The organism is uncultured Maricaulis sp., assembly GCF_947259345.1.
GTDB lineage: Bacteria > Pseudomonadota > Alphaproteobacteria > Caulobacterales > Maricaulaceae > Maricaulis.
Genome location: NZ_CAMYLS010000001.1, coordinates 57,672 through 115,342 on the forward strand (window position 1 = coordinate 57,672; position 57,671 = coordinate 115,342).

At 62.8% G+C, this 57,671-nt stretch carries 36 protein-coding genes (2 of these 36 cut by a window edge); 21 read left to right on the forward strand and 15 right to left on the reverse strand.

The genetic code is table 11. The features are described from left to right. Positions 1-697 carry the 3' portion of a molybdenum ABC transporter ATP-binding protein gene (modC, locus tag Q0X62_RS00255; RefSeq protein ID WP_297730363.1) on the forward strand. It extends 431 nt beyond the left edge of the window, so 697 of the gene's 1,128 nt are visible here — the last part of the coding sequence; the start codon falls outside the window, past its left edge; the stop codon is at positions 695-697. Positions 698-706: 9 nt separating this feature from the next. Next, on the forward strand, positions 707-1,843 hold the full coding sequence (locus tag Q0X62_RS00260) for a class I SAM-dependent RNA methyltransferase (protein WP_297730365.1): 1,137 nt from the start codon (positions 707-709) through the stop codon (positions 1,841-1,843). On the opposite strand, the gene Q0X62_RS00265 is transcribed toward Q0X62_RS00260, so the two are convergent. The 3 genes from Q0X62_RS00265 to manD are packed head-to-tail and all read right to left on the reverse strand — an operon-like array spanning position 1,840 to position 6,043. Beyond that, a complete protein-coding gene (locus Q0X62_RS00265) occupies positions 1,840-3,873 on the reverse strand; it encodes a sialate O-acetylesterase (protein ID WP_297730367.1) in 2,034 nt (677 codons plus the stop codon). The genes Q0X62_RS00260 and Q0X62_RS00265 overlap by 4 nt on opposite strands. A 14-nt stretch (positions 3,874-3,887) precedes the next feature. After that, entirely contained in the window at positions 3,888-4,832 is a 945-nt protein-coding gene (locus tag Q0X62_RS00270; protein ID WP_297730369.1) for a sugar kinase, read from the reverse strand. A gap of 2 nt (positions 4,833-4,834) precedes the next feature. Next, a complete protein-coding gene (gene manD, locus Q0X62_RS00275) occupies positions 4,835-6,043 on the reverse strand; it encodes a D-mannonate dehydratase ManD (protein WP_297730371.1) in 1,209 nt (402 codons plus the stop codon). A gap of 146 nt (positions 6,044-6,189) precedes the next feature. Between manD and Q0X62_RS00280 the strand changes: the two genes are divergently transcribed. The 7 genes from Q0X62_RS00280 to Q0X62_RS00310 all read left to right on the forward strand — a co-directional run bounded on the left by Q0X62_RS00280 (position 6,190) and on the right by Q0X62_RS00310 (position 14,089). Beyond that, on the forward strand, positions 6,190-7,680 hold the full coding sequence (locus tag Q0X62_RS00280; RefSeq protein WP_297730372.1) for a mannitol dehydrogenase family protein: 1,491 nt from the start codon (positions 6,190-6,192) through the stop codon (positions 7,678-7,680). A gap of 42 nt (positions 7,681-7,722) precedes the next feature. After that, positions 7,723-8,772 (forward strand): LacI family DNA-binding transcriptional regulator, encoded by a 1,050-nt coding sequence (locus tag Q0X62_RS00285; RefSeq protein ID WP_297730374.1) that lies wholly within the window; start codon positions 7,723-7,725, stop codon positions 8,770-8,772. Between the two features lie 116 nt (positions 8,773-8,888). Then, the gene (locus Q0X62_RS00290; RefSeq protein WP_366946081.1) at positions 8,889-10,049 is read left to right on the forward strand and encodes a fumarylacetoacetate hydrolase family protein; all 1,161 of its coding nucleotides are present in this window, start codon (positions 8,889-8,891) and stop codon (positions 10,047-10,049) included. Continuing rightward, entirely contained in the window at positions 10,046-10,804 is a 759-nt protein-coding gene (locus Q0X62_RS00295) for an SDR family oxidoreductase (RefSeq protein ID WP_297730378.1), read from the forward strand. The genes Q0X62_RS00290 and Q0X62_RS00295 overlap by 4 nt, the downstream gene beginning before the upstream one ends. A 105-nt stretch (positions 10,805-10,909) precedes the next feature. Further along, positions 10,910-12,286, forward strand: a complete 1,377-nt coding sequence (locus Q0X62_RS00300; protein WP_366946082.1) for a sugar porter family MFS transporter — start codon at positions 10,910-10,912, stop codon at positions 12,284-12,286. 82 nt (positions 12,287-12,368) lie between these two features. Next, positions 12,369-13,229 carry an SMP-30/gluconolactonase/LRE family protein gene (locus Q0X62_RS00305; protein ID WP_297730382.1) on the forward strand — a complete coding sequence of 287 codons (861 nt, stop codon included), beginning with the start codon at positions 12,369-12,371 and terminating at the stop codon, positions 13,227-13,229. Beyond that, a complete protein-coding gene (locus Q0X62_RS00310; RefSeq protein WP_297730384.1) occupies positions 13,226-14,089 on the forward strand; it encodes an aldose 1-epimerase in 864 nt (287 codons plus the stop codon). The genes Q0X62_RS00305 and Q0X62_RS00310 overlap by 4 nt, the downstream gene beginning before the upstream one ends. Before the next feature lie 9 nt (positions 14,090-14,098). On the opposite strand, the gene Q0X62_RS00315 is transcribed toward Q0X62_RS00310, so the two are convergent. Beyond that, on the reverse strand, positions 14,099-15,883 hold the full coding sequence (locus Q0X62_RS00315) for an IlvD/Edd family dehydratase (protein WP_297730386.1): 1,785 nt from the start codon (positions 15,881-15,883) through the stop codon (positions 14,099-14,101). A gap of 131 nt (positions 15,884-16,014) precedes the next feature. After that, entirely contained in the window at positions 16,015-16,788 is a 774-nt protein-coding gene (locus tag Q0X62_RS00320) for a FadR/GntR family transcriptional regulator (RefSeq protein WP_297730388.1), read from the reverse strand. Between the two features lie 308 nt (positions 16,789-17,096). Between Q0X62_RS00320 and Q0X62_RS00325 the strand changes: the two genes are divergently transcribed. Next, entirely contained in the window at positions 17,097-19,448 is a 2,352-nt protein-coding gene (locus Q0X62_RS00325; protein ID WP_366946083.1) for a glycoside hydrolase family 3 N-terminal domain-containing protein, read from the forward strand. Positions 19,449-19,483: 35 nt separating this feature from the next. Next, on the forward strand, positions 19,484-22,345 hold the full coding sequence (locus tag Q0X62_RS00330) for a glycosyl hydrolase 115 family protein (protein ID WP_297730392.1): 2,862 nt from the start codon (positions 19,484-19,486) through the stop codon (positions 22,343-22,345). Positions 22,346-23,042: 697 nt separating this feature from the next. Here the strand turns inward: Q0X62_RS00330 and Q0X62_RS00335 are convergent. Genes Q0X62_RS00335 through Q0X62_RS00355 form a run of 5 tightly spaced genes read right to left on the reverse strand, consistent with a single transcriptional unit; the run spans position 23,043 to position 30,765 of the window. Next, positions 23,043-24,758, reverse strand: coding sequence for a glycoside hydrolase family 43 protein (locus Q0X62_RS00335; RefSeq protein ID WP_297730394.1), 1,716 nt, complete (start codon positions 24,756-24,758; stop codon positions 23,043-23,045). Next, a complete protein-coding gene (locus Q0X62_RS00340) occupies positions 24,758-26,278 on the reverse strand; it encodes a tryptophan halogenase family protein (protein ID WP_297730396.1) in 1,521 nt (506 codons plus the stop codon). Before Q0X62_RS00340 ends, Q0X62_RS00335 begins: the two co-directional genes overlap by 1 nt. Before the next feature lie 8 nt (positions 26,279-26,286). Beyond that, positions 26,287-27,813, reverse strand: a complete 1,527-nt coding sequence (locus Q0X62_RS00345) for a tryptophan halogenase family protein (RefSeq protein WP_297730398.1) — start codon at positions 27,811-27,813, stop codon at positions 26,287-26,289. After that, positions 27,810-29,261, reverse strand: coding sequence for an FAD-dependent oxidoreductase (locus Q0X62_RS00350; RefSeq protein WP_297730400.1), 1,452 nt, complete (start codon positions 29,259-29,261; stop codon positions 27,810-27,812). Before Q0X62_RS00350 ends, Q0X62_RS00345 begins: the two co-directional genes overlap by 4 nt. 7 nt (positions 29,262-29,268) lie before the next feature. Beyond that, a complete protein-coding gene (locus tag Q0X62_RS00355; RefSeq protein ID WP_297730402.1) occupies positions 29,269-30,765 on the reverse strand; it encodes a tryptophan halogenase family protein in 1,497 nt (498 codons plus the stop codon). A gap of 294 nt (positions 30,766-31,059) precedes the next feature. On the opposite strand from Q0X62_RS00355, the gene Q0X62_RS00360 reads away from it, so the two are divergent. The 4 genes from Q0X62_RS00360 to Q0X62_RS00375 all read left to right on the forward strand — a co-directional run bounded on the left by Q0X62_RS00360 (position 31,060) and on the right by Q0X62_RS00375 (position 39,882). Next, positions 31,060-34,266: a TonB-dependent receptor gene (locus tag Q0X62_RS00360; RefSeq protein WP_297730404.1), complete on the forward strand. Its 3,207-nt coding sequence runs from the start codon at positions 31,060-31,062 to the stop codon at positions 34,264-34,266. A gap of 87 nt (positions 34,267-34,353) precedes the next feature. Continuing rightward, positions 34,354-35,499 (forward strand): endo-1,4-beta-xylanase, encoded by a 1,146-nt coding sequence (locus tag Q0X62_RS00365; RefSeq protein ID WP_297730406.1) that lies wholly within the window; start codon positions 34,354-34,356, stop codon positions 35,497-35,499. Positions 35,500-35,635: 136 nt separating this feature from the next. Beyond that, positions 35,636-36,763, forward strand: a complete 1,128-nt coding sequence (locus Q0X62_RS00370) for an efflux RND transporter periplasmic adaptor subunit (protein ID WP_297730408.1) — start codon at positions 35,636-35,638, stop codon at positions 36,761-36,763. Next, positions 36,760-39,882: an efflux RND transporter permease subunit gene (locus tag Q0X62_RS00375; protein WP_297730410.1), complete on the forward strand. Its 3,123-nt coding sequence runs from the start codon at positions 36,760-36,762 to the stop codon at positions 39,880-39,882. The genes Q0X62_RS00370 and Q0X62_RS00375 overlap by 4 nt, the downstream gene beginning before the upstream one ends. A gap of 9 nt (positions 39,883-39,891) precedes the next feature. Here the strand turns inward: Q0X62_RS00375 and Q0X62_RS00380 are convergent, their stop codons facing one another. The 3 genes from Q0X62_RS00380 to Q0X62_RS00390 all read right to left on the reverse strand — a co-directional run bounded on the left by Q0X62_RS00380 (position 39,892) and on the right by Q0X62_RS00390 (position 45,278). Continuing rightward, positions 39,892-40,677 carry an enoyl-CoA hydratase-related protein gene (locus Q0X62_RS00380; RefSeq protein WP_297730412.1) on the reverse strand — a complete coding sequence of 262 codons (786 nt, stop codon included), beginning with the start codon at positions 40,675-40,677 and terminating at the stop codon, positions 39,892-39,894. 81 nt (positions 40,678-40,758) lie between these two features. Further along, on the reverse strand, positions 40,759-43,332 hold the full coding sequence (locus tag Q0X62_RS00385; protein ID WP_297730414.1) for a glycoside hydrolase family 3 protein: 2,574 nt from the start codon (positions 43,330-43,332) through the stop codon (positions 40,759-40,761). Between the two features lie 56 nt (positions 43,333-43,388). Further along, positions 43,389-45,278: a glycoside hydrolase family 9 protein gene (locus tag Q0X62_RS00390; protein WP_297730416.1), complete on the reverse strand. Its 1,890-nt coding sequence runs from the start codon at positions 45,276-45,278 to the stop codon at positions 43,389-43,391. Positions 45,279-45,636: 358 nt separating this feature from the next. Here Q0X62_RS00390 and Q0X62_RS00395 point away from each other — a divergent pair, with 358 nt between their 5' ends. The 6 genes from Q0X62_RS00395 (at position 45,637) to Q0X62_RS00420 (ending at position 54,433) form a co-directional block, all read left to right on the forward strand. Further along, positions 45,637-47,961, forward strand: coding sequence for a glycoside hydrolase family 3 N-terminal domain-containing protein (locus Q0X62_RS00395; RefSeq protein ID WP_297730418.1), 2,325 nt, complete (start codon positions 45,637-45,639; stop codon positions 47,959-47,961). Continuing rightward, positions 47,961-48,983: an SMP-30/gluconolactonase/LRE family protein gene (locus Q0X62_RS00400; protein WP_297730420.1), complete on the forward strand. Its 1,023-nt coding sequence runs from the start codon at positions 47,961-47,963 to the stop codon at positions 48,981-48,983. Before Q0X62_RS00395 ends, Q0X62_RS00400 begins: the two co-directional genes overlap by 1 nt. Beyond that, entirely contained in the window at positions 48,974-50,326 is a 1,353-nt protein-coding gene (locus Q0X62_RS00405) for a gluconate:H+ symporter (protein ID WP_297730422.1), read from the forward strand. The genes Q0X62_RS00400 and Q0X62_RS00405 overlap by 10 nt, the downstream gene beginning before the upstream one ends. A gap of 23 nt (positions 50,327-50,349) precedes the next feature. Then, positions 50,350-51,699: an MFS transporter gene (locus Q0X62_RS00410; protein ID WP_297730424.1), complete on the forward strand. Its 1,350-nt coding sequence runs from the start codon at positions 50,350-50,352 to the stop codon at positions 51,697-51,699. Positions 51,700-51,748: 49 nt separating this feature from the next. After that, positions 51,749-52,783, forward strand: coding sequence for a LacI family DNA-binding transcriptional regulator (locus Q0X62_RS00415; protein ID WP_297730426.1), 1,035 nt, complete (start codon positions 51,749-51,751; stop codon positions 52,781-52,783). 126 nt (positions 52,784-52,909) lie between these two features. Then, positions 52,910-54,433 carry an MFS transporter gene (locus tag Q0X62_RS00420; RefSeq protein ID WP_297730428.1) on the forward strand — a complete coding sequence of 508 codons (1,524 nt, stop codon included), beginning with the start codon at positions 52,910-52,912 and terminating at the stop codon, positions 54,431-54,433. A 21-nt stretch (positions 54,434-54,454) separates the two neighbouring features. On the opposite strand, the gene Q0X62_RS00425 is transcribed toward Q0X62_RS00420, so the two are convergent. Next, a complete protein-coding gene (locus Q0X62_RS00425; protein ID WP_297730430.1) occupies positions 54,455-56,599 on the reverse strand; it encodes an EAL domain-containing protein in 2,145 nt (714 codons plus the stop codon). Positions 56,600-56,753: 154 nt separating this feature from the next. Continuing rightward, positions 56,754-57,671, reverse strand: partial view of a cyclopropane-fatty-acyl-phospholipid synthase family protein gene (locus Q0X62_RS00430; RefSeq protein WP_297730432.1) — the 3' portion only. Its footprint extends 324 nt past the window's final position; 918 of the gene's 1,242 nt are visible here — the last part of the coding sequence; the start codon falls outside the window, past its right edge — the gene reads right to left on this strand; its stop codon occupies positions 56,754-56,756.

Below are 57,671 nucleotides of genomic sequence, written 5' to 3' on the forward strand. Positions count from 1 at the left end.
GGGGCGGGCGCTCTTGTCCAAGCCGCGTCTTCTGATTGCCGATGAACCCCTGGCTGCCCTGGATGAGGGGCGCAAGGCCGATATCCTTCCCTATTTCGAGCGCTTGCGGGACGAGCTTGGGATCCCGGTTCTCTATGTCAGTCATTCCGCCTCGGAAGTGGCTCGTCTGGCCAGCCGGGTCATTGTCCTGGAGGCTGGGCGTGTCATCGGCGAGGGGCGGGCGGAAGATGTGCTGGCCGCGCCGGGCCTCTTGCCAGGCGGGGATTCTGGTGTTGCGAGCATTCTCGGCGGCCGCGTTCGGACTCGTCATGCCGATGGTGTGACGGAAGTCGAAGTCGGTGGCCTGCCTCTCTTCCTCTCCGGCATCGGCTTGCCTGCCGGCACCACGGTCCGGCTTCGGGTTCGGGCGTCTGATGTGATGATTTCGCTCACAAGGCCTGAGGGTTTGTCGGCTCTCAATATAATCCCGGGAATCGTCGAGCGTGTGATGCCGGGCGATGGCTCTGGCGCGATCGTGCGCCTCCGGGCGGCTGCCGGCACCATCCTTGCCCGCCTGACCCGGCGGTCAATCCGCGCGCTGAACCTGTCGGAAGGCACGGCCTGCCACGCCGTTATCAAGTCGCTCGCAATTGCCGAGGCTGATATCGCCCGATCCGGGCCGCAGGTGAATGTCGCTCCGGAGCAGGAAGTCGGCTAGATCACCCGCATGACTGAAGCCGCAAAATTCGAGATTTTCCTGGCTGTTGCGCCCGGGCTGGAAGCCGTTCTCCGCGAGGAGCTGGTCGAGAAGGGCTTTCGCAAGCCCAAATGCGTGCCAGGCGGCGTTACAATTGTTGGCGGCTGGCGTGAGGTGTGGCGCGCCAACCTCGAAATCCGTGGCGCCAGTCGTGTTCTGGCGCGCATTGCGAGCTTTCGGGTCGTGCATCTGGCACAACTCGACAAGCTGGCCCGGGAGGTCGACTGGGCGCATGTGCTGCGCGCGGATCGGCCGGTGCGGGTCGAGGCCAGCTGCAAGGGCTCGAAAATCTATCATGCCGGCGCCGTCAGCGAGCGGGTCGGCAAGGCCATCGCCGGTGCCCTCGATGTGCCGATTGAAGAGGACGCGCGGGTCTGTGTTCGGGCGCGGATCGAGGACAATGTCTGCACCCTGAGTGTCGATACGTCCGGCGAGCTCCTGCATCGCCGCGGATTCAAGGCCGAGGTCAACAAGGCGCCGATGCGCGAGACGCTGGCGGCATTATTTCTGCGAGCCGCAGGCTTTGACGGCAAACAGGCGCTGGTCGATCCAATGTGTGGTTCCGGGACTTTCGTGATCGAGGCGGCCGAGATGGCTGCCGCCCTTGTGCCCGGGCGGGGGCGATCCTTTGCCTTCGAGGACCTTGTGAGTTTCGACGCTGCCGCATGGCAATCCGTGCGGCAAGCCAGCATGCGGCGGGCCGGGGAGTTGCCAGCCCTGCGGATGGCATTCGGGTCGGACCGGGATCCCGGCGCGGTCCGGATGAGCGGGGCCAATGCTGAACGCGCCGGTGTTGCAGGCCATACCCGTTTCCTGCAAACCGATATCCGCGAGATCGAACCGCCGGACACCGATCCCGGCCTGGTCATCGTCAATCCGCCGTATGGAACGCGGATCAGCAACAAGAAAGCGCTCTACGACCTCTATGGTGCCTTCGGCGATCGCATGCGGTCGCATTTCGGCGCTTGGCGCATCGCGCTGATCACCACGGATACCGCTCTGGCCCGGGCGACGCGATTACCCTTCGAGGCGCCGGTCGGCCCGGTCGATCATGGCGGGCTGAAAGTCCGTCTTTACGTCACGCCGCCGCTGCCGATGGCGGGCTAGTCAGAACTGACGGCAATCTCGAAGGGGCCAACCGGCAGGCCGGCCTGGTCGTAGAGCGGGCAGAGCGGTGCATCGGCCCAGCAATAGCGAACATGGCTCACCGCTTCTCCGTCTTCGGCGAGATCGAGGATGATGCGGTTCTCGACAAGGCGTGCTGTCGCGAAGCGACATCCGGAGACGGTGCAGGTTTCGAAGCCGCCCGGCTGATCCGTGCTCATGGCGCGCAGGCTGCCCTCGACATCGGCAAAGCGCAGCATAATCCGCTCGTCTTCGATCCTGGCCGAGCGCGGACGGGCGCCCCAGGCGGTGCCGGGAGCGTCGTGCAGGACGTGCAGGGCGGCGCGGGCGGCCCGGCGTCCAACCTCTTGTTTGTTGGGCGGATGAATGTCGAGCCGGTCACCGATATCGATCGTGACCACAAGACCGGCAAGTGGATCGGCTTCGGCGACCCGGCGCTGGGCATCGCGAACCCGGGCCCAGCCGGACGCCACCGGCTGGTCCGCGAGGCTGCCGAAATTTGCCAGCTGGACGATCAGGGCTGGCATTTCGGCGCCAAATTGACCGCGCCAGTCTGCCAGCAAGGTAGTGAGCAGATCCTCATAGGCGTCCGCGCGACCGGTATTGGACTCGCCTTGATACCAGATCATCCCGGCCAGGCGGGTCTGCTCCAAGGGCGCAATCATGCCGTTATACATGCCGGTCAGACCGCCGACCGATTCCCAGGGCGCGCGGGGCGGTGAGCCGATCGAGGCGGGAACCCGCGCATAACGCCAACCACCTGAGAGCGGGACTTCGCTGCCATCCGAGAAGCGCAGCTTGACCGCCTCGTCCGGTCCGACCATTCCGCCCGCGCCCCAGCCGTTGAGCACATTGATCGCAATGGTATTGGTGCCGGCGCGCAAGCCACCCTCCGGCAGCTCATAGGAGCGCCGGGACCCCCAGCCGAAGGTCGCGCCCACGAAAGTGCCATTGACCCAGCTGGCATCGACTTCGTCGATCCCGCCAAGATCGATCCAGGCATGCTGTGCCGCCTGGTCGGCAGTCAGCTCCACCTGCCGCGTGAACCAGACCATGCCAAGATAGTCCGCCATTTCCGGTACATCCCAGCTGCGCCAGTCGCCCATTTGCTCGGGGGCAGGCTGGCCCGGGTCCGCCAGAACGGCTTCGTCGGACCAGGGTGTCGTTCCGGCCGTGGACTGCCACCAGGCTTCCCATTGCGCTCCGAAGTCCGCGCTCGCGGCAGCGTGGTCGATGCCATAAAGCGCCAGGGCGTTCAGCGGGGCGTCGAAGCTGCCAAGTGTGGCCAGCCCTTCGGCGCTGATCCAGGCTTCGATTTGAGACCCGCCCCAGGACGCATCGATCAGGCCCATCGGGACGTTGACCCGGCTTTGAAGCTCGCGGGCGAAGAAGTAGCAGACCGCTGAAAAATCGCCCACGCTTTGGGGTGAGGCGACCTGCCAGCCATTCGCGTTGGCGTGGTCTGGTTGTGGGGTGACCCGGCTTTCATGCTCGATCGTGAGCAACCGGATCGCCGGATTGTGCGGCCCGGAAATTTCTCGCCCCGGATTGAGCGCCCGGGCGACTTCGAACTCCATGTTGGACTGACCTGAGCACAGCCAGACATCACCGACCAGTACATCGTCGACCCGCTGGCCGAGGCCGGCGGAGGTCATGGCTTCCAGGGTCAGGCGCTCTCCGGCGGCGTGCGGTGCGAACTCCGCTTGCCAGCGACCGTCATTGCCGGCTGTCGCGTCCTGGACATCCTCACCCAGCGTGACTCTCACCGTGCTACCTGGCTCGGCCTCGCCCCAGACCGCGACCGGCTGGTCGCGCTGAATGACCATGTGATCGGTAAAGAGGGGATCGAGCAGGCCCGTATGGGTCTGGACTGCCTGGCGTTCAGTGTCCCCGTCCGAGGCCCCCGTATCGCTGGATGAGCAGCCCGCCAGAGCGACGGCGAAAGCGAGAGCGAGGGCGGGCAGACGGGCGGAAGGCAGTCGGGCAGAGCACAGTGGGGTGTGGGCAATCATGGGACGTGTCCGGTTCAGCGGCTGACGGGAGAGGGCTCAGTCCTGGGTGGAATGGCGCCATGATGGGCAATGGCATGACTGGCCCGGCGGCAGGCGGCACCAAGCGCCGTCTCAAGCGGTGTGCCGGAGGCCAGCGCGCCAAGCAGGCCGGCATTGAAAGCATCGCCGGCACCGGTGGTGTCGACGACGCGCTGTGGTGGGAAGGCGGGAATATGGGTGGGTGACGCGCCTCCGGATACCGCGTGGCAACCCTCGGGGCCATCCTTGAGGATGACGGTTTCAACCCCCAATGCTTGCCAGCGCGCCAGATGGCCGGTGGTCTCCAGGCCGGGATGGAGCAAGTCTTCGTCCGAGCGGGTGGGCAGGGCGACATCGGTCACCGCGGCAAAGGCGTCAAAGGCGGCTTGTGCCGCGTCCGGGCCGGGCCAGCCGGCGGGTCTGTAATTGGGGTCAAAGGCGACTTTCCCACCGCCGGCCCTCACATCTTTTGCCAGCGCAATCAGGCGCTGACGGGCATCGCTCGGCAAAATGGAGAGTGTAATGCCGGACAAGTAGAGCCAATCGGCTTGTCCGGCCGCCGCAAGCGCGGTGGCGATGCCGGGCAGGCTGAACAGGTCGCGTGCCGCCGACTGGTCACGCCAGTAGTCGAAGCTGCGCTCGCCCGCTGTATCTGTGCGGATGGCATACAGGCCCGGCCGTCGATCGGGATGACGCAGCACATGCTCTGTCCCCAGGCCTTCATCGCGCCAGGCGGCGACCATCGCATCGGACCAGGCATCGGTGCCAAGCGCAGTGATATAGTCGACGCGGCAGCTCTGGCGGGCCAGGCCGATTGCCGTGTTCAGTGTATCGCCGCCCTGGCCCAGCCGCACGGTTTCGCCAAGCACGACCGTTTCACCGGCGCCGGAGAGCTCAAGCATCGCTTCGCCGATGACGGCAATATGCGGGCGCCGGGTCATGTCTACCAATTCCACATCGATCCGTCGGTCAGGCGGGCGACGGGGAGTTGTTTGGGGTCATAGGGGTATTTGGCCGCCAGGGTCTCGTCGATGTCGACGCCATGTCCGGCTGTTTCGCCAGGGTGGAGATAGCCATCCGCGAAGCTGTAGGCGTGCGGGAAGACGGCATCAGTCTCCTCGGAGTGACGCATATATTCCTGAATCCCGAAATTCGGTACCCACAGGTCGAAATGCAGCGCCGCACCCATGCAGGCGGGCGACAGATCGGTGGCGCCATGGGCGCCGGTGCGCACCTGATACAGAGCGGCCAGTCCGGCGATCTGTCGCAAATGGGTGATGCCGCCCGCATGGACCACAGTCGTCCGGATAAAGTCGATCAGCTGTTCCTCGATCAGGGTGCGGCAGTCATGTATGGAGTTGAAAATTTCGCCGACGGCCAGCGGTGTGGTGGTGTGCTGGCGGACAATCCGGAAGGCTTCCTGGTTTTCTGCTGGTGTGCAGTCTTCCATCCAAAACAGGCGATAGGGTTCGAGCGATTTTCCCAGGCGCGCAGCCTCGATCGGGGTCAGCCGGTGATGCACATCGTGCAGGAGCTCGATTTCGGGTCCGTAATTGGCCCGCAGGCGTTCGAAGAGCCTGGGCGCATGATCAAGATAGGCCGGCGTTGACCAGACGGTTTCCATGGGCAGTGCGCTGTCGGCGGGTTCGTAATAAAGCCCGCCCATGCCGACGCCATAAGCGCCCTTCACGCCGGGCACACCGGACTGGGCCCGGACCGCCTTGTAGCCCATCTCCTGATAGCGCCCGACCGCATCAACCGTTTCTTCAATGTCAGCGCCATTGGCATGACCGTAGACCAGCACGCCATCACGCGAGGCGCCGCCGAGCAATTGGTAGAGAGGCAGGCCGGCGGCCTTGGCCTTGATGTCCCAGAGCGCCGTGTCGACCGCAGCAATGGCCGACATGGTCACCGGTCCGCGACGCCAATAGGCTCCGCGATAGAGGAATTGCCAGATGTCCTCGACCCGGTGCGCATCACGGCCGATCAGGAGCGGGATGACGTGATCTTCCAGATAGGCGACGACCGCTTTCTCGCGGCCGTTGAGCGTGGCATCGCCTATGCCGTGAAGCCCTTGATCAGTCAGTATTTTCAGGGTCACAAAGTTTCGGCCGGGACAGGTTACGATGACCTTGGCATCCGTGATCTTCATCGTGAGCTCCGACCTGTTTACTTGTCGGACAATTGATTGACGTGCCACTGCAGCTCTGTCAACTTCGTAGCCGATCCGAACATGAAGAGGGTGGTCGAAGAGGGGCGCGGGCGTGTGGTCGCATCATCTTTTCTGCCGGGGAGTGGATGAGACTTACCAGGAAACAGCTTGACCATCTCCCGTCCGGCCTGGCGCGTCCGTCTTATGATCGTAGCCAGCCTGTCGGCGTGGTCCATCTCGGCCTGGGCGCGTTCCACCGCGCTCATCAGGCGGTCTATTTCGATGCCCTGATGCAAGCCGGCGAGCGCGGCTGGATGATCCGGGGCGCGTCACTGCGATCCGGACGGGTAGCGGCTCAGCTCAATCCCCAGGACGGACTCTATACCTGTCATGTCCGCGACGCTGAAGGCGAGGCCCGTCAGCTGGTCGGCTCGATCCATGATGTGCTGGTCGCGCCGGATGATCCTGCCGCTCTGATTTCTGCCATGAGTGCCGCCGAAACGGCGCTGGTGACGCTCACGGTCACCGAGAAGGGGTATCGTCTCGACCCGCAAAGCGGGGCGCTTCTGTTGGGCGCGGCTGACATCCAGTCCGACCTTGCCAATCCGGACAGGCCGACGACCGTGCCCGGCTTGTTGACAGCGGCGCTGGCCGCTCGCCGGGCCGCAGGCCTGGCCGCTTTCACCACACTGTCCTGCGACAATATTCCCGACAATGGGCGGCGCACCCGAGCGGCCGTTCTGGCCTTTGCCAAAGCGCGGGACCCGGATCTCGAGCGCTGGATTGCCGATACGGCCGCCTTCCCATCTTCCATGGTGGATCGGATTGTTCCGGCGACAACGTTGGCCGATATCGATGCGCTGGAAAATGTGGCCGGTTATCGCGACGAGGCGATGGTGAAGACGGAGGGCTTCACGCAGTGGGTGGTCGAGGACTGGTTTTCAGATCGGCGCCCGCCGCTGGAATTGGTCGGAGTGGAGATGACCGATGATGTTGCCGCCTGGGAACGGATCAAATTGCGTCTGCTCAACGGGTCTCACTCGACGCTAGCCTATCTAGGCGCCCTGGCCGGGCATGATTTCGTCCATCAGGCCATGGCGGCTCCGGGATTTGCCGATCTGGTCGAGGCGATCTGGGACGAGGCCGAGCCGACCCTGGACGCGCCAGCCGGCTTTGATGCGGCGACCTATCGAAATGCCCTCACGCGCCGCTTTGCCAATCCGGCGCTTGAACATTCGCTCGTCCAGATTGCCATGGATGGGTCGCAGAAACTGCCGCAGCGATTGCTGGCGACCTTGCGCGAGCGGCATGCGCGTGGCGACGCCTCCCCCGCCCTGTGTTTGGCCATTGCTGCGTGGATGCGCTGGCAAATGGGGCAAGACGAGCAGGGGCGCGCTTTCGAGGTCGATGATCCGCTCGCCTCGCAAACACGCGCGGCCCTCGCGGCGGCCGGACCGGAACCGGCAGACCAAGTCGCTGCCTTGCTCGCAATCGAGGCGATTTTTGGCAATGACCTGGTCGGGCGCGCCGGGATCGTCGATACGCTGGTCGCGGCACTGACCGAATTGCGAAGCCGAGGCGCGGCAGCCTGTGTGGCGAGCGGCCTTGCCCGCGCAATGAACCCGGCGGATGCTTGAATGGTGAGTCTGAGCAAAAAGACCACGAGGCGGGGAGGCCGCGTGAGCAGAAGCAAGAAGCGCACTGGGGGCGTGACCATGGATCACGTCGCGCGGGAGGCGGGTGTCTCCCTGATGACGGTTTCGCGTGTCATGAACAATGTGCCCGGCGTCAAGGCATCGACGCGCGACAGCGTCATGCGGGCCGTCAAGGCGTTGGGCTATTCGCCCAATGCAGCCGCGCGCAGCCTGGCGCGCAACGGCGCTGGCCGGATCGGCCTGCTCTATTCCAACCCGTCTGCCGGTTATCTGTCGCAATTCCTGGTCGGCGCACTGGATGGTGCTCAGACAAGTGGCGCGCTCCTCGTCATCGAAAAGTGTGACGCGTCTCTGGAGAGTGAGGCCGCCGCGATCGGGCGACTGATTGCCGGCGGCATGGCGGGCGTCATTCTGCCGGCTCCCCATGCGGAGTCTGACAGTGCAATTGCCGCACTGCGAGAGGCGGGTGTTGTGGCGATTGCAGTGGGGACAGGGCACGCACGGCCTGATGCCCATGGCGTTCGCATGGATGATTTCGCAGCCGCGGCGGAGATGACGCGACACCTGATCGAGCTCGGGCATCGCCGGATCGGCTTTATCAAGGGAGCCGTCAATCAGACCGCCAGTGTCGAGCGTCTGTTGGGTTTCGAGACAGAAATCCGGCGTGCCGATCCCCCTGCCGACTGTCTGGTGGAGCCCGGAGACTTTACCTATCGATCGGGATTCGAGGCAGCCGAACGCCTGTTATCGTCGGATCATCCACCGACCGCTATCTTTGCTTCCAATGATGACATGGCCGCCGGTGCTCTGGCTGCCGCGCACCGGCGCGGTCTGGATGTGCCGGGGGATTTGTCTGTTGCCGGTTTCGATGACACGCCCCTCGCGACGGCCGTCTGGCCGGAGCTGACCACAATCCGACAACCCGTGGCCCGCATGGCGGAGGCTGCCCTGCGGCTGGTCCTGCAGGAATCCCGCGATCAGTCAAGGCGCGACAGCCGGGCGCCAATCGATCAGCTTCTCCCGCACCAGCTCATCGTGCGCGCCTCGACCGGCCAGGTCCCGGACAAATCCTGATTCTTTGATTCACACCCACCAGAAGGCTTGACTTCATTGTCCGACAAATTGATGTTAGCGCTATTAAAAAGTCCGAAATGGACCTGTTGCCGCAGACAATCCTCGGGGGAGGAATGATCAAGCTAGCTGACTGCCTGCCGGCGGACCGGGACGCTGCTGTCCTGATCGGCCGTCTTGCCTTGCCGGACGGACCGACACCGGTTCTCGTCCGCCACGGGCGCGTTCTTGATATCTCGCGATTTGCCGCCACGGTCTCGGAGGCCCTTGCCGATATCGACGCGCTTGATGCCGCCGATGGGCAGGATCTCGGATCAATCGAGGATCTTGGTCTGGCGGCTGATTTCGCCGAAGCCTCATCCGGGGTGCCCCGGCTTCTGGCCCCGGTCGATCTGCAATGCGTGAAGGCGTCCGGCGTCACATTTGCCATCTCCGCGATCGAGCGTGTGATCGAGGAACGGGCCCAGGGTCACGCCGACCGGGCGCGCGACATCCGCGAGGCGTTGCAGGCCCGGATCGGGGCCGATATTGCCTCGGTCAAGCCGGGATCCAAGTCCGCAGCCGAGCTGAAGGCGGCGCTGATCTCGGACGGTTTGTGGTCACAATATCTGGAAGTGGCGATTGGTCCGGACGCCGAGATTTTCACCAAATCCCCGGCTCTGTCAGCTGTTGGCTGGGGCGACAAGGTCGGGGTCCGGTCCGACTCGGACTGGAATAATCCGGAGCCCGAGATTGCCCTCGTCTGCGATGGTCGCGGGCGGCCGGTTGGTGCCACCTTGGGCAATGATGTCAATCTGCGCGATTTCGAGGGCCGTTCAGCCCTCTTGCTCGGCAAGGCCAAGGACAATAACGCGTCCTGTGCGCTGGGGCCTTTTATTCGATTGTTCGACGACGCGTTCGGTCTGGATGATGTGCGTCAGGCCGAGATCTCGCTCGAGATCGAGGGGCGGGACGGTTTCACGCTGAGCGGCCAGAGCTCGATGTCGCAGATCAGCCGTGATCCGCTCGAACTGGTTGGACAGGCCATTGGCAAGCATCACCAGTATCCCGATGGTTTCGCGCTCATGCTCGGCACCATGTTCGCGCCTGTCGCGGATCGAGATGCGCCGGGACAGGGCTTCACCCACAAGATCGGGGATCGCGTGACGGTCTCCACGCCGCGCCTAGGCGCGCTCGTCAATGAGGTCACGACCTGCGACCAGGCACCGGCCTGGACCCTCGGCATTGCCGGATTGATGCATAACCTGGCGGAGCGCGGCCTCTTGCGAGGTGCCCGATGAGCGCTGCAATCTATCCCTCGCTCAAGGGACGGCTTGTTGTCCTCACCGGCGGCGGGTCCGGCATTGGTGCTGCGCTGACCGAAGGTTTTTGCCGTCAGGGCGCGCAAGTCGTGTTTCTGGACATTTGTGATGATGCAGGCGAGGCATTGGCTGAGCGGCTTTCAAGCCTCGATCCGGCACCGGTCTATCGACATTGCGATCTGACCGATCTCGATGCGCTTCATGCGTGTTTCGACGAAATCGGTACGCGCTTTGGCGCGGTGGATGTGCTTATCAACAATGCCGCCAATGACGATCGTCACGTGATCGCCGATGTCACACCGGAATACTGGGATGACCGGATGGCGGTGAATCTGCGGCACAAGTATTTCGCCACGCGCGCCGTCGCGGCGGGTATGAAAGAAAAGGGGGCTGGGGTTGTCATCAATCTCGGCTCGATCTCCTGGCATCTCGCCCTGCCGGACTTGTCCGTCTACCAGACGGCCAAGGCGGCAATCGAGGGCATGACACGCGCCCTGGCGCGCGAGCTGGGACCGGATGGCATCCGCGTCGCCTGTATTGTGCCGGGCAATGTCAAAACGCCGCGCCAGGAAAAATGGTACACGCCGGAAGGCGAAGCCGAGATTGTCGCCGCCCAGTGCCTGAAACTGCGAGTGGAGCCCAAGGACATTCTGGCCATGGCCCTGTTCCTGGCGTCCGATGACGCCCGGGCCTGTACCGGACACGCGTATTTCGTCGATGCGGGCTGGAGATAAGACGCATCATCAAGAAGGGCCAAAGGCCCATATGGGGAGAGTTGGACAATGACAGAAACGGCAGATAGCGCCGGAAGCGCTTCGGTACCCGCCGAAGCGCCGAATATGGGCTATATCCTCGCCATCGCGATCGTTGCGACGATCGGGGGCTTCCTCTTTGGTTATGACAGTGGCGTGATCAACGGCACTGTTGATGGTCTCCAGACGGCTTTCAACTCGGAAGAGATCGGGACGGGCTGGAATGTCGCGTCGATGCTTCTGGGCTGTGCGGTCGGCGCGCTGATCGCCGGTCGGGCGGCTGACATTTTCGGGCGCCGTACCCTGCTTGTTGTCGCCGCTGTGTTCTTCATTGTTTCCGCCTTCGGCTCGGGGATTGCGGGTGGCTCGACAGAGTTCGTGATCTATCGCCTTCTGGGCGGTCTGGCCGTGGGTGCTGCCAGCGTCATGGCGCCGGCCTACATCTCCGAGATCGCGCCAGCGAGCATTCGCGGACGTCTCGCCACCATCCAGCAGATCGCCATCATTGCCGGTCTGTTCTTTTCCTTCCTGTCCAACTATCTGCTGGCCCAGACCGCGGGCGGTTCGACCGTGGAATTCTGGCTCGGTTTCGAGACATGGCGCTGGATGTTCTGGATGGAACTCCTGCCGGCCGTGATCTTCCTGATCGCGCTATTCTCCATCCCGGAGAGCCCCCGCTTCCTGGTTTTCAAGAAGAAAACCGAGCAAGCGACCGGTGTGTTGTCCAAATTGTTCGGGCCGGTATCGGCGAAGCGCAAGGTCGGGGAAATCGAGGCCTCGCTGGCTGATGACCACCAGCCCAGCTTGCGCGATCTGATCAGCCCGATCACCAAGAAGATCCGCCCGATCGTCTGGGTCGGCATAGGTCTGGCCAGCTTCCAGCAGCTGGTCGGCATTAACATCATTTTCTATTATGGCGCTGTGCTCTGGCAGGCGGCGGGTTTCACCGAGAGTGATGCGCTTTTGACCAATGTCCTGTCCGGGGCCTTGTCGATCGGTTCGGTGGTTGTTGCCCTGCTCGTCATCGACAAGCTCGGCCGCAAGCCGATGCTGATCATCGGTTCGATCGGCATGGCGATCACGCTCGGTCTTTGTGCTTTCGCTTTCTCGACCGGTGAGCTGATCGAAGGCTCGCTGAGCCTGTCGGACAATATGGCGTTGCTCGCCCTGGTCGCGGCCAATGTCTATGTGATGTTCTTCAACTTCTCCTGGGGCCCGGTCATGTGGGTCATGCTGGGTGAAATGTTCCCCAACCAGATCCGCGGATCCGGCCTGGCAGTTGCCGGCCTCTTCCAATGGGGAACAAACTTCCTGATTTCCATCACCTTCCTCTCCCTGCTCAGCTCGATCGGGCTGGCGGGCGCCTACGGCATCTATACCGTCTTCGCCGTCATCTCGATCTGGTTCGTGATCAAGATGGTTCGCGAAACTCGCGGTAAAGAGCTGGAGGATATGGAAGGCTAGACGTCACGATTGTCCCTGCAGACCCGGGTGGGGCGACCTGCCCGGGTCTCTTTTCCGAAACGTCCACGTGCACGATGACGCCATGAGCCAAGTTGAACTGATCTGGGACCTCAAGGCCGAACTGGGCGAAGGCCCGGTCTGGTCCGCGCGCGATCGCTGCGTCTGGTTTGTCGATATCAAGGGCCGCAAACTACATCGCTACGGCGTCGATGATGGCTCAAAGGCCAGCTGGGACACGCCGGACCAGAGCGGCTTTGCCCTGCCGGCCGAGGATGGCAGCCTGGTCTGCGGTGTTCGCGGCGGGCTCTATCGCTTCGATCCCGTTTCGGGCGAGTTCAACCTTCTCACGGCGGTCGAGATTGATCGTCCGCAGAACCGGCTCAATGACGGCTATGTCGCGCCGGACGGATCCCTCTGGTTCGGCTCCATGGACGACAGCGAGCGCGACAAGACCGGAGCTCTGTATCGCTGGACGCCGGACAGCGGCGTTGTGTTGAAAGGCGACGGCTACGGCGTCACCAATGGCCCGGTCCTCAGCCCTGACAGCACAACGCTCTATCATCACGACACGCTGGAGAAGACGGTCGAGGCCTTTGATCATGCCGACGGAAACATCTCCAATCGGCGTGTGTTTGCGGTCATGGATGAGGGCTATTGCGATGGCCCCTCCATGGATAGTGCGGGCGTCCTGACGATCGGTCTTTTCGGAGGTTGGGGCGTCGCCCGATACGCGCCGGACGGACGCAAGCTCGGTAAAATCGAATTCCCCGTATCCGCTGTCACAAAAGCTGCTTTCGGCGATGACGATCTGCGCACGCTGTATTGCACCACGGCCTGGCTGCACCAGACCCCCGATCAACGCGAGGGCCAGCCACTGGCCGGCGGATTGTTCAAAGTGCGGGTGGACACGCCCGGACAGCCCCAATCTCTGATCAAGCTGTGAGATTGAAGCTGGCGGCGGCTGGCTATGAGGCCGAGCTGGCGCCGGGTATCGGCGGCGCGGTTCTCGCCCTGCGATGGTGCGGACGCGATATACTCAGGCCGACGCCGGTGCCACCGTCATCTGTGGTCGCGACCGCGAACTTCCCGCTTATCCCTTATGCCAACCGGATTGCCGGCGGGCATTTCGACTGGGACGGAAAGACGATCGATTTGGCCATACTCGCGGACTTCGCACCGCATGCCTTGCACGGAAACGGGTGGCTGATGGGGTGGGACGTGCTCGGTCAGTCGGACACGTCCGCGGCTTTCGGCCTGACACGTTCAGCGGAGGACTGGCCCTCAAGCTGGCGTGGGGACCAATCCTTCGCGTTGACGGAGGCCGGGCTGACTCAGGTGTTGTCTGTCACCAATACCGGGGATCACCCGATGCCGGCGGGGCTGGGTTTCCATCCCTGTTTCCAGCTCGGTGGCGCGCCTAGCGTCGACTTTGATGCCGGGCAGGTCTGGTTGGTAGATGACACGCAGATCCCCGATCGGCTCTCAAAGCCCGAGGTCATCGCCTGTTTCAAGGGTGGGCGGTCAGTCCGGGACGCGGACCGGATTGACCATTGTTATGTTGGGTGGTCGGGCGTTGCGTTGATCAACACCCTGGCCGGGCGTGCCAGGCTTGAAGCGTCTGCCAATGCCCGACATCTGCACGTCTATACGCCGCCCGGGGGCGCGAATGTTTGTCTTGAACCGGTGACTCACCGTCCCGATGCCGTTCATGGTCAAGTGGGTGAAATGCCGGTTCTTGCGCCAGGCGAGACGGAGGTCCTGACCATCCGCATCGGCCTGGATGTGTCTGCGCGCCCGGGGTGACCCGCAGCCTCAGTGATTATCGCGCGGATTGCCGAAGGTCTCGATGATGCGGCGGTACTTCACGGCCGGTTCGAGCGCCGCGCCCGTCTCCAATTGTCCGATCGTGTCGCGCTGGAGTTCCTGCCAAGGCGTCTGGGACGCCGGGTAGGGATAGCCGCCACTCGCCTCCAGGGCCTCGCGGCGTGCCTGGATTTCCTCTTCCGGCACGAGCCAGTCCACCGTCGCTGCGTTGAGGTCGATCCGCAGTCGGTCGCCGGTCTTTATCAAGGCGATATTGCCGCCCGCCGCCGCTTCCGGGGAGGCGTGCAGGATCGAGGGCGATCCGGAGGTGCCGGACTGGCGTCCATCGCCTATGCATGGCAGCACGGTAATGCCTTGTTTGATCAGATAATTTGGCGGGCGCATGTTCACGACTTCTGCGGCACCGGGATGGCCGATCGGGCCGGATCCGCGCATCACCAATATGCCGTCATCGCCAATCGCCTCGGCCGGGTCATCAATGCGTTTGTGGTAGTCTTCCGGGCCGTCAAAGACATGCACCGTGCCTTCAAACGCATTCGGGTCATCAGGGTCCGACAGATAGCGCTCGCGGAAGGCCTTGGCGATGACGCTGGTTTTCATCAAGGCGCTGTCGAACAGGTTGCCGCTCAGAACGACAAAACCGGCATCCTTGAGCAAGGGTGCGTCGAAGGGCCAAATCACATCCGGCAAAATGATCTCGGCGCCACGGCAATTCTCACCGATTGTCTGGCCGTTCACCGTTTTCGCCGCCTCGCGAAGGAGGTTTTGCGCCATGAGCTGGGCTGCGACGGCGGGAACACCGCCAGCCTGATGGAAATCCTCGCCCAGATAGGCACCAGCCGGCTGCATGTTGACCATCAGCGGGATCTTGTGCCCGTGCTCTTGCCAGCGCTTGAGCGGCAGGTCGACCCCGGAATGACGGGCGAGCGCTGTCAGATGGACAGCGGCATTGGTTGAGCCGCCCAGCGCGGAATTGATGGCGATGGCGTTGAGAAAGGCATCCTCGGTGAGAATGTCGGATGGCTTGAGGTCCTCATGGACCATATCGACGATGCGTTTGCCGGTCTGATAGGAAATCTGGCCACGCTCGCGATAGGGCGCCGGGATGGCGGCCGAGCCGGGCAGGCTCATGCCGAGCGCCTCGGTCAGGCAATTCATGGTCGAAGCCGTGCCCATCGTATTGCAATAGCCGACTGAGGGTGCCGAAGTGGCCACCAGTTCGATGAAGCCCTCATAGTCCAGCTCGCCGCGCGCCATCATTTCGCGGGCCTGCCAGATGATGGACCCGGAACCGATTCGCTTGCCCTGGCGCCAGCCATTCAGCATCGGACCAACCGAAAGCGCGATCGCCGGGATGTCGACCGTTGCTGCCGCCATCAAGCAGGCCGGCGCAGTCTTGTCGCAGCCAACCGTCAGGACGACTCCGTCAAGCGGGTAGCCGTAGAGCAGTTCGACCAGTCCCATATAGGCGAGATTGCGATCAAGGCCGGCGGTCGGGCGCTTGCCGGTTTCCTGGATCGGGTGGACCGGGAATTCGAGTGCGATGCCGCCCGCTTCCCGTATGCCTTCGCGAACCCGCTTCGCCAATTCGATATGGTGGCGATTGCACGGTGCGATATCGGACCCGGTCTGTGCGATGCCAATGATCGGCTTGCCGGAGCGGAGCTCTTCCAGTGTCAGTCCATAGTTCAGGTAGCGCTCCAGATAGAGCGCTGTCATGTCCGGGTTTTCAGGATTGTCAAACCAGGCGCGTGATCGCAGGCGTTTCGTCATGAAAGATCTCTATGGTCGGTAATCCCCTGATGGAAGGGATGGATTACTCCGACAAATAGAGCGCATTTGGCGCGCTAGCAAGCCGCGTTGGTGAGGCGAGGCGTCCAAACTCCTGAAAATCCGAAGCAGAATCAGCGTGCGTTGTCGCCGGCATCGGCTTTCTGGCTGCGGCGAAGGGCGCGCGCGGTATCGCGAAGCGCGGCTCCGACAAGCTCCGCCATGGCGCTGCGGGCCGCTTCCGGGCCGCCAGCGGCGATTGCATCGAAGACGCGCCAATGATCTGGCATCGGGTCTCGCGGCAATTCGTCCTTGCGGGCCTTGTATACTGTCGTCCAGCGAACGCCGGCGCCGATTGTGCTCGCCAGGCTGCGCAGCGGCATGTTGCCGGACGCTTCCAGGACGGCATCATGGAAGGCCCGGTCTGCGCTCTGGCCCTCTTCGGTGTTGAGCGTATGCCGCTCCATATTCATCAAGGCTTGCCGCATGATGGTCAGGTGATGCGGTTCGCGTCTTTCCGCGGCCAGTGCCGCGGCGGCGGGCTCAATGATCATGCGCAGCTCGAACAGGCCGTCGATCAGGTCGGGATCGGGCTCAGTCGCGAAATACCAAGCGAGTACATCGGGATCGAGCAGATTCCAGCGTTGCGGCTGGGTGACGCGTGTGCCGGTTTTCGGGCGGCTCTCCACCAGCCCCTTGGCGGACAGGATGCGCACCGCTTCGCGATAGGCGCTGCGGGAGACTTTCAGCCGTTCAGAGAAGTTGATCTCGTTCGGCAGGATCTCGCCCGGGGCGTATTGACCCGAAACGATCGCGACGCCGAGATCATGGGCGATCGTACCATGAATTCGGGCCGGATTTCCTGTCCGCCGACGCGGCTTGTCCGATGTTTTGTCTGTCGGTGCCATGTCGAGATCCTTCACTCCTGCCGTGTACCGGATCGATTTCGCATCGCGAAACCGTCGGAAAATCACGGGTTTTGCCTGTACGGTCATACTTCCCGGGGCCTTAGGTGTCCATATGGCGTCATATACTCGGACAAATGCATTGACCTGCCCCCCTTGCCTCGTCTTACTATCGGGCAAACAGCAAGCGCCGGGTAAGTGAAGTCCGGCCTGTGACAGGGGAAGAGACCAATATGAGCGTCTTGACGCATGCCTATGAATTTGTCCGGCAGACCGGCCGGATGGCCTTGCCAGCCACCCTCTTGGCCGCGATGGCCGCGCAATCCGCCTGCGCCGCGCAGGCGCCAGACCGGCCGGGTCCGGATGCGATCTATCGCGATGCCAGCCAGCCGATCGAGGCCCGGGTCGAGGATCTGCTCTCGCGCATGACGCTCGAGGAGAAAGTCGCCCAGATGATCGGCATCTGGCAGAACAAGGCTGAAATCCAGACCCCGTCCGGCGACTTCTCGGCCGAGCGAGCCTCCGAGAACTATCCCAACGGCCTCGGTCAGATCTCCCGTCCCTATGACCGCCAGGGCGTCGAGCCCGGCACCCAGGCGGCCGGTGCCAATGCCGGGGCGCTCAATCGCGATGAGCGTGAGACCGTCGAATACATCAATGCCGCCCAGCGCTGGGCGATAGAAGAGACACGCCTTGGCATCCCGCTCCTCTTCCACGAAGAGGCGCTGCACGGCTATGTGGCGCCAAACGCAACCAGTTTCCCGCAATCCATTGGCCTCGCATCGACTTGGGATACCGAATTGCTCGAGGGTGTGTTCAACGTCGCTTCGCGCGAGATGCGCCTGCGCGGCGTCCACCTGACGCTGGCTCCGATCGTCGACATTGCCCGCGATCAGCGCTGGGGACGGATTGAGGAAACCTATGGCGAGGATCCTTATCTGGTTTCCGAGTTGGGCATCGCCGCCGTCCGTGGTTTCCAGGGTGATGACCTGCCGCTCGCGGAAGACCGCGTCTTCGTGACGCTCAAGCACATGACCGGACATGGTCAGCCCGAAAGCGGTATGAATATCGGTCCGGCCCAGATATCCGAACGGGAATTGCGGGAGAATTTCCTGCTGCCCTTCGAGCGCCTCGTTGAAGAGACGGAAGTCATGCAGATCATGGCCTCCTATAACGAGATTGATGGCGTTCCCAGCCATGCCAACCGTTGGCTCCTGACCGATGTTCTCCGTGATGAGTGGGGTTATGAGGGTCTGGTCGTCAGCGACTATTTCGCCATTCGCGAACTGATCAGCCGCCACCGCATGTATGACAATATCGAGGATGCGGCTGTCCGCGCCCTTGAAGCCGGTGTCGATGTCGAACTGCCCCATGGGGACGGCTTCCTCAGCCTGCCGGACATGGTGGCCGAAGGCCGGATCAGCGAAGAGCAGATCGACACGGTCGTCCGCCGCATCCTGCGCCTGAAATTCCTGACGGGCGTGTGGGAAAACCCTTATGCCGACGCCGACGCGGCGGTGGCCGGTACGGCCACGGACGATGCCATCGCCCTGGCCCGCACGGCGGCGCAACGCGCCATGGTGCTGTTGGAGAATCGCGACAACACCCTGCCGCTCGACCCGGAGGCTATCGGCACTTTGGCCGTGATCGGCACCCACGCGGTCGATACCCCGATCGGGGGCTATTCCGACCAGCCGCGTCATGTGGTCAGCATTCTGGAAGGTTTCCAGAATGCCGCCGATGACCGCTTTGACGTCGTCTATTCGGAAGGCGTGCGCCTGACCGAGAGCCGGCAATGGGCGGCTGACCAGGTCGATCTCGTCGATCCCGCGGTCAATGCCGAACTGATCGAGGCCGCCGTGGCGACGGCCCGCGAGGCCGATGTCATCCTGATGGTGCTCGGCGAGAACGAGCAGCTCAGCCGCGAAGCCTGGGCCGACAATCATCTGGGCGACCGCGCCGACCTGCAACTGGTCGGACAGCAGCTCGACCTGGCCCGCGAAATCTTCGCCCTTGGCAAGCCGACCATCGTCGTCCTGCTGAATGGCCGCCCGCTGGCCGTCAACTTCCTGTCCGAAAACGCCGATGCCTTGATCGAAGGTTGGTATCTGGGTCAGGAAACCGGCAATGGCGTCGCCGACGTCGTCCTGGGCGAGGTCAATCCGAGTGGCCATTTGCCGGTGACGATTGCCCGTTCAGTCGGCCAGCTTCCGGTCTTCTACAATCACAAACCGTCGGCCCGTCGCGGCTATCTCTTTGACGAGGAAGCCCCGCTCTACCCGTTCGGCTACGGCCTGTCCTACACCACATTCGACATGTCAGAGCCGCGCCTGGTCGAGGACATGATCTCGGCCGGTGAGAGTGCTTTCGTCGAGGTTGATGTGACCAATACCGGTGATCGTGCCGGTGACGACGTCGTCCAGCTCTATATCCGAGATGATCTCGCCATGGTGACACGGCCAGTCCTGCAATTGGCGGGTTTCCAGCGGGTCTCCCTCGATGCGGGTGAGAGCCAGACCCTGCGTTTTGAAGTCACAGAGCGTGCGATGTCACTATGGAATCTCGACATGGAACGTGTGGTCGAGCCCGGCACTTTCACCCTCTCGGTGGGCGCGGACTCGACCGATCTGCAATCGGTCACACTCACCGTGACCGAAGACTAAACCGACGTACCGACACGTAACCGAAAGGCGGCCCCATGCGCTGGACTTCAACCTGGCACATTCTTCCGGCCGTCCTTGCGGTCATCCTGGTCGCCTGTCAGCCGGAGGCTGACAGGCCAGAAATCTCCTCCGAGGCGGACGTCGGGACGGGTTGTGCGGGTGAGGCCACAATCTGTCCCGGTCGTCCTGCTGCTGACGGTTTTGCGCTTGTCGCCGACGGTCTGGCCGCGGCTATCATCACGGATCCCGACGACGCACCCGGCTTGTTGCGGGCGGCCGGTGATCTCGCCGAAGACCTGGCAGCCGTGTCCGGCCAACCCGTTGCGTCGGGTGTTGAAGTGGCGGCTGGTCGTGCCGTCATTGTCGGGACGCTTGGCGGCAACGGCCTCATTGATGCCCTGGTCGCTGAAGGGCGGCTCGATGTGTCCGGTGTTGACGGGGTGTGGGAAGCCTATCTTCACCAGGTCGTCGACAATCCGGCCCCGGGCATAGAGCGGGCGCTGGTCATCGCCGGCGCTGACATGCGCGGCACGATCTATGGTGTCTATGACGTCTCCCGCGCTGCCGGCGTCTCGCCTTGGCATTGGTGGGCGGATGTGCCGGTTGACCGCCACGACCAGCTCCAGGTCTCGGCTGGCCATCGGAGGGACGCACCCTCGGTGCGCTATCGCGGGATTTTCCTGAATGACGAAAACCCGGCGCTCTATGGCTGGGTCAATGAGACCTATGGCGGTTTCAACCATGATTTCTACGAGCAGGTCTTCGAGCTGATCCTGCGCCAGCGCGCCAATTATCTCTGGCCGGCCATGTGGGGGAAGGCCTTCTCCGACGATGATCCGCTCAACGCCCCGACCGCTGACATGTATGGCGTGGTGATCGGGACCTCCCACCATGAGCCGCTGATGCGGGCGCATGTCGAATGGGCCCGCTATGGCGAGGGGCCGTGGGACTTCGCCGCCAACCCCGAAACCTTGCGCGAATTCTGGCGCGAGGGTGTCGAGCGCATGGGCGAGCATGAGAGTCTGGTGACGATCGGCATGCGCGGTGATGGCGATGAGGCCATGACCGAGGGTACAGCCATCGCGCTTCTGGAAAGCGTGGTTGAGGCCCAGCGTGAGATCATCACCGAGGTAACCGGTCGTCCGGCGTCCGAAACACCCCAGGTCTGGGCGCTCTACAAGGAAGTTCAGGACTATTTCGACCAGGGCATGGATGTGCCCGACGATGTGACCCTGCTCTTTGCCGACGACAATTGGGGTAATATCCGCCGCCTGCCCGCCCGCGGCGCCGACCGCGAGGGCGGCTATGGCGTCTATTATCACTTCGACTATGTCGGCGATCCGCGGAACTATAAATGGCTCAACACGACCCAGATCGAACGGACCTGGGAGCAGATGAACCTGGCCTGGGAGCATGGCGCTCATGAGCTCTGGATCGTCAATGTCGGCGATCTCAAGCCGATGGAATTCCCGATCAGCTTCTTCCTCGACCAGGCCTGGGATCCCGAGGCCATGACGCTGGAGGCGATGTCCGGTTATACGCAGGACTGGGCCGCCGAACAGTTTGGCGAGGCGGAGGCGGGCGCGATTGCGGAACTCCTGACCCGCTACACCCAGTACAATGCCCGGCGCAAACCCGAGCTGATTGATGCCGAGACCTTCTCGCTGACCGGTTTTGATGAGGCGGATCGGGTCGAGGCGGACTGGCAAGCGCTCGCGGCCGAGGCCGATGCCGTCCGGGCCCGCTTGCCAGAGACTTATGACGATGCCTTCGTCCAGCTGGTCTGGTTCCCGATCCAGGCCAGCGCCAACCTCACTTCGCTCCACATCGAGACGGCGCGCAACCGTCTGTGGGCGGCGCAGGGCCGGGTCACGGCGAATGAGGCGGCAGACCGGGTCGCTGAATTGTTCGAGCGCGATGCCGAGCTGGAGCGGATTTATCACCAGGATGTGGCGGACGGGAAATGGAATCATTTCATGTCCCAGACCCATATCTCCTACACCTATTGGCAACAGCCGGAGGAAGATCTTCTGCCGGAAACCGTTCGCGTCGAGCCGCTTGATGGCGCCCATCTCGGGCTGGCCCTGTCGAGCGGCGGCGAGGCGCTTGTGTTCGAGCGCCATGGCCAGGCAGAGCGGCAGATCGAGCTGTTCGATCGCGGCCACAGTCCGGCTGTGGCGGAGCTTTCGGTGAGCGCGGACTGGATTATCCTGTCCCGCACTGAGGGCGGTGCCGGCGAGGTGGACGTCACGATCGACTGGACAGCGCTGGCACCGGGCGAGCATGCCGGTCAGATCATGGTCATCGGGTCTGGTGGCGCCTCCTACACGGTGCCGGTCATTGCCCGCCAGCGGGCGACCGATCCGGCGCCGGGGCACTTCGTCGAGGCCGATGGCCACGTCACGATCGAGGCTGCCGACCAGGCTGCGTCGGTCAATGCTGACGGTGTTGCCTGGGTGGAGATTCCCGAGATCGGCCGCAGCCGCTCCGGGATGAGCGTCCTGCCCGCCAACTCACCCTCCCACGCGCCGGGCGAGGGCCCCTATCTCGACTATCCGGTCTATCTCTGGTCCACGGGCGAGGTCGAGATCGATGTCACCCTGTCGCCGACGCTCGATTATCTCGACCGCGGTGGCATGCGTTATGGAATCCAGCTCGATAACGGCCCGATCGAGGTCGTCAATGTCCAGGGCGATGGCAGTCACGAGGCCTGGATGCGCAATGTCGCCGATAGTGTCACCGTGTTGACCACGCGCCATAACGTCGAGGCAGAGGGCGCACACACCATCCGGCTCTGGCTCATCGATCCCGGCCTGGTCTTCCAGCGGGTATCGCTGCGCACGCGCGACCTTCCCGACAGTTATCTGGGACCGCCCGCCAGCGCGCGCAGCGAGTAGACCCAAGCACCGATATCGCCACGGCGCTTGCGCCTGGCGGTTTGGGCAGGAGGAGGGTGCGGGATGCCGGCCGGAGCCGATAAGGCGCTGATTTAATGAGGGTAGCTTCGACAAGCATCCCGCACGCGGAGTTTTCCCGGGCTGTCTCCACCCCGATTCCAATGCGCCAGGTAGATGGGGTCGGTCGTTTAGTGCCCCGCGACCTGATCGCACGCCCTGCCGGAGCTTTGGATTGTCACATCCAACGCGCGGACAGGCTCCGCTCGCCTCCGGGCACAAGTGACTGAGCTCGCGCCTCCCGTCCCGAAAACCGAGGGCATTATGGCGCTGCGTGGAAGGGGGGCGGATAAGTTTTGTGAAAATTTCCGCTCCAAAACCGTCATCCCGGCGCAGGCCGGGACCCAGTGCGCGACGCAAGCTGTTGCCAGGCTTGGCAAAATCGCGCCTGCGAGACTGGGTCCTGACTTGCGCCGGGATGACGGTTTTTGGGTGCCAGGGCGGGGATAAGCGGAACTTGTCTCCGCCTTGCCGCTACCGCCGCCGCAAACCAAACCCATCTATCCCGGATGGCGCTGCGCACCTCCGGGATAGATGAAAAAGGGGTGGAGGCGAGGCGAAGCCCCATGCCGTCTGCGGCCTCACCACTCCGTCTTGCTCATCAAGGGCGCGGCGCCGGCGAGCGCGCGGGCGGCAAGCGCTAGTCAGGGTGGCTCGGCGTATAGGCGTGCGGGCCCATGGTGACGCCGACGAAACCGCCTGCGGTGCGGGTGGAGAGAATGGTCCCGTCGGCACCGCGCAGCAGGTTCTGCCAGCCGCCATCAGGCAGGCGATAATCAAAATCGTAGCGCGGCCCGCGGGCCGTGGCCCGGACCTCGATCATGGCGCCGTCGCCCAGATCGACCGGGGCTGTGGCGATAACGGTGCCGTCTGACGGAGTGTCGCGGCCGGCACGACGCCGTAGCTGGATGGCGAGCCCGTTCTCAGTCTGTTCGAGACCGATGAAAAACCAGTACTCGTCATTTTGAAGGACGGCGAGCCCGGCCCGCGCGCCAGTCGTGTCGGGGGTAAAGCTGAAGGCCAGCTCTGCCTGGCCGAACATGTGCTGCTGGCGTCGGCCGAAATAGGACGGGTTGGAAAAGTCACCCAGCCCGACCGGGCGCGGTTCAAGTTCCAGCGCTTCGCCGTCGAGCTGCCACCAGTTTTCGCGCGGATTGCGCATCATCATCCAGTCCGGCCCCATCTCGCTTGTGTCGAACTCGTCGACGACCGTGAAGGCCCCCGCCATCGGGGCGATGTCCGGATCGCCGGCTGGCAGGTCGGGGCGCGCGGTGGCATAGGGAATAGCCTCGCCCGGTGCTGTTATGCGTGGCCAGCCACCCTCCCAGCTCACCGGCATAAGGAAGGTCTCGCGACCGGTATTGTACTGGTCATCGCCATAGGGACGCACGGCGAGGAAGGTGGCCCACCAGTCACCGTCCGGTGTCTGCACGAGATCGGCATGGCCGGCCGAGGTGATCGGATTGGCGCGGTCGCGCGGCAGGTCACGCTGAGTGAGGACCGGATTGTTTTCGTACGCGGTGTAGGGACCCATCGGCGCGTCACCGACCAGCACGACCTGGGAATGATTCTCCGCCGTGCCGCCCTCGGCCGCCATCAGGTAATAGCGTCCGTCAACCTTGTAGATGTGCGGGCCTTCGATCCAGATCGGCTGTTCGGAAAAGTCGACGCCGCCATCGATCAGCACAATGCGCTCGCCAAACGTCTCCAGCGTTTCGAGATTGAATTCCTGGATCCAGACAGCCCGATGGCCTTCATATTCCGGTTCGCGATCCGGCGGACCGTTATTGAGGATATAGGCGCGGCCGTCATCGTCCACAAAGAGCGACGGGTCGATGGCGCCGACGAGATCGGGCAGCCAGACCGGGTCCGACCAGGGTCCGGCCGGGTCGGTGGCCGTGATCAGGAAATTGTCGCCGCAATCGACGCAGGTATTGAGGATGTAAAAGAGCCCGTCATGATATTCGATGGCTGGGGCGAACAGGCCGCGCGACAGGCCGAGCGTGCCGAAATCCATCTGGTCGGGCCGGTCGATCGCATTGCCGATCTGCTCCCAGTGGACGAGGTCGCTGGAGCGGAACACCGGCAGGCCGGGAAAATAGGCAAAGGTCGAGGTGACGAGAAAATATTCTTCACCCGCCCGCGTATTGGACGGGTCCGGATAAAAGCCTCCGAGCACCGGATTGAGGTAGGTTTCTGAATCCTGCGGGACGCCCTCATGGACCGGGTCGCCACCGGAATAGGTGAAATGCTCGAAACGGGCGGGGGTAATGCCGCCGGTCGGGGTCTCGCGCGTGTCGGCAGAGCAGGCAGCGAGTATGGCCAGGCTGACGCCCAGCAGGAGATGGCGGGTCATCACATTGGCTCCGTTTCGGCGGCGCAATTGCCGGCAATGAACTGGGCATGGTTCGGCATGTGATCCGACGAGGCCTGCATGGCCTGGCGGATCTGGGCCAGACGGCGTCGGGTCTCGTCCTCGGACAGACATTCTGCGACCGGATCAAAAGATCGCGGCTTCAGGCCCTGGCCGATCATCACGGCGAACCAGCTGGTGTCGTTGAACAGCTCGTCATTTTCCCGGAAGACCCGGCCATAGCCCTCGAAAATGCGGTATTTCTCGGCCAGACCCGGTGGGACTTGCATGGTCCGGCAATGATCCCAGAACGGCGTGTCATCCCGTGTCGTGGCGTTGTAGTGCAGGATGATGAAGTCGCGCACGCGCTCGAATTCGTCCTTGGTCCGGGCATTGAAGCGGTCAATATCGGCCTGCTCGAAGCTTTTGCGCGGGAACATCTGGAGAAGTTTGGCGATGCCGCTCTGGATCAAGTGGATCGAAGTCGATTCAAGCGGCTCCAGGAAGCCGGACGACAGACCAAGTGCCACGCAATTCTTGACCCAGGCCTTTTTGCGCCGACCCGTTACGAAGCGAAGCAGTTTTGGGTCGGCCAGCGGTTTGCCATCCAGATTGGCGAGGAGGGTTGCGGCGGCTTCGTCCTCGGAGATGTGGTTGGACGAGAAGACATAGCCATTGCCGGTGCGGTGCTGCAGCGGTATGCGCCACTGCCAGCCGGCCTCGCGCGCGGTGGCGCGGGTATAGGGCGTGATGTCGCCGACGCCTTCGCATGGAACGGCGAGCGCCCGGTCACAGGGCAGCCAGTCCGTCCAGTCCTCATATCCTGCCTTAAGCGTCTGTTCGATCAGGAGGCCGCGAAACCCCGAGCAGTCGATGAAGAGATCGCCCTCGATTCGGTCTCCATTCTCCAGCTCCACGGATTGAATGAAGCCGTCTTCGGCGCGCTGGTGCACTTGTGTGACCTTGCCTTCCACGCGCTTGACCCCTCGCTCTTCAGCAAAGCCGCGCAGGAATTTCGAGTAGAGATGGGCGTCAAAATGGAAGGCATAGGCTATCTGGCCCAGCGGTGAGGTCCCGGCATTGGCGATCGGGCGCATGAATTTCCCGTTCTCGCCGGCGACGGATTGCAGGGAATAATCGGTAATGGGGTGAGGCTCACCGAGCTGGTTCATGCGTAGCCAGAACGCATGGAAGGAGACGCCTTCCATGTTGACCCCAAACGGGCCGAAGGGGTGGAAATAGCGCTCGCCCTTGCGGCCCCAATCGACGAACTGAATCCCCAGTTTGAAGCTGCCCTTCGTGTCTCGCATAAAGCGATCCTCGTCGAGACCGAGCATGGTGTTGAAGATCTTGATCTGCGGGATGGTCGCTTCCCCGACACCGACTATGCCGATGGCGTCACTTTCAACCAGCGTGATGTTGCCATAGTCCGGGCCCAGGACCTTCCCGAGGGCTGCGGCGGTCATCCAGCCGGCGGTCCCGCCACCCACGATGACGGTCTTGCGGATACGTTGATCACTCATGTCTGTCCTCATGCGGGCGCGGCCGGCTCAGCGGCACGGCAATGGCGGTCGATGAATTCCTGGTGCTTGGGCATGCTGGCGGCGGCGCCCGCGACGGCGCGGCGCATCTGGTCGAATGCCTCGATGATGCGGTCGTCCGGGGCAGCGTCGACCAACGGGTCATAGCCTTCCGGCATGACATTCTGGCCCAGGAGGACAGCGTGCCAGCTCGCTTCCGCGAACAGCTCGTCCTCATATCGGAAGAGACGGCCCTTATGCCTGAAGAGCTCGAGCTTGTGTTGTAGCGTCTCGGGAATGTCCATGTTGCGGCAATGATCCCAAAGCGGCAGTCCGAAACGTTCATTGGCGTGGTAATGCAAAACAATGAAGTCGCGGATGTGCCGGTAGAGATACTCGGCCTGCCGATTGTATTCGGCGATGCCTGCGGGGTCGAAACTCTTGTCCGGGAAGAGCGCCATCAGTCGCGAAATTCCGGCCTGGGTGATGTGGATGGATGTGGATTCCAGCGGTTCTAGAAAGCCTGAGGCCAGACCGATCGCGACGCAATTCTTCACCCAAGCCTGTTTGCGTCGGCCGGTGGTGAAGCGAATGGGTTTGGGGTCGTTGAGCGGTTCGCCATCAAGATTATTCAGCAAGGTTCGGGTCGCCTCGTCCTCGGAGAGGTGGTCGGCTGAGTAAACCAGACCTGATCCGATCCTGTGCTGGAGGGGGATCCGCCATTGCCAGCCGGCATCGCGAGCGGTCGAGCGGGTGAAGGGTGTGAGTTCACCCGCGCTGGCCGATGACACGGCGATGGCCCTGTTGCAGGGCAACCAGTGAGTCCAGTCCTCGAAGCCGGCTTTCAGGGTTTGCTCAATCAGCAGGCCTCGGAAACCGGAGCAGTCAACAAAGAGGTCACCGCTGATTTGCGCGCCCGATTCCATTTGCACGGACTCGATGAAGCCGTCTTCGCCTCGTTGGTGGACATCGACGACCTTGCCTTCGACCCGCTTGACGCCGCGCGCCTCGCTATAGCCTCTCAGGTGACGGGCGTAGAGCGAGGCATCGAAATGATAGGCCCAGTGCAGGCTGGAGACGGGCGTTTGATGCTCACGCGGAACTGGCCCGAACCGGTTTTGCCGTGCCGCGACATCACATAGATTATAGTCGCCGAAGGGGGCGGCATGACCGAGTTGCCGACATTTCAGCCAGTACTGGTGGAATTTTACCGCATTCATATCGGCGCCATAGGCTCCGAAAGGGTGCAGGTAGGTATGACCGGGTCGAGTCCAGTCGACGAATTCGATTGCCGTCTTGATGGTGCCCTGGGTGGCGCGCAGGAAATCCCGCTCGTCGAGACCGAGCAGCTCATTGAAGTGGCGGATCGGCGGGATGGTGGCTTCGCCGACGCCGACAATCCCGATCGCCTCGGATTCAATCAGGGTGATCTTCGTGCGGCCATTGCCCACCAACCGAGACAAGGCAGCCGCGGTCATCCAGCCGGCTGATCCACCACCAACGATAACAACGTGGTCGAGCGTGTTCGGATTGATCATGCGGGACGGGCTCCGGCCTGGAGGCGCTTGAGGGCGCCGCGGTGATCGGGCAGGGATCGGGCGGTCTGATCGGCCATTTGGCGGACCTGGTTGATCCGGGCGGCCAAGGCGGCAGCATCGATGGTGTCAGCCAATGGGTCGTGCTGTCGTGGCCGGATGCCGAGCCCGAGCCAGGCTGCGACCCAAGTGGTGTCGCCGAACAGGTCGTGTTCGCGGTCCGCCACACGTCCGCGCGCCTCGAAAAGCGCGCGAGCATGGCGAAGCTCATCGGATTGCGGGGCAGAGCGTGCCGCCACCCACGCAGGTTCGGGGCGGGTTTGGCAGGACCCGACGAGGCGCGCAAGATCTCGCGCGGCAGCGCACTCCTGCGCAAACTTCTTATTGTGAGACCCGGCTTCAGCCAGCATCGCATCGTCGGACGGAAGCAAGCCGGGAAGCCGTTCGAGCGTCCGAGCCAGCAATGCGAATTCGGCGTCTGAAATCGGATCGGGCTGACACGCTGCCGCGCCGATGGCGAGGCAATTGCCGGTCCAGGGCTTCAGGTGCCGACCGAGTTCCAGACGGGTCCAGGATGTGTCGTCGCAGTCGGTCGTGTCGACGTTTGAGAACTGGCGCGTGATTGTTCTGTCCGGCAAAGGGATCTGCATCGACCAGCCGGTCGGTGTGGCGGCAATACCGGTGGCTGGCGGCAGGAGTGCCGCTGCGGGCTCGGTTCGGGTCTGTTCAAGCCGGAAGGGTGTGTCGCCACCCCAGTCCTCTTTCTCCATGCCGAGCGATGTGGCGAGGCGAGCGTCCGGGCCAGTCGCGTCGATATAGAGGTCTGCCTCATGTCGGACACCGCCATCATCGACCAGCGCGGCGATCCGGCCTTTCTCGATCTTGATCTCGGCGACGCGCCCGGTACGACTTTCAACCCCGCGCGCGAGGGCGGTATCGCGAAGTCGCCTGACATAAGCCGCGCAATCCAGGTGAAAACCGAAATCCAGCGTGGACAGGAATTGGCGCGGATCACGGCTGGGTGGCGCGAAGCGACCCAGTTCAATCGCGGCGCCGGCCAGTGAGTGGGCGGCGTAGTCGGCAAGGCCCGATCCGAGAGCCGCCAATTGGTGATGGAACTGGATGGCCCCCCAGCGGGCGCCGACCTCTCCGTGTGGCAGGATGAAGCTTTCCGCATCGGCCACAAAGCCTGTGAATGCCCGGCCCAGGCGCGCACTGGCCCCACAGCTGATCAGGATCTCCAGATCGTCCAGGCCTATGCGGGCATGCAATCGCCGCAGATTCGGCGACGCGGACAGCGCCGGCACGCAGGTCGGGCCTTCATCCTTGAGAACCGCAATACGTATGTCGGGTCGGGCGGCAAGAGCTGCGCGCAACGCCAAGGCGGTGAGCCAGCCATCCGGGCCACCGCCGACGATCAGGATGGACGTGAGAGATGTGGTCCGTGCCATCTTGGTTCTATCCCGCTGCCGCGGCGGCAGCCCGCGGCAGCGCATCGGCATGTTGCGGCATCAGGTCTGAGAGCCGGTCGAGCTCGTGGGCGAATGCGCGCATTTCACCCTTTGGGCGTCCCGGCCGCGGATCGAGACGACGAGGATGAATGTGCTGACCCAGATAGACGGCCTGCCAGCTCGGCTTCAGGAAGACGCCCTGTTCATAGTCTTCGATCAGGCCGCGCTCGCGAAAGGCTTCCATCTTCTCGGCCAGGCTGTCCGGGACCGACATGGTCTGACAGTATTGCCAGAAGGGTGTGTCGTCCCGTTCTGTGGCTTTGTAGTGAAGGATAAGGAAATCCCGGATTCGGGTGTATTCGCGATCCATGATGCGGTTGAACTCCTCCGTCTCCACCGGGTTCCATTCCCCGGTTGGAAAGAGATCCAGCAAATGCCCGATTGCGGACTGGATGAGGTGGATTGACGTCGATTCCAGCGGCTCGAGGAAACCGGACGACAGGCCGATGGCGACGCAATTGGCGTTCCATTGCCGTTTCCGTTTGCCCGCCACAAAGCGCAGCCGATTGGGCTCGCCCAGTGGTTCGCCTTCCAATTGCTCGCGCAACAGGGTCTCTGCTGCGTCATCATCCATGAACCGGCTCGCATAGACGTGGCCATTGCCAACGCGGTGCTGCAAGGGAATGCGCCATGCCCAGCCGGCGGCGAGCGCGGTGGCGCGTGTAAAGGGCGGCAAATCACCCGTCGAGCTCGACGGCATGGCGATGGCGCGATCGCAGGGCAGCCAATGGGACCAGTCTTCATAGCCGCTGGACAAGGCGCCCTCGGTGATCAGCCCGCGAAAGCCTGAACAGTCGATAAAAAAGTCGGCGTCGCGGTGTTGGCCGTCCTCGAGCGAGACCGAGCGAACGCGCCCGCTTTCACCGTCGAGCTGAACATTGTTTATCCGCCCTTCGGTACGGACCACGCCGCGCGCCTCCGCGTACGCCCGAAGGTAGCGAGCATAGAGGCCGGCATCGAACTGGAAGGCATAGGCATAGGTTGAGGCAAGATCGCGCGGGTCTGCGGCCGGTGCGCGAAAGCGATGCTTGCGGGCCATCCGGATGGCCAGCGAATAGGTGTCGAGCGGGCCGAGCGCGGCTTCGCCGCCGCCAGCCTGCCACTGGTGATGAAAATCGACCGGGTCACCCGGAACGCCAAAGGCCCCGAATGGGTGCATATAGCGGTCGCCGATGCGGCCCCAGTCGCGAAACTCGATGGCCAATTTGTAAGTCGCCTTGGTCCGCGCCATGAAATCGGCCTCGTCAATGCCGAGGCTCGCATTGAAGTAGCGTATATGGGGTATGGTCGACTCGCCGACGCCAACCGTGCCAATCGCCTCGGATTCAATCAATTCGACTTGAATCTGTTGGTTGGGGAAACGGTTGGAGAGGGCAGCTGCGGTCATCCAGCCAGCCGTCCCCCCCCCAATAATCAACACGCGATTGACTCTATTGTCTGACATTGTAACCCGGCCTCCCCGCCGATCTCCTCTGAAGCTTATCGGAGCAGATCAATCAGCGTCAACGCTCCAACCGCGTGAAATAGCAAGCAGGAATAGGGCCGTATTCATGAATTGACAACGTGGACAATTACGCTAGCGTTGCATTCGAGGAACAGGTCGGAACAAGCTTTCAATCAGTTGGCAGACGGAGGTTGCCTTGATCCGGATCTTGGATTACCGATTTCAATAATCAGACATTTGCAATATGCAAAATTAGTAGCGCTAACAAAAGCGCGTCAAAGGGGAGGAAGTCTGATGGAAAAATCACCGACGGTACCCGTGTACCTTGCGGGTCGTGGTCGCTGTCGCGGCTGGAAGACGGGCGTATCTGCTTTCGCCCTGACTGCGCTGCTTGCCGTGTCACCGACTTATGGCCAGGACGACGATACGCCGGACGATGCAGAGGAAAGTTCGTCGACGGATGTTATCCAGGTCACCGGATTCCGGTCCAGTCTGCAAACATCGCAAACGATCAAGCGCGACAGTGAAGTCGTGGTTGACTCGATTACAGCTGACGACATTGGCGCCCTGCCGGATCGCTCCGTCACCGAGGCGCTGCAGCGCGTGCCGGGGGTCTCGATTGACCGCTTCCGCGCGGGTGTCGATCCGGATCACTTCTCGATCGAAGGGTCGGGCGTTGTTGTGCGTGGTTTGACCTGGGTTCGCTCTGAACTCAACGGACGTGATACCTTCTCGGCCAATAACGGCCGCATCCTCAGCTTCTCCGACGTTCCGTCCGAACTCATGGGCGGCGTCGACGTGTTCAAGAGTCCGTCCGCGGACATGATCGAGGGCGGAATTTCCGGCACGATCAACCTGCGCACTCGCCGTCCCTTCGATGGGGCGCCGACCATCTCCGGCTCGATCGAGTCGAGCTACGGAGATTTCGCGGAGGAGTCGGCGCCGACCTATTCCGTGATGGGGTCAAATCGCTGGGATACCGGCACGAGCGGTGAGTTCGGTCTGCTGATCAACTATGTGAACTCCGAACTGATTTCCCGTTCTGACGGGCAACAGATTTCGAACTACGCCGAACGCACTCTCTATGACAACGGCGATGTCGTGGATCCGGGGGCCGGCACGCCGGTCGGCACGGTCTACTTCCCGCGCGGTGCGGCCTTCCGCTCTCAGATTTTCGAGCGTCAACGCGAAGGTCTCGGTGCGGCGGCCCAGTGGCGTTCGGAAGATCGCACGATGGAGGCCACGCTCCAGTACCTGCGCTCCGACTCGCAACAGGCCTGGACCGAGCATGCGATGGAAATCGCGACCGACAATGTCGCGTCGTCCGGCGATTCTCGTGCTGTGGCCGGGACGCAATTGACCTTCGGCCCGACCGGCCTGTTCACCTCGGGCGCGATCACGTCCGATGACAATGGTTGGCGGGCTGACCAAAACGGTGCCGACGCCCGCTCTCCTATCGGTGGTCTGCAGTCGAACAATATCCGTCGTGATGTGATGCAGAACTATCTGACCGAGGATATAGGCTTCAATTTCAAGTGGGCGCCGAATGAAAGCTGGTCTTTCAACTTCGACTTCCAGCGCGTCGAGTCCGAGGTCGATGTCATCGATATCGGTCTTTGGACCTCGACCTATCAGAACGCGGTCATTCAGATGAATGGTGACGACATCCCGTCCGTCACCTTCACCCCGCCCGGTCCTGACGGCACGCCGTGTGCCGGAGACCCGGGTACGGCAAACTGTCCGGGCTATTTCCGTCCGCCGCATGACAGTTTTTCGGACCCGTTCAATTCATTCCCCCGCGCCGCGATGGACCATCTCGAGCAAAGCGAAGGGACGCTCGATTCTTTCCGCGCCGACGGTGAGTATCACTTCAACAATCCCGATCGCTGGGCAGAATCCATCCGTTTTGGCTATCGGCATGCAAACCGCGACCAGATCACACGCTTCTCGACCTATAACTGGGGCGTGATCTCCGAGCAGTGGGGCAATGGTGGCCCTGTCTGGCTCGACGGCAATGTCGCTGGCGTTGGCAATCTTGCGGACAACTTCTCGACCTTTGCCTTCGACAACTTCATGCGTGGTGATGTGCCCGTACCGACCGGCGACCAGCCGCGACTGTTCTGGGGCGAGAACATTATCGACAACTACGCGAACATGGAGAATTTCGCCTCGACCGTCGGCACCTCATGGCGCCCCACGACGACGTGCGAAAACTGGGAACCGCTTGCCGCGCGTTGCGGCCAGATGGAGCCGGGTACGCCCTTCCTTCTGCAGGAAGTTAATCCGATCCAGGAGACCTCCGACGCTCTCTATGCGATGTTCCGCTTCGATCAGGATCTGGATAGCGGCACGCAGGTCTCCGGCAATTTTGGCCTGCGCTGGGTCAGCATGACTCGCGACACGCAGGGCTATCATTCCTTCACGGATGTGAACTTCAACACCGATGCGGAATGTGCGGCAATTCCGGCCGGTCAGACGCCGCCGAACTTCTGTCTGCTCAGTCAGGCCGAGCGGGACGCTGCCCGTAGTTTTGCGGACGGCTCGATCACGCCGAACGCGACCAGTCACGAAATGGAATACTATCTTCCGAGCTTCAACGTCGTGGCCCGGATGGAGAATGGTTGGCAGTTCCGCTTCGGCGCGTCCAAGACCATCACCATGCCGGATGTGGGCCTGACGAGGAACTACTACAACATCACCCTGCAAGGTCCGGAATTTGGTCAGAACAACGAATTCCTCGGCCCGCGCATTAGCTCGACCGTTGGCAATCCCTATCTTGACCCGATCGAGTCGATGAATTTCGACGCATCGGCCGAGTGGTATTTCGCCGATGTCGGCTCGCTGACCGTCGCGCTCTTCTACAAGCAGCTCGACAATGTCATCACGAACGGCACCGACCGTCTGTCCTTCACCAATAACGGAGCGACTTTCGACGGGATCGTGACCACGCCGTCGAATTCCCCGGAACAGGGTACGGTCAAGGGCTTCGAGCTCGCCTACCAGCAGACCTATGACTTCCTGCCGGGCCCGTTGTCGAACCTGGGCATGAACGCAAGCTACACCTATGTCGACAGTGAAGGGGTGGTTCAGTCCACGCTCTCCGCGACCGACCCGGATGTGGCGGCCGGCCGGGTGGCGAATATCGACACCAGCCTGCTTCCGCTTCAGGGCCTGTCCGAACACACATTCAACGTGTCCGGCTTCTATGAATCGGATCGACTGGCGTTGCGCCTTGCCTACGCTTGGCGTTCCGACTTCGTGGTGACCGTTCGTGATGTGATCGTGCCGTTCGCACCGATCGTGCAGGAGAGTGGTGGTCAGCTCGATGGCTCCGCCTTCTTCTCGATCAATGACAATATCCGTGTCGGGGTGCAGGGTGTGAACCTGCTCAACCAGGTCACACGCACCAGCCAGGTCCTGAATGACGACCTGCTGACCGCGCCGCGCTCCTGGTTCATGAATGACCGTCGGGTCACCTTCATCCTGCGGGCAACCTACTAGGTTGGCCCAATAATTGGGGGGCGCAGGAACGGTTCGCCGTCCCTGCGCCCCTTTTTTCTTGCGTGAATGACAAACCCGGAGGGGTCCATGGTCAAAGCCATCAATCGACGTGAGGCACTTCTTCTCGCTGCCGGCGGTTTGGCCGCCTGTTCCGCTCCGAACGTCCTGGCAGACGAGTCGCGGTCCCTTCATAGACTGGCCCAGGCCAAGGGCATGCGCTTCGGGACTGCGGTCGGCATGGGGCAGGCGGGGACCTTGACGGGTGCATTCGGCGATCCGGACTATCGCGCTCTTATCGAGCGTGAATGCGGCATCTTGGTCCATGAGAATGCCCTTAAATGGTATGTACTTCGCCCTGACGCCGACACCTATTTCTATGACCCGGCCGACCGGCTGGTGGATTTTGCCAGCGAGCAAAACATGGCGGTGCGCGGCCATACCCTGCTCTGGAACCGGGAAGAATACTCGCCAGCCTGGGTCAATAATTACAACTTCGGGAGCCGTCCGGGGGCGGAGGCGGAACGCCTCGTGGTCGACCATGTTCGCGCGATTGTTGCGCGCTATCGTGGCCGGATCACCTCCTGGGATGTGATCAATGAAACCATTGATCCGTCGACCGGACGCCTGCGCGAAACCTCGCTGACACGCCACCTCGGAGAAAACATCATAGACATCGCCTACCACGCGACCCGTGAGGCCGATCCGGACGGCGAGATTGTCTATAATGATTATATGAGCTGGGAAGCCGGCCATGAAACCCATCAGGAAGGCGTACTGCGTCTTCTCGAAGGCATGGTTGAGCGCGGCGTCCCGATCGACGCGCTTGGCGTGCAGAGCCATATCGGTTCGGGCAATTACGATACGTCCGTCGGTTTCGACACAGCCCGCGACGACCATTGGCGGGGCTTTCTGGATCAGGTTACCGGCCTCGGCCTAGACCTTGCCATCACCGAGTTCGACGTCCACGACAAGAATCTGCCCTATGACATCGAGAGCCGGGATCAGGCAGTAGCCGAACTGGCGCGCCGCTATCTCGATCTGATGTTCAGCTACCCCCAGACACGGGATGTCCTCGTCTGGGGGCTCTCGGATCGCTATTCCTGGCTTCAGAATGTCTGGCCGCGGAGCGATGGTGCGGCCAAGCGGCCGACGCCTTATGATGCCGATTTCCGGGCGAAACCGTTGCGCGCTGCAATTGCGGCAGCGTTCGAGGCTGCGGCGCCTCGCGGTTGATACGGGGTAATTTCCGGCGCGTTCGGAGGCAAAACCGAACCAGCAGGTGCAATCCGCGCGCTCTTTGACGGCTGACGCCTATTTCAATCCTTGCCTTTGCACCGGCGCAAGCCATCTATGCGAGCAGGAGATTGCCATGCGCCGCGCCAGTTTTTTGATCCTGATTCTTGTTGCCTTCGTGGCAATGACCGCCATCGTCGCCTTTCGGACCCTGATGCCGTCAGGCGAAGCCGAGATGGGGCGCGGGTCTCGCGTCCTGCCGGTGGCCGTCGCGACCGTGCCCAGTGTCGAGTTTGCCGATGTGGTGGAAGCGCTCGGAACCGCGCGTGCCAATGAGACGGTGACCATAACGGCCCGCGTCACCGATACGATCTCGCGTATCAATTTCGAATCCGGCCAGCGGGTCGATGCCGGAACGATCCTGGTCGAGCTCACCGATACAGAAGAGGCGGCCGGGCTCACCGAAGCGCGGACGACGCTGCGTGAAGCACGGCGTGATCTTGATCGGACGAATGATCTGATTGCCCGCGCGGTGGTGCCCCAATCGCGCCTGGACGAGGCAACGGCAGCCGTCGAGCGCGCGGCCGCCCGCGTTGCCTCCATCGAGGCCCAGCTGGCTGACCGTATTGTGCGGGCGCCTTTCGCCGGGATTGTGGGGCTCCGTGAAGTCAGCCTCGGCGGTCTGGTCCGGCCCGGTGACACGATTGCCCGCCTCGATGATACCAGCCGGATCAAGCTCGATTTCACCGTGCCCGAGCGCTTTCTGGCCGTGGTGGCCCCCGGCATGGAGATTGCTGCGCAAACCTCAGCCTACCCGGGTGAGGTCTTCTCCGGCGAAATCGCCCAGATCGACAGCCGTATTGATCCGGTAACCCGTAGTGTGATCATTCGCGCTGAAATCGAGAATCTTGATGGGCGACTCCTGCCCGGCCAGCTCATGACCGTGGAGGTCCGCCGCGATATTCGCGATCGTCCCGCTGTGCCCGGTGCGGCCCTGACCCGTTATCTGGATCAGACCTATGTCTATGTCGTCGAAAGCAGTGACGGCGAGACGGTGGTTCGCCAACGGACGATCACCCTCGGCCGCCGCTCCGGCACCATGGTCGAGGTGCTGTCAGGGCTTGAGACGGGCGAGCAGATTATCGCGGAGGGCGTGCATCGCGTCCGTGATGGCGCTGCCGTCACGATCACGCGAGAGATGCAGCTGGGTGCCAATGGCGCAATGACCGGCATCGCTGTTTCAGGGAGCAGCGCAGCACAATGACACTTTCCGATATCGCGGTCCGGCGTCCCGTTCTGGCTTTTGTTTTTTGTGCCCTGATTGTCGTCTTCGGCGTGCTGGGCCTGCGTGGCTTGCCGCTGCGCGAATTGCCGGATGTCGATCGTCCCGTTGTGTCGGTTTCCGCGAACTATCCCGGCGCCAACGCCGAAGTGGTCGAGAACCGCGTCACCCAGCTGATCGAAGACCAGCTGTCCGGCATTGATGGTGTCGAGACGATCACCTCGTCCTCGCGCGACAGCTCTTCGCGGGTCACAATCACCTTCTCGCTGGATCGCAATATCGAAGCCGCGGCCAATGATGTCCGGGACTCGGTATCGCGCATTATCGACCGACTTCCCCAAGACGTCGAACAGGTCGAGGTGCGCAAGCAGGATAGCGATGCACGCCCCTTCATCTGGTATAATCTGCTCTCCGACCGGATGACATCCGAGGAGTTGTCGGACTACGCCGAACGGACCTTGCTCGACCGCTTCTCGGTGATTGATGGCGTCGCCCAGGTGCGTATCGGCGGTCAGCGTCGCTACTCGATGCGTATCTGGCTCGACCCCCAGGCCATGGCGGCGCGCGGGGTGACGGTCGCGGATATCGACGGCGCGCTGCGAACCCAGAATGTCGAGGTCCCGGGCGGGTCGGTCGAAACGCCGGACACCCAGATTGTTGTGCGCGTCGAGCGCCTCTTCGCTGACCCGGACTCTTTCGCCCGCCTCCCCATTGCCCGTACAGGCGAGGGGCATGTTGTGCGGCTGGCCGAGGTCGCAGACGTGGAGTTGGCGGCCGAAGAGCCGCGCACACTGTTCCGCGGCAATGGGCAGAACATGATCGGACTGGGCTTTGTGCGCCAGAGCCAGGCCAATTCGGTTGAAGTGGCTGATCTGATTGCGGCTGAGGCTGACCGCATCCGGCTCAACTTGCCTGAAGGCATGGAGATGATCTCCGCCTCGGACGATACGGTCTTTATCGAGGAGTCGATCAAGGAGGTCTGGCGCACCCTGGCGATCGCCGCGACCCTTGTGGTGCTCGTGATCTATCTCTTTCTCGGCAGCTTCCGCGCCGCCATCATCCCCGCTGCGGTGGTCCCGGTCTGTCTGATCGGTGTGTTTGCGGTCCTTTCGGTCGCGGGTTTCTCGATCAATATCCTGACTTTGCTGGCTCTGGTCCTGGCGATCGGCCTTGTCGTCGACGACTCCATCGTGGTGCTGGAAAACATCCAGCGCCGGGTCGATATGGGCGAACCGCCGGCATTGGCGTCGCTTCGCGGCGGGCGACAGGTTTTCTTCGCGGTGATTGCCACAACCGCGGTTCTTGTTGCGGTCTTCGTGCCGCTTGTCTTTCTGCCGGGCTTCATCGGCCGCATCTTTACCGAGCTGGCCCTGACCATTGCCGGTGCGGTCGTGCTGTCCAGCTTCGTCGCGCTGACGCTCTCGCCGATGATGGCGTCCAAGCTCTTGAAGCCCAGCCGCGAAGCCAAAGGCCTAGCCAGATGGGTCAATCTCCTGGTCGAGAAAGCCCGACGCGCTTACCGGGATAGTCTCGAGATCGCGCTGAAGATGCCAATCATCATCGTGCCGATGGTGGTGGTCGCCATGGGCGGCTCAGCCTTCCTGCTCGACCGCCTGCCGGCCGAGCTGACACCGCCGGAAGATCGCGGTTCCTTCTTCGGCCGCTTCGCCGGACCGGAAGGGGCGAGCTTTGACTACATGTCGGCGCAGGCCGACCAGGTTGAGGCGATCGCCATGGAGTATGTGAACGCCGGCGAGTTGAACCGGGTTCTGGTGATCTCGCCGGGCTGGGGTGGCAGCGGGTTCAATTCCGGCTTCGTGATCGGGACCATGGCCGATTGGGACGAGCGTCGCCCGGGCAGCGAGATCATGCGCGAGATCAATGGTCGCCTGGGGCAGCTGACCGGGATCCAGGCGTTTGCCTCAATGCGTTCCTCACTCGGCGGTGGCGGCGGCGGTGACGATGTCCAATTCGTCCTGCAGGGCCCCGACTATGGCAGTCTCGACCGGCAGGCAGAGCGTTTGCTGGCGGCCATCCAGGAGGGCAATCCGGGCCTGTTGCGCGCTCGCAAGAATTACGAGCCGACCAGCCCGCGCCTGATCGTCGATATCGACCGCGAACGGGCCGCTGATCTGGGCGTTTCGGTCTCCGAGATCGGTCAGACCCTCCAGACCCATCTCGGCTCGCGCCGGGTCGGCCAATTCATCGATCGCGGTGAAGCCTATAATGTCATCATGGAGAACCGCCGCGAAGCCCGCTCCAGCGCCCAGGATCTGGAAACGCTCTATGTCTCCGGTCGCAGCGGTGAGCTGATCCCGCTCTCCAATCTGGTCTCCTTGAGTGAGGTCGGCGAAGCGTCTTCCCGCAATCGGGTCGACCGGCAGCGCTCGATAACCATCTCTGCCACGCTCGCTGAAGGCTATACGCTCGGTGAAGCGGTTGGCTGGCTCGATGGCTGGGCCCAGCGCGACCTGCCGCCGGAAATGAGCACGACCTATCTGGGTGGAGCGAAGGAATTCCTGGACGCAAATTCGGCCGTTCTTTTTGCTTTCGGCATGGCGTTGCTGATCGTCTTCCTGGTTCTGGCTGCCCAGTTCGAGAGCCTGATCCAGCCGCTTGTGATCATGCTGACAGTGCCGCTCGCCGTGGCCGGCGGCCTGTTCGGGCTCGAACTGGTCGGGTCCAGTTTGAACATCTATTCGCAGATCGGTCTGGTTATCCTGATTGGACTGGCGGCAAAGAATGGCATCCTCATTGTCGAGTTCGCCAATCAGCTGCGCGAGACGGGTCGCGATTTGCGGACGGCCACGCTGGATGCGGCGGAAACCCGCTTCCGGCCAATCCTGATGACCGGCATCTCGACGGCGATCGGTGCTTTCCCGCTGGTCATCGGGACCGGACCAGGCGCGGAGAGCCGAATCACGATCGGCGTGGTGATCTTTGCCGGCGTGGCGGTGGCGACGCTCTTCACACTCTTCGTCATTCCGGTCGCCTATGGCGTACTCGGTCGCTTCACCAAGACCCCGAACTGGGTCTCGCGCCGGCTGGAAGAAGAGGCGCGCCAGCATGGCGATGATTCCGTGGAAGTGCCGGCCGAATAGCGACAGGCGTCAGACCTTGCCGCTGAAGTCCGGTGCCCGCTTCTCCAGAAAGGCCCGATAGCCTTCCTGGAAATCGTCGCTCTGGAATGAGTCCAGGAAAAGCTGCCGTGTTTCGTCCGTATCGCCGTCGACCCCGGCGCGGATCAGATGGATGACGCGTTTGATGGCGCGAGCCGACCCGGTCGAGCGCGAGAGCATAAGGTCGAGATAGGTGGCGACTTCGGCGTCCAGGCGGTCTGGCGCGAAACAGCGATTGATCAAGCCGATCTCCATGGCTTCTTCCGCATCGACAAGGCGGGCCGAGTAGAGCAGATCCTTGGCGATAGAGACGCCGACCGCGTCAATCAGCCGTTTGGTGTCATTGAGCGTATAGGCCAACCCCATCTTGGCCGGCGTGATCCCGAAGCGACCATCGGAAGCGGCAAAGCGCAGGTCGCAGGACAAGGCCAGCCCGCATCCGCCGCCCACACAGGCGCCACGGATGACCGCAAGTGTGGGCTTGGGGAAATGGGCCAGCGCATCGAGGCCGGCGGCGATGGCACGGGTCCCGGCGAGGGCTGATTCCGGGGTCGCATAGACAGTCTCGAACTCGGAGATGTCCGCGCCGGCGGTAAAGTTTTCGCCTGCACCACGCACCAGAAGGACCTTGATCCCGTCATCCGACGCGGCTTCGTCCAGCAAGTCGGGCAATGCTGCCCACATCGCCGCATTGAGGGCGTTGCGACGGGTGGGCCGGTTGAGCACAAGGGTCGCATGCCGGTCATGGCGTTCAAGATAGATCGGCGCGTCGGTCACGGAAGGCTCCGGGCTGGCAGGCTGGGACGGACACTCTGTCCCTGCCCGCCGCCCGGCGGCAAGTCGCGTGGCGGTTCCGTCTCAGTTGTCCGTGTCGCCACAGGTCCGCATGGCGTCAGTATCCGACTCCAGTCGCACCTCGCTGATGCCGATTTCGCCGCCATCCGCTGGCAGGTCGAGCGTGAAGGCCGCATTGATGGCACTCATGTCGACCCCGGCCTCCGCGAAGCAATTGAGCGACACACGGTATTCGACCCAATTGCCCTGCGCGATGCTGAGCGGGAGAGCTGCTTCGCAGGGCGCATCAGCCGCGCAGCCCATACCGATCTGCACGGTTTCCGGGGCGTTGCCGAACGCGCGCGCCAGGAAAGCCAGTTCCATGGCGCCGTTCGCCTGGCGTTCCAGATCAATGGCGTCATCTGAGGTAATGCGAAGCCCGGTGTCGGCGCTATTCCAGATGATGTGGAGGGAGTCTTCCTGCGCTGTGCGATCAGTCGCGCCGACACGAATGCCGTCGAGCTCGATGGGCAGGGTTTGCGAGGTGTCAGCCGCGCGGCCCGAGTACACGGTCATCTGCCATGGTTCGATGGCCTGGCCTCTCGAATAATAGGTCCCGTCCGGGGCCGTATCGCTAACTGACAGGCCCGACTCCTCGGACAGCGGGCCGAGCGGGTCAATATCATCAAAGCTCAGGCCATAACCCAGCGGAAAGAGCGGATCATAGTCGGCATCGCCCGGATTGAGCGGTTCGCCGACGGCGTTACCGGGCCAAGAGTAGGAAAGCCGGCCCGTGAAGTCGAAATCCGCTTGGGTCTGGAACAGCATATCAGCGATACCACCACCCTCGCTTCCCGGCAGCCAGGCAGCAACGAAGGCGTCGGAGGCGTTGATTTCCGGATTGGTCCACATGGGGCGCCCGGACAGGAAGACGCTGACGATTGGCGTGCCATCGGCACCCAGGTCTGACAGGCGCGCGGTATCAAAGCCCGTCGGCACAAAGTCGAGATGGTCACGATCGCCCTGGAATTCGGCATAGGGGTCCTCGCCATACACGGCGATGACGACATCGGCGCTGGCACCGGACTGGCCGTCCGGATCATGAATGACGGTACCGCCAGCGGCCTCGACGGTTTCGCGGATACCGTCGAGAATTGTTTGGCCGTTCGGGAATTCGGAGTTCTCGTGACCACCACCCTGCCAGGACAGGGTCCAGCCGCCGGAAGCCTTGGCGATGCTGTCGGCACCGTCGCCGACGACGAGCACTGTCAGACCGGGATCCAGCGGCAGGGTCTGGTCGGCATTCTTGAGCAGGACAAGACTTTCGCGGACGGCCTGACGGGCTATCGCACGATGTTCCGGCGCAGCCAGGATGCTGGCATCTCCGGCCAGCGGACGGGCGCTCGGGGCTGGCAGTTCGAAAATGCCGGAATTGATCTTGACGCGCAGGATGCGTCGTACCGCATCATCAAGGCGGGCTTCGCTGATCACGCCGGAGCGGACATGCGCCAGGGTGGATTGATAGAGCTCGCGCCAGCTGTCCGGCGCCATATACATGTCGAGCCCGGCATTGAAGGCCTCCGGGCAATCGGTCGATGTGCAGCCCGGGATCAGGCCATGACCATTCCAGTCACCGACCACGAAGCCCTGGAAGCCAAGCCGGTCCTTCAGCACGTCGGTCAGCAAGGCTTCATTGCCGTGCATTGGCTGGTCCCACCAGCTCGAGAAGGACGCCATGACAGTTTGAACGCCGGCCGGAATGGCGGTGAGGTAGCCTGCAGCATGAATGTCCCGCAGTTCGGCCTCGGAGATCAGGGCATCGCCCTGGTCACGGCCACGCTCGGTGCCACCATCGGCGAGATAGTGTTTGGCGCTGGAGATCACGTGGCCGGTCGACATGAAGCTCTCGGTTCCGGGGCGTCCCTGCAAGCCGTAGACAATGCGGTCGCCATAGGAGGCGACAATGGCCGGGTCTTCGGAGAAGCCTTCATAGGTGCGGCCCCAACGATCGTCCTGAGGCACGGCCAGGGTCGGCGCGAACGTCCAGTCATGACCTGAGACTGATAGTTCGAGGGCGGTGACCCGGTAGATATCTTCAATCAGGTCGGGATTCCGCATCGCACCGAGGCCGATATTGTGCGGGAAAACGACCGCACCACGCAGATTGGCGTGACCGTGGACGGCATCAATGCCCCAGATAATCGGGATCGCGACCTCAACGCCTTCCGGATCAATCGAAGCGTTGAAATAGGCGTCGGCGGCTTCCAGCCAGGTCTCGGTGTCCGCATAGGGGAGCGGGCCTGGTGCCGAATTTCCACCGCTCAGCACTGACCCGAGCCGGTATTCACGCACGTCCTCCGGCGTCACCGAACCGCTGTCGGCCTGGATGACCTGGCCGACTTTCTGCTCCAGCGTCATGACGGCCAGGATGGCGTCGATCTGTGCCTCAACTTCCGGGTCGAGCGGCGGCGGGGTGAAGCTGGGCCATAATTCCGGATGGATCACCCCGTCGGCCGCGACGTCATTCGCGGTCGCCATCTCCGTCGGCGCCGGCGAGCTTGCATCGACCTGCTCATCGGGGGCTTGGCAGGCGGCAAGCGCGAGCAGGACGGTCGCGGAGCTGGTCAGTCGGAGGGCGTGTCGGGCGTATCCGCGCATGTGAATGTCCTTGGTCCAAGCAGTGGGGATTGAGCAGGTGAGGGTGTCAGCCGGCGTCAATCGGTTGTGGTGGCGGTGGTGTCGAGCCAGGCGGCGAGCCAGAAGAAGGGCGCATTCCAGTTGATCGCGACTTCATTCAGCGCGTAGGCACGGTAATCATCGACCCAGCAGGTTTGCGGCGCACATTGGCCGCGCATTTCGCGGGCAACCGGGTCGCTCATATTGGTCGCGTTGGCGCCGCCCGAGAGGGCACCGGGCGGTGCGGGCGGAAACTCGGGATCGGCCCCGGCACCCCAGAAGCGGTGATGCGGGTATTGCAGCGGCCGGGCGCCATATCCGCCGACATAGGATTGGTCGAGCGCATTGCGGCCAAGCAGATAATCCATCGCGTCGATGGCGCCTTGGCGGTAGGACGGATTGCCGGTGAGGTCGTGGGCGATGGCCAGAACAAGGCCGCGATTGGCAAGATTGCCGTTCGACCCCCAGACATACTGGTCGGCACTCATCGGCACCGCATATCCTTCCGCGTCCCGGTCCAGGAGATACTGGTCCGCGGTGGCGAGGATCTGTCGGCGCGCGCTGTCGACGAGCGCGGCCGGGAGACCGGCCTCGTTTTGCAGGATCGTGATCGCCGGCAGGAGGTGGACGGCGGGCCAGGCGATAGTCGCACCGCGCACTTGCAGGATCGGAGCTTCCTCCGGTGTTGGTGCGCCGGCCTGCAGATCGGTGAGGAATTCATCTTCGCCGGTGGTCAGATAGAGTTCGGTCGCGGCCCAGGCGAATTCGTCTTCCAGATTGAAATCGCCATAGGCACCACCGCCGCCGAAATTGCCATAGGCATAGATTTCAGGGTGCCGGCGGGCGGCAGCATAGGCGCGCCGGGCGGCCTCCAGACTGCGCGCAGCAAAAGCCGGATCGAGCGTCTCCCATAGACGCGCCGCCTGGGCGGCGGAGGCCGCCAGATTGAGACTGGCAGCAGTTGAGGGCGGCAGGAGAAAGCGCTCTTCGCTGGCATCTGACGGCAGGATCGGCAGTGGGAGCCACTGGCGCTCATGGACTTTGTGATGGGCCAGTCCACCGGCATCAATCTCGGTCAGCTCAAGCGGCTCGCGCCCATTCTGACGGCCAAGCGGGACAGACAGGTGGGCGCCTTCCGGCACTTGCATGGCGAGCATGAATTCAAGCTGCCAGCGCGCCTCGTCGAGGATGTCGGAGACATGATTGCCGTTCTCCGGCATGGGCGCGCGACCATCGCTCCAGATGGCGCGGACCGCGTCTGGCTGGTGAGCCAGCCGCTCGACGAAATTCTGCAGTGTCCAGACCGCAATCCCGCCATTGACCACGTATTTCCCGTAATCGCCGGCATCGGCCCAGCCGCCGGTCACATCGAGCCGATAATCGCAGCCCGGCCAGGTATTGCCCGCCTCGTCCGTCCCGTGAAAACAGGTCGGTTGGCTGTTCGGGAAGCCTGCATCCCGGACCCAGGCCCTCCCCTGGATAAAGTCCGCTTCGATCGGCGTGCCCAGACGGTTGTGGTAGAAATAGGTGAGGGCATCGACGCTGAGCTGGTCGAAGGGGCGCGCGCTGACTGTGAAGGGGTGGCTGGTTTCACCGCAGGCTTGCAGCCGGTAGGCCTCGCCGGGTGTGTCCAGGGCACTCAGATCGATGCGGTGAACCGCGTCCCCGGAGCTGGCATTGGCACTGAAGACCGTGCTTTCACCGGTGAGCCTGATTTGATCGTCCGCGTCGAGAATCTGCCAGCTGACGGGGCTATTGATGGCGGCGCGAAGAATGGCTGTCTTGGCGCTTGCGGTCTCGAAACCGACCTGGTTCAGGCGCAAGGCAGGCGCATCATCGGGAAAGGCTGGTTCAACCCGGCACGCCTCGGCTATTGCCGCACTGTTCGCCATCAAGACGAAGGCCGCCGCATTTGCCGCGAAGCTCAAGTGCCTGGCTATATTGCGCTTGTTTTCCAATGTATTCCCCGGTTCGACCCGCGTCTGGATTGGGCCGCGCTCGCTGCTGGCTGCGGGACTTGCCCGTTCCCAGCCCCTCCCGAGCCGCGCTTGACAGACTGCGATCTTGGCGTGAAATTGTCAGCAATTGACAACGCTGTCAACGGCGCGTCACGGGGAGGCCAATCATGCGAATTCAGGTCATCGAAAGAGCGTGCACAGGCTTTCCGGTTCCGGCGACAGCAGGTCGATTGGGCCGTTCACTCTTCGGCTTCTCATCCCTCTGAATGACTGGCCGGGGCCTGGTGACGAGGCCCCGGTATTTTTCGGCCAATTGCTAGGACTGTTCATGACATTGCGTATTCCCGTGCTCGCCGTTTCGGCCGTACTTGCCGCTTGCCAGCCGACCGGTGGTTCGTCGGAAACCGTCACTCAAACGGACGCCGGTGTAACCGCGCCTGCAGCCGCCGTCTCGCCCAGGGTTCAAGCCCTGGTGTCGCAAATGACTTTGGCGGAGAAGCTCGGTCAATTGCACCAGGCTGCGGGCGGTCGCTCGCGAAATCTCAACTCACGCCTCACACCCGACGAGCTTGATCGGGTACGTCGGGGCGAGATCGGTTCCTACCTGCATGTCGCCGGCGCCGCGCCCTTGGGCGAGCTGCAGCAGGTTGCCGTCGAGGAGAGCCGTCTGGGCATCCCGCTCCTCTTTGCGATGGATGTGGTTCACGGCTATCGCACCATTTTTCCGGTCCCGATCGCCATGGCCAGCACCTGGGACCCCGCTGACCTGGAAAGCGCCAGCCGGATCGCGGCCGCAGAGGCCAGCTCCGCAGGTCTGCACTGGACCTTCGCGCCGATGATCGACATTGCCCGCGATCCGCGATGGGGCCGGATCGTCGAGGGGGCGGGCAGTGATCCCTATCTGGGCGCCCGCATGGCGGTGGCCCAGATTGAGGGGTTCCAGTCCGAGGACCTCGCTGCTGGCGACACGCTGATGGCGACGGCCAAGCATTTTGGCGCTTATGGCGCGCCGATCGGCGGTCGCGATTACGGGACTGCCGACATATCCGAGCGCTCGCTGCACGAAACCTATCTGCCACCTTTTTATGCGGCCAGTGAGGCCGGTGCCGCGTCGATGATGACGGCCTTCAACGATATCGCCGGCGTGCCAAGCACGTCGAACGAGCACCTGATTGACGGTGTCCTGCGCGGCGAATGGGGCTTTGACGGGCTCATTGTGAGCGACTGGAATGCCATTGCCGAGCTGATGAATCACGGCGTCGCTGACACCCGGGCCGACGCGGGTGCGCTGGCCTTGCGGGCCGGGGTCGATATGGACATGACCAGCGATGTGTTCGCGCAGGACCTCGCCGCCGCGATCGAAGCCGATCCGGCCCTGATGGCGGATCTCGACCGGGCGGTCATGCATGTGCTGACAGCCAAGGAGCGCCTTGGCCTGTTCGACGACCCGATGGCTTATCACGATCCCGAACGGGAAGCCTCAGCCATGCTGACTGAAGCGGCTCGCGCCGAAGCCCGGCGCATTGCCGCGCGCAGTATTGTCATGCTGGAAAACCGTGACGGAACGCTTCCCCTTGCGGCGGAAACCGGTCGTATTGCGGTGATTGGCGGGTTGGCCGAGGACGCGTCCACGCAATTGGGGTCCTGGCGCGCCCGCGGAACACCGGAGACGGTGACCGGCTTGTTGCAGGGTTTGCGTGAAGGCGCCCCGGCGGGGGTGGAAATCACCTATGAAGCCGGGGTCTCTCCCACGAGCGATGACCTGTCCGGCATCCCGGCAGCGATCGCCGCTGCCGAGACGGCTGATCATGTGATCCTGGTCGTGGGCGAGGATTATGACCTGTCCGGTGAAGCGCGATCGCGCTCCAGCCTGTACATGCCAGACAGTCAGCGTGCCCTGGCGCGCGCCGTACTCGACACCGGTCGCCCGGTCACCGTCGTCCTGGTCAGCGGCCGTCCGCTCGCCATCCCGGACATCGCCGAGCAAGCCGATGCGGTGCTGGCCAGCTGGATGCTGGGCGTAGAGGCCGGACCGGCGCTTGCCGATATCATCTTCGGCCGCGTTTCACCGGCCGGCCGTTTGCCCGTTTCCTTCCCACGCACGACGGGGCAGGCGCCGTTCACCTATTCAGAGCATCCCGGAGGCCGTCCGGCGGACCCGGACCTGTCGCGTGACAGCAATCGTTTCCATGATCTGCCGATCACGCCGCTTTATGCCTTCGGCCACGGGCTGAGCTATTCGCAATTCGAATATGGCGCGATCCGTCTCGACGCCGCCCGTGTTGCGCCCGGCGATCTCATTCGCCTCACCGTCCCGGTCACGAATACCGGCAATCGGGCGGCGGACGAGGTGGTGCAGCTCTACATGCGTGACCCGGTCGCTTCGGTTGCGCGACCGCGTCTGGAATTACGCGGTTTTGCACGCATTGCGCTGGAGGCGGGAGAGACCCGCTCAGTCACGTTCATTCTCGACCCAGCCCAGTTCGCGGTGTTCCAGGCGCCGGGCGACTGGCGGATCGAAGCCGGCGCGATCACCCTGCATGTCGGGGCCTCGTCGGCAGATCTGCGCCAGAGCGCGGAGCTTACAGTGAGTGAGGCGGGACGATCCTCCCGTCCGGCGGCTGCGATCGCCAGTCGGGTCGAGGTGGAATGATGGCAACGCGACGTACCCTCCTGGCCGGCGGCGGTGCCAGCCTGTTGCTGGCTGCCTGCCAACGCACGTCGGCCGAGTCCGGCCCGGCGCCAGTCGTTCAGGTCGAGCGCCGCGACCCGCGTCTGGACACGCTCATTCGACCGGGCACGGACGCCCGGATAATCGGGACCGGATATCAATGGGCTGAAGGCCCGGCCTGGGACCGGCAGCGCCACTGCCTCTACTTTACCGACGTTCCGGCCAACCGGGCCTATCGATGGCGGCCCGGTCATGAGGTCGAAGTCTGGCTCGACCCGTCGGGCATTCCGGCTGATCAAGCCGAGGGGTTTCGCGAACCGGGGGCAAACGGGTTGTGGATGCGCGAGGATGGCAACTTGCTCGCCTGTGTCCACGGCAGCCGGGCCCTGGAAATACTCGACCCGGACAGCCTGTCGCGAACGCGGCTGGTGAGCGAGTTCCAGGGGCAGCGTTTCAACTCGCCCAATGATCTGGTCGAGGCGGCGGACGGCAGTATCTATTTCACCGATCCGCCCTACGGCCTTGAAGGGCTGGACGCGTCTCCGCTCAAGGAAATGGTGGTCAATGGCGTTTATCGCCGCGCTCCGGATGGGCAGGTAGAGCGGCTCATCTCGGATATGAGCTTTCCGAACGGGATCGCGCTGTCGCCCGACGAACGTCGTCTCTATGTGGCCCAGTCGGACCCACAATCGCCTGTCATACGATGCCTCGATCTGGATCCCGATGGCCATGTCATCGGCGATCAGCGCTTCTACGATGCGTCGGGTCTGGATGGCCCGGGGCTGCCGGACGGCATGGCGGTCGATGATCGGGGCCATGTCTTTGCAACCGGGCCGGGCGGGGTCCTCGTCCTGGCACCGGACGGGACCTTGCTGGGCCGGGTATTGACCGGTCGCGGTACAGCGAACTGCGCTTTTGGTGAAGATGGTCGCACGCTTTTCCTGACCGCGCAGGACCGGCTCCTGCGTCTCGAAACCCTCAGCCGGGGTGTGCAATGGATGTAGGCGGCTGGCTGACCGAATACCGGCCGCTCCTGGCCACGCTGGTCGCGATTGCGGCATTGCTGGCGCTGATCCTTCGGGCGCGCATGCCCGCCTTTGCAGCCCTCATCCTGGTCAGCGCACTCGCCGCGCTCGCGGCCGGGATGGCACCGTCAGACGCGTTCGACACGCTGACGCGTGGCATGGGCGGGACGCTGGGCTTCGTGGCTGTGGTGATCGGGCTCGGTGCACTTTTCGGGGTCATACTTGAGCGATCGGGCGGACTGGAGAGCCTGGCCCAACGGCTCCTCACAGGGCGGCAGGCGGGCGCTGGGCGATGGCTGATGGGCGGGCTCGGTCTGCTCGCGTCGATTCCGGTCTTCTTTGATGTCGCCCTGATCATTCTGGCGCCGCTGGTCTTCGCCTTCGCCCGCCGGACCGGCCGACCGGTGCTCAGCTTCGGCCTGCCCCTGGTCTGCGGGCTGGCCGTCGCGCACAGCTTCATTCCGCCCACGCCCGGCCCGATCGCCGTGGCCGAGATCCTCGGCGCTGATCTGGGCCTGGTCATTCTGTTCGGAATCCTCGCCGGATTGCCCGCGCTGGCCATGGCCGGCCCGCTCTTCGCGGGTTGGCTGGACCGCACCGGGCGGCTGCCCATCGGTGCAATAGCCGGTGAGGCAGGAACCCCGACCGAGCGACCCGCCAATGCCGGTCTGACGGCGGCACTGATCAGTCTTCCCCTGGCGCTCATTCTGGCCGGCACGCTGGCGTCTCGCTTTGATCTCCCGCCCGCGCTCGGATATTCGCTGGCCGTGATCGGGCATCCTTTCATGGCATTGCTGCTGGCTTGCGGCATGACCTGGCTCGTCTTCCGGCCGACGAATGACGCGCAGCGCCGCAATTTATCGGACGGGATTGCCAGGGCCCTGGAGCCGACCGGAGCTGTTATCCTGGTGACCGGAGCCGGAGGCGCGTTCAAACAAGTGCTCGTTGATACGGGCGCCGGCGCGCAGCTGGCCGATGGTGCAATGGCGCTGGGGTTGGTGCCGCTGGTCGCCGGATTTGTTCTGGCGCTTCTGGTTCGCGTTGCGCAGGGCAGTGCGACGGTTGCCATGATCACCGCTGCCGGTCTGACCGCCCCGCTCGCGGACGCGGCCGGCCTCGCGCCGACACAATTGGCACTCTGCGTGATTGCCATCGCTGCCGGCGCGACCGCGCTCTCGCACGTCAATGACAGCGGATTCTGGCTGGTCAGCCGCATTTTCGGGCTCGATGTCCGGCAGACGCTTGCGAGCTGGACCGTCGCCACGCTGATCATCGGACTTGCGGGATTCGCCGCGGCGCTCATCCTGTCACTACTGGTCTGACAGTGACCGGAAGGCGAGGGGTTTTGGCGGCGACGACAGGTATTGGGCGCTATGCTGGCTATGGCGTCGGTGATTTCGGACTGAATATCTATTGGAACGCGCTCTCGCTCGTCCTGATGTTCTGGTACGCCGAAGTCGTCGGGCTGAGTCCGACCGTGGCGGGCGGAATATATTTCGTAGGCATGGCTTGGGATGCGGTGACCGATGCCGTCGTTGCCAGTCTGTCGGCACGAACACGGTCGCGCTTCGGGACCTATCGGCCGCACATTCTTTTTGGTGGCGTGGCGCTGGGCGTGAGTTTTTGCGTCCTGTTCTGGATCCCGCCCCTGGAGGGGGTGGCGCTCATTGCCGCCCTGACCCTGGCTCACATCCTTTTTCGAACTGTCTACACGATCGTCGCTGTCCCCTATTCGGCACTCGCCTCGCGGCTCAGCTATGACAGCGTCGAGCGGACCACATTTTCCGGCGTACGGATGTTCTTTGCCTTTGCCGGGCTGCTGACCGTCTCCGGCCTTTGGTTTCCGCTCGTGCGAACGTTTGGCGGCGATGACACGGCAGCACCCGGTTTTCAGGCGGCGGCGCTTATTGGGGCCGTGATTGCAACCATGGCGCTGGCCCTTTGCTTTGCGGGAACGCGGGAACAGCCCCTGCCCGGACGATGTTCCGATGACCCGCCTCCTGGCCTATGGCGCTTCATTCCAGCCATCCGGGACAATCGCGCCTTGGCAATCCTGCTTTGCATGATCTTCTTGCAGTCCGGGGCTGTTGCCAGCCTGCTCATTCCGCTCACCTTCTTTATCGAGGTCAACGCCCCGGTCTTCGCCCGCAAGGAAGTCGTGATGACCGCCTATGCCAGCGCGACGCTGGCCTCAATTCCGGTCTGGACGCTCTTCATCCGCCGATTTGGCAAGAAGGCCGGCTGGGTGCTGGCCTGCGGCCTGGCGATTGTTTGCGGGCTTGATCTCGCAATTGCCGGAGCACGCGTTATCGCTGGCGTGCCGCTCCAGATCATCGGCTATGGAGCGGCTTTTGGTGCTTTCGGTGTTCTGGTCTGGTCCTTTGTTCCCGATACGGTCGAATACGGGCAATGGAAGACCGGCGAACGCAATGAAGGCGCGGTGTTCGGTTCCGTGCTGCTGGTCCAGAAACTCTCGGGCGGGCTGATGGGCCTGTTTGTCGGTTTCATGTTGTCCGAGGTCGGGTATGACATTGATGCGGCGACCCAAAGTGCAGCCACAGCCGAAGGTATTCGATTTCACATTTTCCTGATGCCATCCCTGTTGCTGGCTTTGTCGGTGCTGCTCATTCTAAAGTTGCCGCTGAATCGTCGCCTCCATGCCCGAATTGTCGGGCAGATGGGCGGGCGGGAATGATGGAGCAGGATCAGTTGAGATCGTTGCGGGCTTCGGGGGAGGTGCTGCCATGGCGAGAATGATCGACGTTGCCGAGAAGGCGGGCGTCTCCATCAAGACCGTATCACGGGTCCTGAACAATGAGCCGCACGTCAAGGAAGGACTGCGCGAGCGTGTCCGCGCCGCGGCAAAGGAAGTGGGCTATGTTCCGTCCAGCACAGCGCGGGCGCTGCGCTCCCGACGGTCCTACGCGATCCATATGGTCAGCCACTCGCATCGTTCAGCTTATGTGAACGCCATCCAGTTCGGCGCAGTGCAGACCTGCCAGGAGCGTGGCTATCAACTCATGGTGTCCTTGATGGAGGACTTGCGCGACATGCCGGAGGCCGACCTGGTCACACGGTTCGAGCGCCTGGTCGAGGCTTCCAAGCCGGATGGCCTGATCCTCGTGCCGCCCTTGTCCAATGATGAGCGCCTCTATCACGTGCTCGAGCGTTTCGACATGCCGATCGCGCGTGTGGGTCCCAATAACCTGCCCGACGCGCGTATCAGCGTCAAAATCAATGAGCGCGAGGCCGCGCGTGAACTGACCGCGCATCTGATCGAATTGGGTCATCGCCGGATCGCCTTTGTGCGCGGCAAGGAGGACCAGAACGCCACGCATGAGCGCTATGCAGGTTACAGGGATGCGCTTGACCAGGCCGGAATAGCCCTGGATGAGCGCCTGGTGCGACCGGGGGATTTCGACTTCTCTGCCGGATTGGAGGCTGGCGATGCCCTGTTTGCCATGACCGACCGGCCGACGGCGGTCTTTGCGGCCAATGATGACATGGCTGCCGGCGTCCTTATGGCGGCTCACCGGTTGCGACTCGACGTACCCGACGACGTGTCGGTTGTCGGCTTTGACGATTCAGAGATTGCCGAGAAAATGTGGCCATCCCTGACAACCGTGAGGCAGCCGCTCTTGACGATGGGGAATGAGGCGACGCGGCAGCTGATTGATGCGGCGACACAGTCCGACCCGACGCAAATGGACGCTCCGAACGAGTATCTCGACTATGAAATCATCTACCGCGAGTCGACCGGACCGCTCCGTCGAGCCTGACGCCGCCGCGCTGCTGCACTCTTCTTTCTGTTTAATTTGACACCGGCCCCCCGGCATACTCAAACTTGGAAAAGAGCTCGACACGCTAACAATACAAATATGGTCGGCGGTACTGGGAGGTAAATTATGAGTGCAGACGTGACGGCCGATCCGGCCGCGTCGCCAGCTGTGGCGTCAGACTCCGGTGGGGAGCCGCCTGTCAAGCGCTCAACAATCTTCCTTCATGGATCCCTCGCCTTGCCGCTGGCGGTCTATGGCTATCCGCTGGCGATCTGGCTGCCCGCGCACTATGCCGGCCAACTCGGTTTATCCCTCTCGGTGATTGGCCTGATCATCATGGTGGCCCGTTTCACCGATGTCTTTACCGATCCGTTGATGGGTGAGATTTCGGACCGGGGGCGCACGCGGTTCGGACGTCGCAAGCCCTATATCGCGTTGGGTGCGCCGGCGCTGATGGTCTCAACCTGGTTTCTTTTTGTGCCTCATGACGGGGCCGGAATTCTCTATTTCCTGCTTTGGCTGACACTGTTTTTCGCCAGCGCCACCATGATCCAGATTCCCTTTCGCGCCTGGGGGGCTGAGCTATCCGGGAATTATCATGTGCGCAGCCAGGTAACCGCGGCGCGGGAGTTCTACTATCTGACCGGTCTTCTGATGGCCGCCGCTGTACCGATGGTGATCGAGATATTCGCGGATGGTGGCGCGGTGACCGAGATTTTCGTGGCGATCTGGCGGGATATAACCGGCGCTTTCACCGGCGAGCTGATGACGCGCACGCCGACCAGTCGGGCGGCCCTGACCGGGCCGGTCCTGATGGGCCTCGCCATTGCCATCATCATCGCGGTTCCGCTGCTTTCCACCTTGATCATCACGACCGTCAAGGAGCCGCCGCCCGCACCGCGTGAACGTGTCCCCATGATCGAGGGCTTTCGCCACCTCTGGCGCAATGGCCCGATGCGGCGCGTGCTGATCATCGCCTTCCTGGTGATCGCCGGTGAAAGCCTCCGCAATGCGGTTTCGCTCTTCTTTATCCGCGACATTATCGGGATCCCGACGATCGGCGCCGCCTATTTTCTTTATTTCATCTCCGGCATTGCCGCGATCCCGTTCTGGCTCTGGCTGGGCCGAACCATTGGCAAGCATCGGGCCTTCATGGTCACGCTCGGTTTCGTCAGTGTGGTCAGTGCCTGCAACCTTCTGCTGGGCCGGGGTGATTACTTCGCCTTTTTCTGCCTCTTCCTGCTCAAGGGCTTTGCCTTCGGCGGCCTGCAATTCCTGCCGCTGGCGATGCTGGCCGATGTGGTGGATATCGACAGCGTCCGCTCGGGCGGCCGCCGCGCCGGGACCTATTTCGCCGTGCTTGGCCTGTCGGAGAAGCTGGCTGCCGCCATCTTTACCGGCGTGGCTTTGAACATTGTCGGCTTGCTGGGCTATCATGCATCCGGCGGCGTAGACGCGTCGACCGATATTGGCGTGCTGTCCTTGCGACTGGTCTACTGCCTGGGTCCGATCGCCCTCTACGCCCTGTCTGTCCCGCTGATCTGGGGGTACCCGCTTACACCAAGCCGCCACGCCCGATTGCATGCCGGACTGGCCAAGCGGATTGAGCGGAAGGCGCGCGCGGTGGCTGCGGAGCAGGCAACTAAATAGGGGGCGGCGTGTTGGGCAGTGTCAGGCTGCCCGTTCACCTGAATTGCGAATTTTGAGCTGGTCGGACCGTAGCGGGTAGCCGAAATGCCAGCCTTGCAGATACTCGAAGCCGAGCAGGCGCAGCATGGCAGCCTGGCCCTCGGTTTCGACACCTTCTGCCACCATGTCCAGTGACAGGGCATCGCCCAGCAGGGCCAGCGCCTGCAACATCTTGTTGGGGCCTTCGCCGCGGCCAATGGATTGCACAAAGGTCTTGTCGATCTTGATCTTCGAGAAGGGCAGCATGTGCAAATAGCCCATGGAGGCGAAGCCTGTACCGAAGTCATCGAGATTGACCGTGAAGCCTGCTTCATGAAGCTCCAGCAAACGGCTCTTTGCCTGTTCGAAATCATCAACCAGGACGGCTTCCGTCAGCTCGAACTCGATCTGGTCAGGTCTCATGCCGTGTGACGTTAGTTCGCGCAGATATCGTTCACACAGGCGACCATCATTGAGCTGGGCCGGAGACAGGTTGATCGAGACACTGTGAGGCGCTTTCGGCCCTATTTCGCGACAAACGGACTCAACCACAAAATCTCCGAGGCGGCGGATCAGTTTGGAATCTTCGGCGACCGGAATAAAGACGTCCGGAGGCACTGCACCACGGGTCGGATGCTCCCAACGCAGGAGCGCCTCGACCGAGGCTGTGCTGCCGTCACAGGCGCGCGCGATCGGCTGGTAGACGACGAAGAATTCATCGCGGTCCAGCCCGGCCTCGATATCGGCTTCGAGCGCGCGGCGGGCATCGGCCTCAAGGCCGAGGCTGGCATTGAAGACAAGCGGTTTGTCGAGCTGATCGGCTTTGGCGCGATACATGGCCAGGTCGGCGTCATGAATAAGCTGGTTGAAGGTCTTCGGCGCCCCTTCATCGGAATGGGCGATGCCGATCGCGGCACCAATCTCGAACGGGCGACCGTCGATTTCGAACGGCCGCGCGAGGCTTTCCGACAAGCTGCGTGCAATGTTGAGGGCCTCACGGGCATCCTCCGCGCCGACCAGGGCACAGGCAAACTCGTCGCCGCCGACGCGAGCGATATGGATGTCGGCATCGACGGCACCGCGGAAGCGGTGAGCCACGCGCCGGATGACATCATCACCGGCGCGGTGTCCGGCCTTGTCGTTGACGGCCTTGAAGCCGTTGAGGTCGATATAGATCACCGCAGCTTCGCCATCCTCTGCGGCCCGGGTCGCTGCTTTGCTTTCGATGAAGCTGGTAAAGCCGAGCCGGTTCGGCAGGCCGCTGAGATTGTCGGTGCCGGCCGCGATGATGGCGCGCTTTTCGTTGCTCGCCGCGTGACGCGCGAGCGTGCGGGCCTTGAAGGCGATCAGTTGCGCGCAAATGAAGAAGGCGATGATGTAGGCGAGCAGCGGCAGGAATGCGAGCCGCAGAGTCTCGATGCCCGGGCGGGAGGCTTGCCAGCCGAGCCAGCCGAGCGAGTGCCCCTCATCATCCATGATCTCCAGGCCGGCATTGGCGCGCGGCAAAGCGCCCTGATGGAGCGAGACATTCGAGACGAGGAAAACTTCCTCGAGCTCGGTCAGGAAATTCTGATCAATGGCGGTTCCGATGATGATCACAGGATCAACCGTCGGATTGGTCATGGTTGCGCGATCGTCATACTCGCCGAGAACCGTGATCGAGGCCATATAGAGCTGACCCCGGATCTTCAGGTAGTGAGTCGAAATGTAGCGTTCGGTATTGTAGCCGGCGGCCAGGTCGGCACGCAGGTCCGAAACCTGTTCATGGTTGAGCACGTCGGTCCGAAGCTGCTGACCGGACTCCCGATGCCACGCCATGCTTCGTGCGTCGTCCACGCCTACGATGGAAACAAAATCGAACGCAGTATGGTCCGAAAAAGACGAGGCAAGGCTTTCCGAAAGGACGGATTTCTCGCGCTCATTCCACAGCGTGAGCAACTCTCCCCACCAGCCATAGTCAGCGACCCAGGTCTCATTCTGGCGAGACGCCGCTTCGATGCCCGCGCTCAGTAATTGACGGTCATTCTGCACGGCATTGCGATTCAGGGCGCCGACAAAGAAATAGATCGTCAAAACGGAGGCAATCAGACTCACGAGCGTCGCCACATTGATGTAGCGCCCTAAAGTGCTGTCGAGTGTCCGTCCCATCCAGTCCACCTGTTGGTCTTCTTGGAAAGGCGGACGATGGCGTAAAGAGGTAAAGGTCCGGTCAGCGCCGGATTATGATTTGATTCAAATTCTCGACATTACCCCCCGGGATAACGTCATTTTTCATGCACGCGGGGGAGTCGGGGCCGCAAGCTCAGCCGGCTTCGAGTTCGGGTTTGGAATAGACGAATTGACCGACATCAATGCGGCCGGTGCGGAAGCCAGCCTCGCAATAGGCGAGGTAGAAACGCCAAATCCTGTCAAAGCGGGCGTCAAACCCCATGGGTTCGATGTCCGGCCAGCTTGCCCGATAGGCGCGATGCCACATTGCCAGCGTGCGGGCATAGCCATCCGCGAACATCTTCGTGTCCTTGGCGACGAGGCCGGCTTCGGCGGCGAGCGTGTCCAGAAGTGGCGCCGGAGGCAGCATGCCGCCCGGAAAGACGTATTTCTGGATGAAGTCGACCGCATTGCGATAGCGCTCGAAATCCCGCTCGCGAATGGTGATGACCTGCAGGGCCGCTCGGCCACCCGGCTGGAGGCAGTGATGGACCTGCTTGAAGTAGACCGGCCAATGTGCCTCGCCGACCGCTTCAAACATTTCGATCGAGGCGACAGCATCGAATCGTTCGGAGACATCGCGATAGTCCTGCAGTCGCAGATCGGCCTTGTCGCCTAGCCCCGCTGACTCCAAGCGTGACCGGGCATAGTCCAATTGCTCGCGCGACAGGGTCAGCCCGGTGACATGACAGCCGAAATCCCGGATTGCGACTTCGGCAAACCCGCCCCAGCCACAGCCGATCTCCAGAACACGGTCACCTGGTTTGAGGTTCAGGCTCTCGCAGATCCGCCGGTATTTGCGGGCCTGGGCCTGTGCCAGCGTGTCGTCCTCGCTTTCGAAAAGGGCTGCGGAATAGGTCATGCTCTCATCAAGCCATTGCTCGTAGAAGGCATTGCCGAGATCGTAGTGAAACGAGATGTTGCGGCGGCTGCCGCGGCGGGTATTGGCGTTCATCCAGTGCTGGAGACGCGCCAGAAGACGGCTTGGGCCGCCTCGGCCATGGGCCGCGTC

Excerpts from the sequence above, each read along its gene's own strand:
- Q0X62_RS00320 (WP_297730388.1), bottom strand. The coding sequence starts at position 16,788 with ATGGCACCGACAGACAAAACATCGGACAAGCCGCGTCGGCGGACAGGA.
- Q0X62_RS00355 (WP_297730402.1), bottom strand. The coding sequence starts at position 30,765 with ATGTCAGACAATAGAGTCAATCGCGTGTTGATTATTGGGGGGGGGACG.
- manD (WP_297730371.1), bottom strand. The coding sequence starts at position 6,043 with ATGAAGATCACGGATGCCAAGGTCATCGTAACCTGTCCCGGCCGAAAC.
- Q0X62_RS00340 (WP_297730396.1), bottom strand. The coding sequence starts at position 26,278 with ATGAGTGATCAACGTATCCGCAAGACCGTCATCGTGGGTGGCGGGACC.
- Q0X62_RS00345 (WP_297730398.1), bottom strand. The coding sequence starts at position 27,813 with ATGATCAATCCGAACACGCTCGACCACGTTGTTATCGTTGGTGGTGGA.
- Q0X62_RS00260 (WP_297730365.1), top strand. The coding sequence starts at position 707 with ATGACTGAAGCCGCAAAATTCGAGATTTTCCTGGCTGTTGCGCCCGGG.
- Q0X62_RS00295 (WP_297730378.1), top strand. The coding sequence starts at position 10,046 with ATGAGCGCTGCAATCTATCCCTCGCTCAAGGGACGGCTTGTTGTCCTC.
- Q0X62_RS00400 (WP_297730420.1), top strand. The coding sequence starts at position 47,961 with ATGGCAACGCGACGTACCCTCCTGGCCGGCGGCGGTGCCAGCCTGTTG.
- Q0X62_RS00360 (WP_297730404.1), top strand. The coding sequence starts at position 31,060 with ATGGAAAAATCACCGACGGTACCCGTGTACCTTGCGGGTCGTGGTCGC.
- Q0X62_RS00370 (WP_297730408.1), top strand. The coding sequence starts at position 35,636 with ATGCGCCGCGCCAGTTTTTTGATCCTGATTCTTGTTGCCTTCGTGGCA.
- Q0X62_RS00375 (WP_297730410.1), top strand. The coding sequence starts at position 36,760 with ATGACACTTTCCGATATCGCGGTCCGGCGTCCCGTTCTGGCTTTTGTT.
- Q0X62_RS00280 (WP_297730372.1), top strand. The coding sequence starts at position 6,190 with ATGAGACTTACCAGGAAACAGCTTGACCATCTCCCGTCCGGCCTGGCG.
- Q0X62_RS00395 (WP_297730418.1), top strand. The coding sequence starts at position 45,637 with ATGACATTGCGTATTCCCGTGCTCGCCGTTTCGGCCGTACTTGCCGCT.
- Q0X62_RS00265 (WP_297730367.1), bottom strand. The coding sequence starts at position 3,873 with ATGATTGCCCACACCCCACTGTGCTCTGCCCGACTGCCTTCCGCCCGT.
- Q0X62_RS00300 (WP_366946082.1), top strand. The coding sequence starts at position 10,910 with ATGGGCTATATCCTCGCCATCGCGATCGTTGCGACGATCGGGGGCTTC.
- Q0X62_RS00315 (WP_297730386.1), bottom strand. The coding sequence starts at position 15,883 with ATGACGAAACGCCTGCGATCACGCGCCTGGTTTGACAATCCTGAAAAC.
- Q0X62_RS00270 (WP_297730369.1), bottom strand. The coding sequence starts at position 4,832 with ATGACCCGGCGCCCGCATATTGCCGTCATCGGCGAAGCGATGCTTGAG.
- Q0X62_RS00385 (WP_297730414.1), bottom strand. The coding sequence starts at position 43,332 with ATGCGCGGATACGCCCGACACGCCCTCCGACTGACCAGCTCCGCGACC.
- Q0X62_RS00420 (WP_297730428.1), top strand. The coding sequence starts at position 52,910 with ATGAGTGCAGACGTGACGGCCGATCCGGCCGCGTCGCCAGCTGTGGCG.
- Q0X62_RS00325 (WP_366946083.1), top strand. The coding sequence starts at position 17,097 with ATGGCCGCGCAATCCGCCTGCGCCGCGCAGGCGCCAGACCGGCCGGGT.
- Q0X62_RS00365 (WP_297730406.1), top strand. The coding sequence starts at position 34,354 with ATGGTCAAAGCCATCAATCGACGTGAGGCACTTCTTCTCGCTGCCGGC.
- Q0X62_RS00405 (WP_297730422.1), top strand. The coding sequence starts at position 48,974 with ATGGATGTAGGCGGCTGGCTGACCGAATACCGGCCGCTCCTGGCCACG.
- Q0X62_RS00415 (WP_297730426.1), top strand. The coding sequence starts at position 51,749 with ATGGCGAGAATGATCGACGTTGCCGAGAAGGCGGGCGTCTCCATCAAG.
- Q0X62_RS00335 (WP_297730394.1), bottom strand. The coding sequence starts at position 24,758 with ATGACCCGCCATCTCCTGCTGGGCGTCAGCCTGGCCATACTCGCTGCC.
- Q0X62_RS00330 (WP_297730392.1), top strand. The coding sequence starts at position 19,484 with ATGCGCTGGACTTCAACCTGGCACATTCTTCCGGCCGTCCTTGCGGTC.
- Q0X62_RS00305 (WP_297730382.1), top strand. The coding sequence starts at position 12,369 with ATGAGCCAAGTTGAACTGATCTGGGACCTCAAGGCCGAACTGGGCGAA.
- Q0X62_RS00425 (WP_297730430.1), bottom strand. The coding sequence starts at position 56,599 with ATGGGACGGACACTCGACAGCACTTTAGGGCGCTACATCAATGTGGCG.
- Q0X62_RS00350 (WP_297730400.1), bottom strand. The coding sequence starts at position 29,261 with ATGGCACGGACCACATCTCTCACGTCCATCCTGATCGTCGGCGGTGGC.